Below are 57,671 nucleotides of genomic sequence, written 5' to 3' on the forward strand. Positions count from 1 at the left end.
GCGGCGGCGGCCTGCTCATCGGCGCCGATGGCGCTGCGCAATAGTGAGACATCCGGCCCGCAGGTATCCAGTGCGGCGGCCTGCCAGTCCTTTTCAGCCAGCATGCCGGCGTCCGGCTCAGGCTTAAACGCCAACAGAATGTTCATTCGCTCCTCCTTGTCTTTTATCGCCGCTCCCGGCGGCCACCAGCGGCAGCGCTTTGGTTTCCGGGGCCCACAGCCAGGTCACTACAAAGCCGATCAGCAGTACGCCGGCCAATAGCAAAAGGGTAACCGTCATTCCCCACTGCGCCAGGGTCCAGGGCAGCAGGCCAGTGCTGATGGCGGCCCCAAGCCGGCTCATGGCGGTTGCGAAGCCAACGCCCAGCGAGCGGATATCCGTAGGAAAGCTTTCCGCCGGTAAAATCCCCACCAGGTTGCTGACCGCCGAAATCGTGGTGCTGAATAAGATAAAAAGCAGCAGCGTCCAGTGGCTGCCCGCCGGCAGGCAGGCCATAACGATTAGCGTCGCCGCCAGCAGCAGAAAGCTGCCGAGCAGGAAATGACGGTGGGCCAGCAGATGGGTTAATACCAGGCCCAGCAGCGCGCCAACGATCAGCAGCGCATTCAGCATCAGGCTGGCGGTCAGCGCATCTTCAAGACCGATGGTTTCCGCGATGGTGGGCAGCCAGGTATAGATAACGAACCACGGGATCACCAGGCAGACGAAAAAGATGCTGTTAAATGCCGTTCGCCGCCAGTAGCGCGGTGAAAATAGCGTTCCGATCCGTTTATTGGTTGCCGCCACTACCTCATCGCCAAGCAGCACGTGCGGGCCAAAACAGCGGCGCACCACGGCGTGGGCCTCGGCGAAACGGCCCTGGCGCAACAGCCAGCGCGGAGACTCCGGCGTCCCCCAGCGCAGCAGCGTGATTAGCAGGGCCGGCAGCGCGGACGAGGCCAACAGCCAGCGCCAGGCTTCCGGGTTTTCGCTAATAAAATGGTGCCCGGCGAGGCTTGCCAGAACGTAACCAATGGTCCACACCACGCTAAACGCGCCGAGCAGGATACCCCGATGCCGGCGCGGCGCGAATTCGGCCAGCAGCGTATGGCCCACGGAGTAATCCCCGCCCAGGCCAATGCCTATGAGGATCCGCAGGCCAATGAGCTGTTCAGGTGTGGTGGCAAAAAACTGTAGAAAAGAGGCGACGGTAATCAGGACAAAGCTGAGATTGAATATCTTCTGCCGGCCAATGTGATCCGAGACCCACCCGAGGATCAGGCTGCCGATAAACAGGCCAAGCAGCGCCGCCCCGCCGATCATCCCGGCCATAAAAGGCGTCAGGCTCATGGCGGGGGTCAGCTGGATAATGGCGTAACCGATGACGCCGAGGACATAGCCGTCAACCAGATGCGCGCCGAAGGTTAATGCGGCAATGCGGCAGTGAAAGCCGTTTAGCGGCAGGTCGTCCATTCGCACCGGTGAAGCGTTCATTTCTCCCCCTTCATGATCCGGTAAAAACGGCTTCCCGGTGGAGAAGCCGTATATAGCCGTCAGATTTCAAGCCGCCTGCTGCGTTTGCTTTCCCCTGTCACATCGCAATCGTTGCTCCAGGGGATTGGCATTTTAGGGCCCGCAGGTGAGCCGAATTATTTTGGCTATCGCTCTTATTTTTCAATCGGGTAAATCGTTCCGGTATTCATGATACCGTTTGGATCAAACTGCTTCTTCAGCCCTTCCAGCAGCGGCCACGCGCTGCCGTGCTCCAGCTTGCTCCAGTGAACGCGGTGTTTACCAATCCCGTGGTGATGCACCATCGAGCCGCCGAGGCGAATGGTCTCTTCGCAAATGATCTTGTTGAGCGGGTTGTGGTACTTATCAATCTCCTCCTCCGGCTTACAGTCCACCACGTTGTAGTCGTAGACGAAGTACATGTTGGTGCCGTTCATATAGCTATGAGAAGAGTGGCCGCCCAGCATGGTGATATCGTCGGCGTGCGGGAACTCGGTGCGGATGCGGTTGAGAACGCTTTCGTAGATCTCATTGATGCAGCTCCAGCAGCCCGATACCTCGGTAGTAAAGCCCATGTTGCCGGTTTTGAGGATCTGCACGCGTTCGGCGGCCACTTTTTCCGGGCCCCAGTTGAGGTGGTTAAACCAGGTTTCAATCAGCTTGCTGTCTACGCGCTGGCACTGCGGATAGCGCGCAACGACCTGCGCAATGCCTTCGCCGGTGGCTTTCGCTATCAGCGGGTTGCCTTCAGCCATAAAGATCAGCACGCATTTGCCATCGGCAAAATGAGTAAAGTGCTGGGTGCCATCCTCGGCATCGTACAGGCGGGCAATTGACGGACGATAGCCCTCCACCATGACCTCGCGCAGGATGCTGAAGCCCACCTTCATATCATCCAGAACGTAGCCGTAGAACAGGTTATTTTCCGGCGTGAACCTGAAGATTTTCACCGTCACTTCGGTGATATAGCACAGCGCCCCTTCGTTGCCGATGATGATATGGCGAATATCCGGCCCGGCGGCACGCCGCGGAACGTTTTTGATGCGGGTGACGGTGCCATCGGGCAGCACGGCCTCCAGCCCGACCACCATATCTTCGATTGCCCCGTAGAGCGTGGAAAACTGGCCGATGCTACGGGTTGCCACCAGTCCCCCCATCTGCGCCAGCGGCTTAGACTGCGGCGAGTGCCCGGTAGTGTAGCCTTTTGCCCGCAGCGCGTTTTCGAGGATTTCCAGCGGCACGCCGCACTGCGCGGTTGCCTGCATATTTTCGATATCAATATTCAGGATTTGGTTCATCCCGGCGCCGTCCAGCACCACGGAATTTTCCACGACGGTTTCGAGGCCACCTTCGGTCGCCGAAGCGCCGGTACGCGGGACCCCGTTGATTTTATGCTGGTTCATAAAGGACAGCACGCTTGAAACCTGTTCGGTGGAGCCTAGCTTGACGACCGCAGCGGGCAGCGGCAGCGTAAAGACGCCGTGGATATCAGCATATTTACGAAAGCGGTCAATACTGTTGCGCTTTAACACGGTTTCATCGGTAATCACGCGATCGGAACCGACAATTTCTTTTAACTGATCAACAATCGCTTCACGGGATAAAGACATAGTAATACCTTCCTGATAATTAATTCGGAATAGACGCGGCATCACTCAAGCTACTTCTTTATTAACGGCCGGCATAAACCCCAATCACCTCGGGTGCGATATTCACGGGTAATTATTTTATTTCAGCCTCGATGCATATTGAGTGATATTACGTAACACAATAAATAAAAATACAGAAACCACCGATTGAAAATTAACGCACCAGATAACCGCCATCGACCACCAGCAGATGACCGTTAACATAATTGGATGCCTGACTGGCTAAAAATACGGCTGCCCCCATGAGATCCTGAGTATCACCCCAGCGCTTTGCCGGAATATGGTCCAGAACGCGCTGATTGGTTTCCGGATTACTGCGGGTAGCCAGTGTGATATCTGTTGCATAATAGCCAGGGGCGATGCCGTTGACCTGGATATTATACTGACCCAGCTCGTCGCAATAGGCCTTAGTGAAACCGGCAAGCGCATGCTTAGTTGCTGAATAAGCCGGTGACCACTGGCCGCCGAGGTAAGAAAATAACGAGCAGATATTAATAATTTTGCCGCTATTTTGCGGGATCATAATTTTTGCCGCTTCATGGCTGAGTTCGAACGGCGCCGTCAGGTTAACATCGATCATCGGATCCCAGTCCGCCCGCCCGAAGTCCAGCACCTTATTGAGCTTACAAATCCCGGCATTGTTAACCAGGATATCGACCGTGCCAAAGCGTTCACAGCAGGCGGCGATGATCCGCTGCGGCGCGCCTTTGGCGGTAATATCCACCTGCATAAACTCAACTTCAACGCCCTGTTTTTCAATAATTTCTTTTGTCTCTCCGTTGTCCTTGACGACGCTTGGGATAAACAGATTCGCGCCGGCTTTCGCTAGCGCCATGGCAAAGGCCTGACCCAGTCCGCTATTGCCGCCGGTGACAATTGCCGTTTTACCTTTCAGAGAGAAGAAATCCATTGAGAATGCGTTAAGAGATTCGATTGACATAGTTGGCTCCAAATTCCTTTAGGCAAAAAAAAAGAAAGGTAACTTCCCCCACGAGAGGGAAGTTACCTTTCTCATTGTCTCTGGTAACTGAGCTAATTTTTTAGCACAGCGCTCAGGCAGCTAATGTGATCGCAATCACAGATAAATATTTCACTCATAAATTAAGCGTAAAACTACGAAGCGTGATTATTCTCACACTAAAACCCACGCTGACATGTTATTCATAATCGCAATTACTAGAGACCAGAGAAAAGTAATCCACCTGCAAAGGCGGCTTACTTTTCTCTTTTTTTCGTCTATTCAAAATGAGATCACGATATGCAACAGAATTCATATCGCCGTTGGATAACGCTTGCCATTATTAGTTTTAGCGGCGGAGTCAGCTTTGACCTTGCCTATTTACGCTATATCTATCAAATCCCAATGGCAAAATTTATGGGATTTAGCAATACCGAAATAGGCTTAATTATGAGCACCTTTGGTATTACTGCTATTATTCTCTATGCACCCAGCGGGGTTATTGCCGATAAATTCTCGCACCGCAAAATGATTACTTCGGCGATGATCGTGACCGGTCTGCTCGGTTTAATAATGGCAACCTATCCACCGCTGTGGGCCATGCTTTGTATTCAGGTTGCCTTTGCCATCACCACCATTCTGATGCTGTGGTCCGTTTCAATTAAAGCCGCCTCGCTGCTCGGCGATCATAGCGAACAGGGGAAAATTATGGGCTGGATGGAGGGGCTGCGCGGCGTTGGCGTTATGTCGCTGGCGGTGTTTACCATGTGGGCTTTTTCCCGCTTTGCGCCCGACGATAGCAACAGCCTGAAGGTCGTTATCCTGATTTACAGCGTGGTTTACATCCTGCTGGGGATATTGTGCTGGTTCTTTGTCAGCGACGCCCCCCAGCGCAGCGGCGCGGCGCAGGAAGAGAAAAAAGCGTTTCAGCTAAGCGATATCCTCGCCGTCCTGCGCATCAGCACCACCTGGTACTGCAGCATGGTCATCTTTGGCGTCTTTACCATCTACGCCATCCTCAGCTACTCCACTAACTACCTGACGGAAATGTACGGTATGTCGCTGGTGGCCGCGAGCTATATGGGGATCGTCATCAACAAAATCTTCCGCGCGATTTGCGGCCCGCTGGGCGGCATTATTACCACCTACAGCAGAGTCAAATCCCCGACCCGCGTCATTCAACTGCTGTCGGTCGTGGGGGTTCTGGCGCTGGTCGCTCTGCTGGCCACCAATTCAAACCCGCAGTCCGTGGCGATGGGGATCGGCCTGATTCTGCTGCTGGGCTTCACCTGCTACGCTTCGCGCGGGCTCTATTGGGCCTGCCCCGGCGAAGCGAGGACGCCGGGCTATATTATGGGAACAACCGTCGGTATCTGCTCGGTCATTGGCTTCCTGCCCGACGTTTTTGTCTATCCGATCGTCGGCCACTGGCAGGACACCCTCCCCGCCGCAGACGCCTATCGCAACATGTGGCTGATGGGCCTGGCCGCGCTGTGCATGGTGATCCTCTTTACCTTTTTGCTGTTTCGAAAAATACGCCGCACCGACGCCACGACGGCACGCGAGGCATCGCTTGCCGCAGAGACTGTCGGCGAGTGAGGGTGAAAATTAAAGGAGAATAATAATGTCGAAGAAATACATCATTGGAATCGATGGCGGGAGCCAGAGCACCAAGGTCGTGATGTACGACCTGCAGGGAAACGTGGTGTGCGAGGGAAAGGGCCTGCTGCAACCCATGCACACCCCGGACGCCGATACGGCGGAGCATCCTGATGATGATTTGTGGACCTCGCTTTGCCTCGCCGGGAAGGATCTAATGAGCCGGTTTACCGGCCAGAAAGAGGATATCGTCGGCATCGGCCTCGGCTCAATCCGCTGCTGCCGCGCACTCCTTAAAGCCGACGGTACGCCCGCGGAACCGCTGATTAGCTGGCAGGACGCCCGCGTCACCCGGCCTTATGAGCACACCAATCCCGACGTGGCCTGGGTCACCTCATTTTCCGGCTATCTGTCGCACCGCTTAACCGGTGAGTTTAAGGACAATATCGCCAACTACTTTGGCCAGTGGCCGGTGGATTATCAAACCTGGGCGTGGAGCGACAATGAGGCGGTTGTTAAGCAGTTTAATATTCCACGCCGGATGCTATTCGATGTGCAGATGCCCGGCACGATTCTGGGTCATCTCACCGGCCAGGCGTCCCACGCAACCGGCTTCCCGGTAGGATTGCCCGTTATCTGCACCACCAGCGATAAGCCGGTTGAGGCGCTCGGCGCAGGGCTGCTGGATGACGAAACGGCGGTTATCTCATTGGGCACCTATATCGCCCTGATGATGAATGGCAAAGCGCTGCCGAAAGATCCCGTCGCCTACTGGCCGATTATGTCCTCCATTCCCGAGACGCTGCTGTACGAGGGATACGGTATTCGCAAGGGGATGTGGACGGTGAGCTGGCTGCGGGACATGCTGGGCGAATCCTTGATTAAGGACGCCGGGGCCCAGGGCCTGTCGCCGGAAGATCTGTTAAATAAAAAGGCCGCAGCGGTGCCACCGGGCTGCAACGGTTTAATGACCGTGCTGGACTGGTTAACGAATCCCTGGGAGCCCTATAAACGTGGGATCATGATCGGTTTTGATTCCAGCATGGATTACGCGTGGATTTATCGCTCCATTCTGGAGAGCGTTGCGCTGACGCTGAAAAATAACTATGACAATATGTGCAATGAAATGAATCACTTTGCTAAACATATCATCATTACCGGCGGCGGTTCGAACAGCAACCTCTTTATGCAGATCTTCGCCGACGTATTTAACCTGCCGGCCAGGCGTAACGTGATTAACGGCTGCGCCAGCCTTGGGGCGGCAATCAACGCCGCGGTTGGATTGAGTTTATATCCCTCATACCAGGCAGCGGTTGAAAATATGGTGCGGGTAAAAGATACCTTTATGCCGATAGAGAAGAATGCCAGCAGGTATGAGGCGTTAAATAAGGGAATTTTCAGGGAATTAACCACCTATACGGATACGATTTTGAAAAAGTCGTATGCGGTCACCCACGGTAGTCTGGAAAATGTTGACGCGATTCAAAGCTGGTCGAACGCGTAGTGGACGCGCCGGGTAGTACGTAGCTACCCGGCGATTAATCAGGCAATATTCAGGTACTTATGCGTTTGCATCGACAGCCGCCAGTTGCGGGCGATGCAGGTCTCGATACAGAGACGCGTCGCATCCTCTTTCTGGCTGATAGGCTGCAGAGCGATAATCCGCGGCTTGTCGTCGGTCAGCGTTTCCAGCAGTTCATCCAGCGCTTCGATATCGCGCACGCGACCCACCGGATGCTTGATTTCATCCGCGCGCAGCAGCGCCTGCGACAGCACGTCGTAACCGCCGCGCATGTTGACCTTAGGGGAAACCGTCACCCAGGCTCGCGGGCTGCAGCGCACTTCATGGGTGCCGCTGGTTTCAATCTGGCAGCTGAAGCCGTTATGCTCAAGCAGGGTCGTCAACGGGGTGAGATCGTGGATGCAGGGCTCACCGCCGGTGATCACCACGTGACGAGCGGTCCACCCCTGGCGGCCAATAATCGCCAGCAGATCTTCGCCGCTGGCCGGGCCCCATTTATCGCTCTCTTTGGTTTTCGCCAGAATGCTAAACAGCGACACTTCCCGATCGGCAAGTTTGTCCCAGGTATGTTTGGTATCGCACCAGGCGCAACCAACCGGGCATCCCTGCAGGCGAATAAAAATGGCGGGCACGCCGGTAAAGTAACCCTCGCCTTGCAAGGTCTGGAACATCTCGTTAATCGGGTACTGCATAATCATCTCTGTTTAGGTTCTAAACGATCATTATCGCAGATTTGCACGCCCAGGTCTTGTCCTCAGCTGCGATGGCGTGCGCTTCACTCCACCCAGCCCTAAGGCCAACCATCAGAAGATAAAACTGCGGTTATTGTTCCTCTTCACGCCGCCAGATTTATAAACTTTCCGCCGCCGGGTAATAATTCATTTTATTTTTTAGATTCACGCCTTTGATGTAACCAAATGTTTTAAGTATTACATTTTATAAAAATTTAAAAAACCGATCGTTAAATAAAATAACCATTAAAATCATACATGTACAAACTGATACATGAAAGATCGAATCTTTATAAATAGCCTGATGTCGAATCCAATCGGCGCCCGTTCATAACCTTAATACCGTCTTAAGGAATGGCCTAAATGGCCCATTTGCCATTTACCCGCCGTTTAGTTTAGCCCGCCTAGAATCCACTCGACTAACCATGATGAGACTGTATCCATGAATACATTATTAATAACAGGCGTTACCGGATTTCTGGGTGGAGCAGTTCTAGAGAATATCCTGAATCAAAAAAATGGGGTTAATCTGCTGCTTTTAGTTCGTGCCGATAATGGTGAAGCAGCGCTTGCCCGGGTTAAAGACAATCTGCGTAAATTCAATATCGCCGAGGAGACGCTGGCGACGCTGAGTACCCGGCACATACTGCTGGGTGATTTGGCGAATCCAGAAGGATTCCTTGCCGATCCGCGCCTCGACGGCGTCACCCACGTGCTCAACTGCGCCGCCGTCGCCTCGTTCGGCAACAATCCGCTGATCTGGAAAGTCAACGTTGAGGGGACGCTCCGCTTTGCCCAGCGCATGGCCGAGGTCTCCGGGCTGCAGCGCTTCCTGCACGTTGGCACGGCAATGTCGTGCTCGCCGGAGCCTGATTCTCTGGTTGCGGAAAGCGCCGAATTCCGCGAACGCGCCGAGCACCTTGTGGAGTACACGCACTCTAAATCGACCATCGAGCGGCTGATGCAGCAGGAGTGCCCGACGCTCCCGCTGACTATCGCCCGCCCTTCTATCGTCGTCGGCCATACCCATCACGGCTGCCAGCCCTCCAGCAGCATCTTCTGGGTATTCAGCATGGGCCTGATGCTGCAAAAGTTCATGTGTTCGATGGAGGACAGGATTGATGTTATTCCCGTTGATTACTGTGCCGACGCGCTGCTGATGCTGCTCGACAGCCCGCTGGCTCGTGGAGAAGTGGTGCATATTTCGGCGGGGGAGGAAAATAGCGTCAAGTTTGCCGAGATTGACAGCGCGATGGCCTCAGCGCTGGAGCGTCTGCCGGTCGGCGACAGCTATGCCCAGGTGAGCTACGAGACGCTGGTTAAGATGCGCCGTGAGCTAAAAGATATCTTTGGTCCGTGCAACGAGCGCCTGATGCTCAAAGCCATGCGCCTGTACGGCGCGTTCGCCACGCTTAACGTCCGCTTCAGTAACGATAAGCTGCTGAGTATGGGGATGCCCAAACCGCCGCGCTTTACCGATTACATTGACCGCTGCGTGCAAACGACCCGCGGGCTTTCTATTCCGCAACAGATGGCCGTCGACTTTAAATAATCGCCGGTCTGCGGACAAAAAAAATGCCAGTCCGCAGACTGGCATTTTTATATCAGATAAAGACGGGCTTATGCCTGACCTTTGATCTCTTTACGACCGTTGTACGGTGCTTTTTCGCCCAGAGCTTCTTCGATACGAATCAGCTGGTTGTATTTAGCAACGCGGTCAGAACGGCTCATAGAACCGGTTTTGATCTGGCCTGCAGCGGTACCAACAGCCAGGTCAGCGATGGTAGCGTCTTCAGTTTCGCCTGAACGGTGAGAGATAACGGCAGTGTAGCCAGCGTCTTTCGCCATTTTGATCGCAGCCAGAGTTTCGGTCAGAGAACCGATCTGGTTGAATTTGATCAGGATGGAGTTAACGATGCCTTTGTCGATACCTTCTTTCAGGATCTTGGTGTTGGTTACGAACAGATCGTCACCAACCAGCTGGATTTTGTCGCCCAGAACTTTAGTCTGGTATGCAAAGCCGTCCCAGTCAGATTCGTCCAGACCGTCTTCGATAGAGACGATCGGGTACTGTTTGGTCAGGTCTTCCAGGAAGTGAGTGAACTCTTCAGAGGTGAACGCTTTGTTGCCTTCGCCGGCCAGAACGTATTTACCGTCTTTGTAGAATTCAGAAGCCGCACAGTCCATCGCCAGAGTGATGTCGGTGCCCAGCTCGTAGCCAGCAGCTTTAACCGCTTCAGCGATAACTGCCAGAGCTTCAGCGTTGGAGCCCAGGTTCGGCGCGTAGCCGCCTTCGTCACCTACTGCAGTGTTCATGCCTTTAGCTTTCAGAACTTTAGCCAGGTTATGGAACACTTCAGAACCCATACGTACGGCTTCTTTCAGGGATTTAGCGCCAACCGGCTGAATCATAAATTCCTGGATGTCGACGTTGTTGTCCGCGTGCTCGCCACCGTTGATGATGTTCATCATCGGAACCGGCATGGAGTATTTGCCCGGGGTACCGTTCAGCTCAGCGATGTGTTCGAACAGCGGCTGACCTTTAGCAGCTGCTGCTGCCTTGGCGTTCGCCAGGGACACGGCCAGGATTGCGTTCGCACCGAAGTTAGATTTGTTTTCAGTACCGTCCAGATCGATCATGATCTTGTCGATGCCAGCCTGGTCTTTGGCGTCTTTGCCAAGGATTGCCTGAGCGATCGGGCCGTTAACCGCGCCAACAGCTTTCAGTACGCCTTTGCCCATGAAACGGGATTTGTCGCCATCGCGCAGTTCCAGCGCTTCGCGGGAACCAGTAGAAGCACCTGACGGAGCTGCTGCCATACCAACGAAACCACCTTCCAGGTGTACTTCGGCTTCAACAGTCGGGTTACCACGGGAGTCGATGATTTCACGACCGATGACTTTAACGATTTTGGACATTAGATTTTCCTCAGTACAAGTTAAACTAAAACTCCAGACAAACAATGCACCCGGATGGGTGCATTGCCGTTCTAACTCTTTTACTTCGCCTGACGCTTCTGGTACTCGCTTGCCGCTTTCACAAAACCAGCGAACAGCGGATGACCATCACGCGGTGTAGAAGTAAACTCCGGGTGGAACTGGCAGGCAACAAACCACGGATGGTTCGGCACCTCGATGATCTCGACCAACTGATCGTCCCCGGAACGGCCCGCAACGCGCAGGCCCGCATTTTCAATAGGTTTCAACAACATGTTGTTGACTTCATAACGGTGGCGATGGCGCTCGGTGATTGTCGGCTCGCCGTACAGCTGGCGTACCAGGCTATCTTCGTCCAGCTGACACTGCTGCGCGCCCAGGCGCATGGTGCCACCGAGATCGCTTCTCTCGGTACGGACTTCGACGTTGCCTTCTTCATCACGCCATTCGGTAATGAGCGCCACAACCGGGAACTTACAGTCTGGCACAAATTCCGTGGAGTTGGCGTTCTCCATCCCCGCTACGTTGCGCGCGAACTCAATCAGCGCAACCTGCATACCCAGGCAGATACCCAGATATGGAATATTGTTTTCACGCGCAAAGCGCGCGGTGGCAATCTTACCTTCAACGCCGCGGTAGCCGAAGCCGCCCGGGATCAGGATAGCATCTAAATTCTTCAGAATTTCAACGCCGCGCGTTTCCACATCCTGCGAATCAATCAGCTTGATGTTAACGGTCACGCGATTTTTCAGACCGCCGTGTTTCAGCGCTTCAATCACCGATTTGTAGGCATCCGGCAGCTCAATGTACTTACCGACCATACCGATGGTGACTTCGCCTGCCGGGTTAGCTTCTTCGTAGATAACCTGTTCCCATTCGGCCAGGTTTGCTTCCGGACAGTTCAAGCTGAATCGTTTACAAATATAATCGTCCAGACCCTGAGATTTCAACAGGCCCGGAATTTTATAAATGGAATCGACATCTTTCAGAGAAATAACGGCCTTTTCCGGGACGTTACAGAACAATGCAATTTTAGCACGTTCGTTCGCCGGGACCGCCCGATCGGAGCGACAGATCAGAATATCTGGCTGAATACCGATAGAAAGCAGCTCTTTTACGGAGTGCTGAGTCGGTTTGGTTTTGACTTCACCGGCTGCTGCCATGTATGGCACCAGGGTCAAATGCATGAACAGGGTATGCTCGCGGCCAATTTCTACCGCCATCTGACGGATAGCTTCGAGGAACGGCAGGGATTCGATATCACCGACGGTACCGCCGATTTCAACCAGCACCACGTCGTGACCTTCGCCACCGGCAAGCACGCGCTCTTTGATTGCATTCGTAATGTGCGGAATAACCTGTACGGTTGCGCCCAGGTAATCACCACGGCGCTCTTTGCGCAGGACGTCGGAGTAAATACGACCCGTAGTGAAGTTATTGCGGCGGCTCATTTTGGTGCGGATGAAACGCTCGTAATGGCCCAGGTCCAGGTCGGTTTCAGCGCCGTCTTCAGTAACGAACACTTCCCCGTGTTGGATAGGACTCATGGTACCCGGATCGACGTTGATGTACGGATCCAGTTTCATCATGGTCACGTTAAGCCCACGGGCCTCGAGAATAGCTGCGAGGGATGCTGCGGCAATGCCTTTACCCAGAGAGGATACGACCCCGCCGGTCACAAAAATATAGTTCGTTGTCATGCTGAACCTGAGAAGTTAGGGTGAAACGATGGAATAACCAGGACGGGAAAGTAGTATACCCGAACACGACGAGCGCCACAAACTTTCATTACTCCGTCTCCTTTCCAGGTCATGACAAACATAGGGAGTGAGAAAATAGCCCCTTTTGGGTAAATGTTTTTGACGCAAATCAAGCGCTTGTCATTTAAAAAATCACACAAATAGCGCTTGATCACGAAAACTCGTTAGAGATCAGTTTCCTGCCGCTTTACCTCTTGCCACACTTCTTCCATGGTATCGAGGTCCACGCCGGTCATCTCCAGCCCGCGAGCGCTCACAATGCGCTCAACTTCGCGGAAGCGACGCTCAAATTTCAGGTTGGCTTTTTGCAGCGCGGTTTCGGCTTTGACGCCTAAATGACGGGATAAATTGACCGTTGCAAACAGCAGGTCGCCGACTTCCTCCTCCAGTTTAGCTTCATCTACCACCGCCTGCTGCACTTCGTGCATCACCTCATCGATCTCCTCGTGCACCTTGTCCAGCACCGGGCCGAGCGAGGTCCAGTCAAAGCCCACTCCCGAGCAGCGCTTCTGTATTTTATGCGCGCGCATCAGCGCCGGCAGGCTGTGCGGAATATCATCCAGCGCGGAGTGCTGGGATTTTTCCGCCCGCTCGGCGCTTTTTATCTCTTCCCAGCGCGCCAGCACTTCGCTGCTGGTACCGGCGCTGGCATCGCCGAAGATATGCGGATGGCGGCGCTCCAGCTTGTCGCTGATAGCCGCGCAAACGTCGTCAAAGGCAAAGCGCCCCTCTTCCTGCGCCATCTGGGCGTAGAACACCACCTGGAACAGCAGGTCTCCCAGCTCGCCGCGCAGATCGTCAAAATCTTCGCGGGCGATAGCGTCCAGCACTTCGTAGGTTTCTTCGAGGGTATAGGGGGCAATGGTGGCAAAGGTCTGCTCTTTGTCCCACGGGCAGCCGGTTTCCGGGTCGCGCAGGCGTTGCATAATGCCGAGCAGGCGGTCGATTTGAGTCATGGTGATTCCTTGCAAAATTACGCGTATTTCCCCTCACCCACCCCGTTTAGTCAGAAAACCGCAGCCCGATGCCGGCAGCGCCGGGGCCGAGCCAGAGGCAACCTCTCCCTGCCGGGAGAGGTTGGTGGTGAAGGGGAGAGAAATTAGCCGCCGTGCAGGCGGCGGGCATCAATAACGTCCGGCACCTGGTTCAGCTTGCCGAGCACGCGGCCCAGCACCTGCAGGTTATAGATTTCGATATTCATATCGATGGTGGCCAGCTGCTGTTTGGTATCGCTACGGCTGGCAACGCCCAGCACGTTGACCTTCTCGTTGGCGAGGATGGTGGTGATATCGCGCAGCAGCCCGCTGCGATCGTTGGCGACCACGCGCACCACCAGCGAGTAGCCCGCCGAATAGCTCTCTCCCCAGACCGCATCCACGATCCGCTCCGGCGCGTGCGACTGCAGCTCCGCCAGCTGATCGCAGTCTGCCCGGTGCACCGAGATCCCGCGTCCCTGGGTGATAAAGCCGACGATCTCATCGCCGGGGATCGGCTGACAGCAGCGTGCGATGTGGTGCATCAGATTACCAACGCCTTCCACAACCACCCGACCGTTGTCTTTGCTGCGATTCTGCGGCGCCCAGCTCTTCTGCTGCAGCTGCTTCAGCGCCGCCGCATCCTGCTCGGCCGCGCTCGGCTTATTGAACTGCGCCTGCAGGAAGTTGACCATCTGGTTAAGGCGAATATCTCCGCCGCCAATGGCCGCCAGCAGCTCATCCAGCTCGTTGAAGTTGTAGCGCGGCAGCAGATGCTTTTCTGCGTCCTTCAGGCTGATGCCGAGATGCTCAAGCTCATCGTCAAGGATCTGCCGCCCGGCGATAATATTTTTGTCGCGATCCTGCTTGCGGAACCAGGCGTGAATTTTCGAGCGCCCGCGGCTGGTGGTGACGTAGCCAAGGTTCGGGTTCAGCCAGTCGCGGCTTGGGTTGGGCTGCTTCTGGGTGATGATTTCAATCTGATCGCCCATTTGCAGCTGATAGGTAAACGGCACAATGCGTCCGCTGATTTTCGCCCCGATGCAGCGATGCCCGACGTCGCTGTGGATGTGGTAGGCGAAATCGAGCGGCGTCGAGCCGGCGGGTAAATCGACAACGTCGCCTTTCGGCGTAAAGACGTATACCCGGTCGTCAAAGACCTGGCTACGCACTTCATCCAGCATTTCGCCAGAATCCGCCATCTCTTCCTGCCAGGCGATCAGCTTACGCAGCCAGGCGATACGATCTTCGTAACCGCGGCCGCCGCCCACCACTGCGCCAGCACCCTCTTTGTACTTCCAGTGCGCGGCGACGCCCAGCTCGGCATCCTCATGCATCTGGCGAGTACGAATTTGAATTTCCACCGTTTTGCCGCCGGGACCGAGCACCACGGTATGAATAGACTGGTAGCCGTTCGGTTTTGGGTTAGCGACGTAATCATCGAACTCATCCGGCAGATGACGATAGTGAGTATGTACTATCCCCAACGCGGCGTAGCAGTCCTGCAGGCGCTCAGCGACGATACGCACCGCCCGCACGTCAAACAGCTCATCAAAGGTGAGATGCTTTTTCTGCATTTTGCGCCAGATGCTGTAGATGTGCTTCGGCCGACCGTACACTTCGGCCTTAACGCCTTCCGTTTTCATTTCTGAGCGCAGGTGGCCGACGAACTCGTCAATGTAGTGTTCGCGGTCGATTCGCCGCTCGTGCAGCAGCTTGGCGATGCGCTTATATTCGTCCGGATGCAGATAGCGGAAGCAGTAATCCTCCAGCTCCCACTTCAGCTGGCCGATCCCTAAACGGTTGGCCAGCGGGGCGTAGATATTGGTGCACTCTTTTGCCGCCAGTACACGCTCATCTTCAGGCTCGTCTTTGACTTCCCGCAGGTGGGCGATACGTTCGGCGAGCTTGATGACCACGCAGCGGAAATCGTCGACCATCGCCAGCAGCATGCGGCGAATGTTATCCACCTGTTCTGAGGAGACGGAGTCGGTATGGGTGGCCTTGAGCTGGCGGATGGCCGCCATGTCGCGTACGCCGTGGATCAGGGTCACCACCGATTTACCGACGCTCTCCTGCATCACCTCTTCGCTGACGACCTCACCGTCCGCCAGCGGGAACAGCATCGCGGCCCGCAGCGTATCGATGTCCATGCTCAATGTGGAGAGAATTTCTACCATCTCCACGCCGCGCCATAGCAGGATATCCGCACGCGGATGCCCCTGCGTTTGCTCGCGACAATAGTCCCAGGTTTCGGCTAAGCGTTCACACGACTGCTGGCTGGAAATTCCCAGACTCGCGATCCATTTATTCGGGTCAAATTCACCAGCTTTATTTAGATGTGCACTTCTTACCGCAACCATTGTCCTCTCCTTAAGGGACCTGGCCTGCCGAAGTCGGCAAGCCTCAACTTTTACACGTCATCCTGCAAACCGTGTCGCGTCGGCGCCTGTCCGCTCACCTCAGTTTCTGGGCTAAGCGGGCCGCTGAGGATTTACTCTACTGCCGCCTCGATGCGATTCGTATGATTTTGTGCAAGCTTGTGCTCAAACAGCACCATTGATTCCAGATGCCCGGTATGCGGGAACATATCCAGCATCGCCAGGCGTTGGATTTCATACCCCGCCGCTAAAAGCAGTTCGCTATCGCGCGCCAGCGTCGCCGGGTTACAGGAGACATAGACTACGCGCTGCGGGGCTAATTTTATAATGTGTAACATCACGCCAGGCGCACCGGCTCTTGCCGGATCGAGCAGTATTTTATCAAAGCCATGCTGCGCCCAGGCCTGGCGCGTCACGTCCTCTTCCAGATTTTCATGGAAGAATGTGACGTTATGCAGATGGTTAAGCGCGGCGTTCTCACGCCCCTTTTCCACCAGAGCAGGAACGCCCTCAACGCCCACAACCTGCGCTGCGCGCTGCGCCAGCGGTAGGGTAAAATTGCCCATTCCGCAGAACAGATCCAGCACCCGGTCCTGCGGCTGAATATCCAGCCACTCGAGGGCCGTGCGCACCATCAGCTGATTAACGCCGTCGTTAACCTGAATAAAGTCGCGCGGACTGAACACTAAGCGTAGTCCGTCTGACGTATACCATGGCGCTTCGCCGCTAATATGTTCAAGTATCTCGCTTTGCGGCGCGAGGTACAGGGAAAGACCGTGAGATTGCGAAAATCGTTCCAGTTTTTCTTTATCGCCGGCGGGCAGCGCTGCGGTATGACGCAATACCATCAGCGGCCCGTTATCGGCCTGCACCAGCTCAACGTGGCCCAGCTGACGCACGGATTTCAGACTGCTCAGACATTCGCGCACCGCCGGCAGCAATGCCTCAAGAGTGGGCACCAAAACGGGGCACTGCACCACTTCGACAATGTCGTTGGAGCTGGCCTGGCGAAAGCCCATGCGTAATTGTTGGGTCTTTGGCTGATAATTCAAGCTCAGGCGCGCGCGTCGACGATAGCCCCACGGCGAAGCGGCTATAATCTCATCGACATCGCGTTTCATCAGGCGGCCGAGCGCGGCGCGTTTGCTTTGCTGCTGCAGCTCAACGCTGGCATGCTGCTGCTGGCAGCCGCCGCAGACGCCAAAATGCGGGCAGCGCGGCGTCTGGCGCTGCGGGCTGTCGTTGAGGCGGCGTTTTACCGTGGCGTGCGCGTACTGTTTTTTCTCGTCAACCAGCACGACCTCAGCCTGCTCCTGCGGCAGCAGGCCGCGAACAAACAGCGCTTTTCCCTGGTGACGCGCAACGCCCTGACCAAAGGGATCGAGGTCATTGACTGTAACGGTTATGATCTGGCGCGTCGTCACACGCCGTTTTGCAGAGTAGAATTGCGCCATCGTAGAGATTTGTCTCAATAAATATACTGACTCTTATTCTCCCATAACGGAACCGCATGACCAACTACAGCCTACGTGCTCGCATGATGATTCTTATTCTGGCACCCACCGTACTTATTGGTTTGCTGCTCAGTATTTTCTTCGTCGCCCATCGCTATCACGACCTGCAGCGGCAGCTGGAAGACGCCGGAGCCAGTATTATCGAGCCTCTGGCGGTCTCCAGCGAATACGGCATGAATTTGCAAAACCGCGAATCTATCGGGCAGCTGATAAGCGTGCTGCACCGCCGCCACTCGGATATTGTGCGCGCAATTTCGATCTATGATTCGCAAAATAAGCTCTTTGTGACCTCCAATTTTCAGCTTAACCCCAGCGAGCTGCGGCTGGAAAAAGGGGCAAAGTTCCCCCACCAGCTCAGCGTGACCCGCAAAGGCGACGTGATGATTTTGCGTACCCCTATCATCTCGGAGAGCTATTCGCCCGATGAGTCGCCGGTGACCGATGCCAAAATGCCCGGCAACATGCTGGGCTACGTGGCCCTCGAGCTGGATCTGAAATCGGTACGCCTGCAGCAGTACAAAGAGATTTTTATCTCCAGCGTCATGATGCTGTTTTGTATCGGGATTGCGCTGATTTTCGGCTGGCGGCTGATGCGGGACGTCACCGGGCCGATCCGCAATATGGTGAATACCGTTGACCGCATTCGCCGCGGGCAGCTGGATAGCCGCGTCGAAGGGTTTATGCTCGGCGAGCTGGATATGCTGAAGAACGGCATCAACTCCATGGCGATGTCGCTGGCGGCCTACCATGAAGAGATGCAGCACAATATCGATCAGGCGACGTCCGATCTGCGCGAAACCCTCGAGCAAATGGAGATCCAAAACGTGGAGCTGGATCTGGCGAAAAAACGCGCTCAGGAAGCCGCGCGTATCAAATCAGAGTTCCTCGCCAATATGTCCCACGAGCTGCGTACGCCGCTGAACGGCGTGATTGGCTTTACCCGCCTGACGCTGAAAACCGATTTAAACACCACCCAGCGCGATCATCTGACTACCATCGAGCGCTCCGCCAACAACCTGCTGGCAATCATCAACGACGTGCTCGACTTCTCCAAACTGGAGGCCGGGAAGCTTATTCTCGAGAGCATCCCGTTCCTGCTGCGCAATTCGCTGGATGAGGTAGTGACCCTGCTGGCGCACTCGGCGCACGATAAAGGGCTGGAGCTGACGCTCAACATCAAAAATGACGTGCCGGATAATATTATCGGCGACCCGCTGCGCCTGCAGCAGATCATCACTAACCTGGTGGGCAACGCCATCAAGTTCACCGAGCACGGGAATATCGACGTGCTGGTGGAGCAGCGCGCCATCAGCAACTCCCGGGTGCAGATCGAGATTCAAATCCACGATACCGGGATCGGCATTCCGGAGCGCGACCAGTCGCGGCTGTTCCAGGCCTTCCGCCAGGCCGATGCCAGCATCTCCCGCCGTCACGGCGGCACCGGGCTGGGGCTGGTGATTACCCAGCGGCTGGTGAAGGAGATGGGGGGTGATATCTCCTTCCACAGCCAGCCTAATCGCGGCTCGACCTTCTGGTTCCATATCAGCCTCGACCTTAACCCGAACGCCATTCCCGACAGCCCGCTGACCGACTGCCTGCGGGGGAAAACGCTGGCCTATATCGAAGCCAACGCCGCGGCGGCCCAGTGCACGATGGAGCTGCTGGCTAACACGCCGCTGGAGGTGGTCTACAGCCCGACGTTTTCCGCTCTGCCGGAGGCGCATTACGACATTCTGCTGGCCGGTATTCCGGTTTCCATGCGCGACCTTAACCAGCAAAAGGATAAGCTCACCAAAGCCTGTTCGATGGCCGATAATTTACTTCTCGCGCTCCCCTGCCACGCGCAGATCAACGCCGAAGCGCTGAAGCGCGAGGGCGTGGCCGCCTGCCTGCTTAAACCGCTGACCTCAACCCGGCTCCTCCCTGCGCTAACGGCCTCCTGTCGGACGCAGCCCGCGGTGATGTTGACGCATACGGACAGCAGCAAGCTGCCGATGACGGTGATGGCGGTTGACGATAATCCGGCCAACCTGAAGCTTATCGGCGTGCTGCTGGAGGACCTGGTCCAGAACGTTACGCTCTGCGAGAGCGGCCAGCGCTCCGTAGAGCTGGCCAAGCAGATGCAGCTGGATCTGGTGCTGATGGATATTCAGATGCCGGACATGGACGGCATTCGCGCCTGCGAGCTCATCCGCCACCTCCCTCACCACCAGCAAACGCCGGTCATCGCGGTCACGGCCCACGCGCTGGAGGGACAAAAAGAGAAGCTGCTGAGCGCCGGCATGAACGATTACCTGGCAAAACCGATTGAAGAGGACAAGCTGCACAGCCTGCTGCTGCGCTATCAGCCGGGGATGCACGCCGCCGCCCCGCTGGCGGCCGAAGTGGTTGAACCCCCGGTCGATCATAACGTGACCCTCAGTTGGCAGCTTGCGCTGCGGCAGGCGGCGATGAAGCCAGACCTGGCGCGGGAGATGCTGCAGATGCTGATCGCCTTTATGCCAGAGGTGCGTAACAAGGTTGAAGAGCAGCTGGTGGGCGAAGCGCCGGAAGGGTTGCTGGATTTGATTCATAAGCTTCACGGAAGCTGCAGCTACAGCGGCGTGCCGCGGCTGAAGAAGCTGTGTCAGACCATCGAGAGCCAGCTGCGCGCGGGAACCGCCGCCGAAGATCTGGAGCCCGAGCTTCTGGAACTGCTGGATGAGATGGATAACGTCACGCGGGAAGCCTGCAAGCTAATGGGCATCTAGCCCCGGCAGCTCTGCGGGCCCAGGCAGCAGCCCGGCCCCGCGGAGCGCGGCTACAGTTTTTGCCCCATTTTCAGTATCGCCGCCACGTTGCGCGCCGTCATGCGCACGTTATCGGCGGCATTTTCCAGCGCCTCTTCGAGGGTGCAGACCGAATAGAGCACGCTGAAAACCGCATCCAGTCCGTGCTGATGCACAACGCCCACGTCCGCAGTCAGGCTGCCGGCAATGCCAATCACCGGGATGTTGTAGCTTTTCGCCACCTTAGCCACCCCAACCGGCACCTTGCCGTGAATAGTCTGGCTGTCAATGCGCCCCTCTCCGGTGATAACCAGGTCGGCGTCCGCCACCCGCTCCGAGAGGTGCAGGGCGTCGGTCACAATCTCAATCCCCGGGCGCAGCTTCGCCCCGCAAAACGCGTAGAGCGCGGCGCCCATTCCGCCCGCCGCGCCGCCGCCCTCAAGGTGCAGGACATCAATGCCGAGATCGCGATGAATAATTTGCGCGAAATGCGTCAGCGCGCGATCGAGGCGGGCGATCATCTCCGCCGTCGCCCCTTTCTGCGGGCCAAATACCGCCGTCGCACCTTCCGGGCCGGTGAGCGGGTTGGTCACGTCGCAGGCAACCTCGATGCGGCAATCCGTTAAGCGTTGATCCAGCTCGCTGAGGTCAATCTTCGCCAGCGCCTCCAGCGCCGCGCCGCCGGCCGCTAGCTGCCGATTATCTTCCGTCAGCAGCTTGCCGCCCAGCGCCTGCACCATCCCGGCGCCGCCGTCGTTAGTGGCGCTGCCGCCGATGCCGATAATAATCTGCTTCACGCCGCTGTCCAGCGCGTGGCGGATCAGCTCCCCGGTCCCCCAGCTGGTGGTGAGCAGCGGATTACGGCGCGCCGGCGGTACGCTCTCCAGGCCGCTGGCCGCCGCCATTTCGATATAGGCGCAGCGTTCGTCGCCGGAAAGGCCGTAAAACGCGTTCACCGGCTCGCCGAGCGGGCCGGTAACGGCAGCCCGCACCAGATGCCCCTGAGTGGCGGCGACCATCGCTTCGACGGTCCCCTCCCCGCCGTCGGCGACCGGTAGCTTGAGGTATTCTGCATCGGGATAAATCTCCCTGAACCCCTGCTCTATCGCGGTCGCTACGCCCAGCGCACTCAGGCTCTCCTTGTATGAATCTGGTGCAATGACTATTTTCATAAGCTGTCCTTAACATGAACACAAGCCAGATAGCAAAAAGCGACCGGCCCCCGCAGGAGCCGGTTTGTCCTCAGCGCACCATGCACGGGCGCTTGTTATTAAACGTCCACTCCGGGATCAGGTACTGCATCGCCATCGCATCGTCGCGAGCGCCCAGGCCGTGCTTTTTATACAGCTCATTAGCCAGCATAACGCGGTCCATGTCGAGCTCTACGCCAAGGCCTGGCGTCGAAGGTACCTGCACCATACCACCTTTGATCTCAAAAGGTTGTCGGGTCAAACGCTGGTTCCCTTCCTGCCAGATCCAGTGGGTATCAATGGCGGTGATCTTACCCGGTGCCGCCGCCGCAACGTGGGTGAACATCGCCAGCGAGATATCAAAATGGTTATTGGAGTGCGAACCCCAGGTCAGGCCAAACTCATGGCACATCTGGGCAACCCGCACCGATCCCTGCATGGTCCAGAAGTGCGGATCGGCCAGCGGGATATCAACCGACTGCAGCGACAGGGTGTGCCCCATCTGCCGCCAGTCGGTGGCAATCATATTGGTCGCCGTCGGCAGACCGGTCGCGCGGCGGAATTCAGCCATCACCTCACGGCCGGAGTAGCCCTGCTCGGCCCCGCACGGATCTTCCGCGTAGGCCAGCACGCCTTTCAGCTGTTTACCAATGGCGATGGCTTCGTCGAGCAGCCAGGCGCCGTTCGGGTCAAGCGTTACCCGCGCCTGCGGGAAGCGCTTCGCCAGCGCGACGATAGACTCGGCCTCCTCCTCGCCGGCCAGCACGCCGCCTTTGAGTTTGAAATCGTTGAAGCCGTACTTCTCATAGGCCGCTTCCGCCAGGCGCACGACGGCGTCCGGGGTCATGGCCTCTTCGTGGCGCAGCCGATACCAGTCACACTTCTCATCCGTCTGGCTCTGGTAGGCCAGCGGCGTGGCCTGACGGTTGCCGACGAAGAACAGATAGCCAAGCATTTCCACTTCGCTACGCTGCTGCCCGTCGCCCAGCAGTGAAGCCACGTTCACCCCAAGGTGCTGCCCAAGCAGGTCCAGCAGCGCCGCTTCAATCCCGGTTACCACATGAATAGTGGTACGCAGGTCAAAGGTTTGCAAACCGCGGCCGCCGGCATCGCGGTCGGCAAACTGCTGGCGAACGGCACCCAGCACATTTTTGTATTCGCCGAGAGTTTTGCCGACAACCAGCGCCGCGGCATCCTCCAGGGTCTGGCGGATTTTCTCGCCGCCAGGAATTTCGCCCACCCCGGTGTGACCCGAGTTATCTTTAATAATCACGATATTGCGGGTGAAGTACGGCGCGTGCGCGCCGCTGAGATTCATCAGCATGCTGTCGTGACCGGCCACCGGGATAACCTGCATAGAGGTGACTACCGGCGTTGAGAATTGCGTCGTCATGATTGAATCCTTTTCTAATTAATTGCGGCCGAAAACGGGACGTTTGCGGTCAAATTTCCAACCCGGGATCAGGTATTGCATTGGGGCGGCGTCGTTACGCGCCCCTCCGGGCAGCGTCTTATAGGCCTCGTGCGCCTTTTGCACCTGCTCCCAGTCCAGTTCCACGCCCAGACCCGGCGCGTCAGGTACGGCAATCCTGCCGTTTTCAATCTGCAGCGGATTTTTGGTCAGGCGGCAGTCGCCCTCCTGCCAAATCCAGTGGGTATCGATGGCGGTCGGATTGCCCGGCGCCGCCGCGCCGACGTGGGTAAACATAGCCAGTGAAATATCGAAGTGGTTATTTGAGTGGCAGCCCCACGTCAGCCCCCAGTCATCGCACAGCTGCGCGACCCGCACCGCGCCGGACAAGGTCCAGAAGTGCGGATCGGCGAGCGGGATATCCACCGCGTTGAGCATCACCGCGTGCCCCATTTCACGCCAGTTAGTGGCAATCATATTGGTTGCTACCGGCAGCCCGGTGGCGCGGCGGAATTCCGCCATTACCTCGCGACCGGAAAAGCCCTGTTCGGCGCCGCAGGGATCTTCGGCGTAGGTCAGCACGTCCTGCAGACCTTTGCAGAGTTCAATGGCTTCATCCAGCAGCCAGGCGCCGTTGGGATCGACGGTAATACGCGCATCCGGGAACCGTTTTTTCAGCGCGCGAGCGGTATCAATCTCCTGCTCGCCCGGCAGCACGCCACCCTTAAGCTTGAAGTCTTTAAAGCCGTAGCGCTCCTGGGCGGCCTCAGCGAGGCGGACCACCGCTTCGCTGCTCAGCGCTTCCTGATGCCGCAGGTGGTACCAGTCGTGCTGGCCTGGAGTAGTCTCCAGGTACGGCAGATCCGTTTTCTGGCGATCGCCGATATAGAAGAGATAGCCCAGAACGGTGACCGCGTCGCGCTGTTTGCCCGGCCCCAGCAGCTCGCACACCGGGACATTCAGCGCTTTGCCCAGCAGATCCAGCAGCGCAGCCTCCAGCGCCGCGACTGCGTTAACCCGCAGTTCGAAGGTCCAGGCGCCGTTTCCGAAAGTGTCGAAATCCGCCGCCTGATTGCCTTTATGCACCTGCTGAACCACCTTGTTCAGGCGCGCAATTTCCTGCCCCAGCACCTGCGGAATCGCGTCCACCAGCGTCTGGTAGATAACTTCACCGCCGGGGGCCTCGCCGATGCCGGTGTTGCCTGCGCTGTCGGTGAGTACCACGATATTGCGGGTAAACCAGGCGCCGTGCGCGCCGCCGATATTCAGCAGCATACTGTCATGCCCGGCCACCGGGATCACCTTCATATCGGTGACGACTGGAGTCGATTGTGTATTCATCGTTAGCGCTCCCCTACAGGCTTCAGTTCGATACGTTTAATATCTCCCACCAGCACCAGGTAGCTCAGTACCGCCACCAGCGCATGCACCCCGACATAAATCAGCGCCCCGTTGAACGAGCCCGTCGTCCCGACGATGTAGCCGATGGCAATAGGCGTGACGATACCGGAGATATTGCCGAACATATTGAACAGACCGCCGGAGAGGCCGCTTATCTCTTTCGGCGCGGTATCCGCCATCACCGCCCAGCCCAGCGCGCCGATGCCCTTGCCGAAGAAGGCCATCGCCATAAAGCCGATAATCATCCATTCCGCGTTAACGTAGTTACAGAACACCATTACCATCGACAGCAGCATGCCAAGCACGATGGGGGTCTTGCGGGCAATATTCAGCGAGCCGGTGCGGCGCATCAGCCAGTCGGAGATAATGCCGCCTAAGACGCCGCCGACAAAGCCGCAGATGGCGGGAACGGAGGCGACAAACCCGGCTTTCAGAATCGACATGCCGCGCGCCTGCACCAGATAGACCGGGAACCAGGTGATAAAGAAGTAGGTCAACGCGTTGATGCAGTACTGGCCGATGTAGATCCCGACCATCATTCGCGATCCGATCAGCTGTTTGATCTGTCCCCACTTTTCACTGAACGGCACCTTCTGCGCGTTTTTCTTCTGATCCATATTGATCAGCGCCCCGCCGGCGGCGATATAGTCCAGCTCTTTTTGGTTCACGCCGGGGTGCTGATTCGGCTCGTGGATCACTTTCAACCACACGAAGCTAATCACGATCCCCAGTCCTCCCATAAAGAAGAAGACGTGCGACCAGCCGACTTCGTGGGTCAGCCAGCCCATGATCGGCGCGAAGATAACGGTGGCAAAGTACTGGGCGGAGTTAAAAATAGAGACCGCGGTGCCTCTCTCCTGCGCCGGGAACCAGGCCGCGACGATGCGGCTATTGCCGGGAAAGGATGGCGCTTCCGCTAAGCCGACGAGGAATCGCAGGGTAAACAGCGCGATGATGATGCCAAAACCGCTAAAGATATCGACGAAACCCTGCAAGAGGGTAAACATCGACCAAATGAAGATCGACCAAAAATAGACCCGTTTTGAGCCAAAGCGATCGAGCAGCCAACCGCCGGGGATCTGACCAATAACGTAGGCCCATGAGAACGCAGAGAAAACGTAGCCCATTCCCACCGCGTCGAGGCCAATATCTTTGGCCATTTCCGAGCCGGCAATCGACAGCGTCGCGCGGTCGCCGTAGTTAAAAGAGGTGACGATAAACAGCATCACCACTATCCAGTAGCGGGCGTTGGTGCGTTTTTCCGCGCCGCTCGCCGCCTGACTTAATGTACTCATTGTTGCACTCCTGAATCATAGCAATTAGCTACGTTCATTCTGAACAGCACAACCTGTAGGGTAGTCAGAATGACGTGTTAGTGTTTTCGTTTTATCTGGCATTTTGCTTTTTCAAACTGGCAGGAAAAGTATAAAAAGAGGACATGGCTGGCTCACCGTGCACATACACAGCTTTGCGGGACGTGCTGAAATCGATTTATGGCTTATGCCTAATCAGATGGGGGGTAGTTCACGGAAATGAAAAGCAACCGCCGGTTAGCGCTGCCGGTGACGGTGCAAACGGCAGGAGTGTGAAATGTCTCTCTTGACCCGGTGAAAACAGGCGCAAAAAACCACTTTTAGCCAGTGGTTTTTAGGCAGGTGCCTGAACCCCTGACGGGCGGGCGCGGGTATGATCCTGTTGAGCGTTTATCCGGCGCTGGCCTTCAGAAGGGACGCCCTCTACGTAGGGGGAGAGCGTCACTTTTCATCCGCTTATTCGAGCAGGGTCGCCCACTGTTCAACCCACGGGTTGGACACGCCTTCGGGCTCCGGGTCTTCGCTGGCGTCGATCGTCAGCATGTCGCCGATGCGCTTTGCGCCCTGCTCCTGCAGCAGCGCATCAAAGGTCTTGCCGCCGCCGCAGAAGTTAGCGTAGGTGCTGTCGCCGAGCGCAATGATTCCGTAGCGCAGGTGCGGCTGGTACATATCCTTAATGCCTTCGTACAGCGGAATGATGCTGTCCGGCAGATCGCCCTGTCCGGTCGTTGACGTCACGACCAGAACGTATTTGCCGCTGTAGGGCTCCCAGTCCTGAACCTCCGGGTCTTCGAACACCTTCGCCTTGTGGCCCAGGCCGCTCAAAATGGCTTCAGCTTCTTCAGCGACCAGCAGCGCGTTACCGTACATCGTACCGACAAAAATTCCGACTTCTGCCATCTTTATCTCCCTGGATTGACCTCAATCCGTTCATCCTGACCGCTGTCGTCTGCAAACTCAACCCTTTCATTTAACGGCAGAAGGCCTCGCCAGCCAAACTGCGACAGCGCCCGCATCCACACGTCGTCCAGGCTGGCGCGAATGACCAGCGGCTCGCCGGTAAACGGATGGGTTAACGAGAGCTGGCTGGCGTGCAGCATCAGGCGGTCGCAGGCAAAGTTTTCAACCGCGCTGCGGTTCTGGCGCAAATCACCGTGCTTGCTGTCGCCGATAATCGGGTGGCGCAGGTGGGAGAGATGGCGACGCAGCTGGTGCTTACGCCCCGTTTTCGGCTCCAGCTCAACCAGGCTATAGCGCGTCGTCGGATAGCGTCCGGTGGCGACCGGCATCTCAACCGTCGCCAGGCCACGATAGTGGGTGACCGCCGGCTGCGGGCCTTTATCTTCGCGCGCGAATTTGTCGGCTATTTTATCCAGCTCTTCAACCAGCGGATAATCGAGCAGCGCCTCTTCGGTCAGCCAGCCGCGGGCAATGGCGTGGTAGCGTTTTTGCATCTGGTGCAGCTCAAACTGCTGCGACAGTCGTCTTCCCGCCTCGCTTGATAGCCCCATCAGCAGCACGCCGGAGGTCGGTCTGTCGAGGCGATGGGCGGTAAAGACGTGCTGACCAATCTGATCGCGCACCGTTTGCATGACCACCACTTTCTCATCGCGATCCAACCAGCTGCGGTGGACCAGCCAGCCGGAGGGCTTATTGACCGCCACCAGCCACTCGTCCTGATAGATAATTTCCAGCATCAGGCGTCGTCGCTCGCAAAAAGGGTATCCAGCAGCAGCAGCTCAGCCAGCACGCGATCGCGCAGCGGGTGGGCGGCATCAAGGGCCACCTCATAATAAGGGGCGACGGCAAAACTCTGCGGCAGCGGCTGCTCAGCGTCCAGCAGCTGATGCATACGCGGGATCAGCACCCACTGCAGCCACTCCAGCGGCTCCATAGTATCCATGCAGAACGGGCTGTCGCTGGCAAAAGCGCTGCTTTGCGGCGCGTTTTCCTGCCAGTACTGCGTTTCGCGCAGTAGCGCTTCAATAGCGTGCAGGCGCTCGCGCACGCTGAGGTGAAGAGTCATGGGGAAACCTCGATGAGTTGTAAACCGGCGCAGAATAGCAAATTCAGAAGAGAAATAAAAAAAGGGAGCACTGTATAAACAGTGCTCCCGGTTCGTTTCGCAGCAATCCAGCTACATTGGTGCTCCCTGCTCGTCCGTGAAAACTTTTCCTGAGGTCTCCTGACCATGTTCATCCATAAACCAGTGCGTCCTGCTTTCACACCACCCCGATGTGAAATTACCTGTCCTTAAGTCTATCCCGATCTTCCTGATCCACCGTTCATCATGAGCGGCTCACGTTCTCCATCCTGGAGGTGTCCTTTACGCCATCCTGCGTTATCCTGTGCTTCATCCTGAAGCCTGTCCTTGCTACGCCTTCCCGGCGGGTCCTGCAGAAGTGTCATCATCCTGATGTTCACTTCATTTCGCGACTTCCTGTCGACGTACATAGGATCACTGATTCCGCCTCGTCTTACAACCCTTCATACGACAATCTCTTAAGATTAGTCACCACTAAAAAAGACCATATAAAACCTAACCATATGAATTAAAATAGTTTATTAAATATTAAATAGTTGAAAAATGACTTAAATGATGACGATCTCTTACAGGTATTGTAAGAGATCTCTCACAAACGGACCGGCATAATGGATTACACAACCGGCTCGAGCTGGTTGAGAAAACTCGCCAGGGAGGCAGAAAGGGTCGTACGTTTGCGCGTGCCGAGGGTCTCTTTGAGGACTTCGCCGCTGACGTTACAAACGGAGATAACGTCCAGCTCGCTGTCCAGCGTGGCGATAAACAGGGTCGGCGACAGCTTCAGGCGTTTTTGCACCACCAGGTGGCCGATCAGATTTTCCTGCATGCGCTGGAAGTCATCCGGGCTCCAGGCCTGCAGCAGGGTCATCGTTTCGCCCGCAAAGCGCGCCTGCATATCGCCGGCGAACTGGGTGGTATAATAACTATGAGCCGGCTGTTGTACCACAATATCGAAGGCCCTTTCAACCGCGCTGATATTGGCGGGGAGAGAAAAGGGCTGCGGCTGCCAGAAAACGGCGTCGGCGTCCGTCGCGCTGATGCAGGGCGACGGGATGCCGTAAAGCTCTTCGCTGCGCGGCAGGCTTGCGCGCTGCTGCTGCCAGGCGTCGCAATAACGTTGGGTAAATGCTTGCAGCGCTTCTGCGGTCTGATTGTCCACCGGTTTCTCTCTTCACGTTAGCCAGGATACACTTAGCGAATAGTGTACCCGCTTTACTATGGTGAAACATGTCTTCTTATGAGAATCATCAGGCCCTCGCTGGCCTGACGCTCGGTAAATCAACCGATTACCGTGATACCTACGACGCGTCCCTGCTGCAGGGCGTGCCGCGCAGCCTGAACCGCGATCCGCTGGGCCTGCACGCCGACAGCCTGCCCTTCCACGGCGGCGATATCTGGACGCTGTACGAGCTCTCCTGGCTGAATGCAAAAGGTCTGCCGCAGGTTGCGGTGGGCCACGTCGAGCTGAGCGATACCAGCGTGAACCTCGTAGAGTCGAAGAGCTTTAAGCTCTATCTCAACAGCTTCAACCAGACCCGATTTGCCGACTGGCAGGAGGTGCAGGCGACCCTGACGCGCGACCTTAGCGCCTGCGCCCAGGGCGAGGTCACGGTTGCGCTCTATCGCCTCGACGAACTCGAAGGCCAGCCGGTAGCCCATCTGCACGGCACCTGCATCGACGATCAGGATATCGAAGTTGATAACTATGAATTCAGCACCGACTACCTGCTGGACGCTGCCGGCGACAAAATCGTCGAAGAGACGCTGGTGAGCCATCTGCTGAAATCCAACTGCCTGATCACCCATCAGCCGGACTGGGGTTCGGTGCAAATCCAGTATCGCGGGCCAAAAATCGATCGCGAAAAGCTGCTGCGCTACCTGGTCTCGTTCCGCCACCATAACGAGTTTCACGAGCAGTGCGTCGAGCGGATCTTCAACGACCTCCTGCGCTTCTGCCAGCCGCAGTCGCTCTCCGTCTACGCCCGCTACACCCGCCGTGGCGGCCTCGACATCAACCCGTGGCGCAGCAACGCGGACTTTGTTCCCGCTATCGGCCGTCTCGCGCGTCAGTAGGCAAAATATTTCACACTTTGCGTGCGTTCACGCGTACGCAAGGTTGTGAAAACGCCGCAGGCAGGGCTATTGTAATCACAGGAAGACGATAATCGTCCTGTTAAGGAGTTCACTTGATTACACATGTTAGCCCGCTTGGTTCAATGGATATGCTGTCACAGCTGGAAGTGGATATGCTTAAACGCACCGCCAGCAGTGACCTGTATCAACTCTTTCGCAACTGTTCGCTTGCCGTGCTCAACTCGGGGAGCCTGACCGATAACAGCAAAGAGCTGCTGTCTCGTTTTGAAAACTTCGATATTAACGTGCTGCGTCGCGAACGCGGCGTGAAGCTGGAACTGATCAACCCGCCGGAAGAGGCGTTCGTTGACGGGCGGATTATCCGTTCCCTGCAGGCCAACCTGTTTGCCGTGCTGCGCGACATTCTGTTCGTTTACGGGCAGATTCATAATACCGTTCGTCTGCCGAACCTCGACCTCGAAAGTTCGGTGCATATCACCAACCTGGTGTTCTCGATTCTGCGCAACGCCCGCGCCCTGCACGTCGGCGAAGCGCCCAATATGATTGTCTGCTGGGGCGGTCACTCGATTAATGAGACCGAATATCTCTACGCCCGCCGCGTCGGGACCCAGCTCGGCCTGCGCGAGCTGAATATCTGCACCGGCTGCGGCCCGGGCGCGATGGAAGCGCCGATGAAAGGCGCCGCGGTTGGCCATGCCCAGCAGCGCTACAAAGACAGCCGCTTTATCGGCATGACCGAACCTTCGATTATTGCCGCCGAGCCGCCGAATCCGCTGGTGAACGAACTGATCATCATGCCGGATATCGAAAAACGCCTTGAGGCCTTCGTGCGCATCGCCCACGGTATCATTATCTTCCCGGGCGGGGTGGGTACGGCGGAAGAGCTGCTCTATCTGCTGGGCATTTTGATGCACCCGGCCAACAAGGCGCAGGTGCTGCCGCTGATCCTCACCGGACCAAAAGAGAGCGAGAACTATTTCCGCGTGCTGGATGAGTTCATCGTCCACACCATGGGCGAATCGGCGCGTCGCCACTACAAGATTATCATTGACGACGCCAGCGAAGTGGCGCGTCAGCTGAAGAAAGCGATGCCGCTGGTCAAAGAGAGCCGCCGGGAAACCGACGACGCCTACAGCTTTAACTGGTCGATTCGTATTTCGCCGGACCTACAGATGCCGTTCGATCCGACGCACGAGAACATGGCCAACCTCAAGCTCTATCCGGACCAGCCGGTAGAAGTGCTGGCCGCGGATCTGCGCCGCGCCTTCTCCGGGATCGTCGCCGGGAACGTCAAAGAGGTCGGCATCCAGGCGATTGAAAAATTCGGCCCGTATAAGCTGCACGGCGATGCGGAGATAATGCGCCGGATGGACGATCTGCTGCAGGGCTTTGTCGCCCAGCACCGCATGAAGCTACCGGGCGGCAGCGCCTATATCCCTTGCTATGAAATAGGCTCCTGAGCCCTGTTCTGACCCTCCCGGGCGGCGGCTAACGCCCTGCCCGGGCAATCCAACCCGCTCTCCTGCTCTCCAGCGCACCTCCGCTCCCGCTCTCCCGCTCTCCCGTTCTCCCGTTCTCCCGTTCTCCCGTTCTCCCGTTCTCCCGTTCTCCCGTTCTCCAGCACGATAATCTGCTGACCCCGGCTCTCCCGCGCCTCCTTTCTGAAATCTATTTTCTTTGTGAATGTTTTGTAGCTTTTTACAAAGCCAATCGTTTGCCTTTCCAAAAACAGCAATAAATATCACCACAAAAAAGATATTTGAGAGCTAAAACATCGAGAACATCCCATTTTTACAGCGCAAACCTCGTTATTACGCTGCCACGCTTTTATCTCATATGCTGCGAATGTTAGCCTTCGCACCACAAATCTCTGGCTGAACATCAGAAACAGACTGTTGGACTAAAAATATCCACCCTGAAAGTGGATTATTGCAATTGAGATCGCGATCACTGATAGATTTCCAATATGAATGTATCTTTCCGCCCCACTTGTTACGGAGAAAATCACTAAAAAACCGTAAACAAACGAATTTAATACTACTTAATTGATTTTATTTATTATTTTTTGTCGCTTCCTCCAGGAGATACAGATGGAAACCACGCAAACCAGCACTATCGTTTCGGGCGAAACCCGCAGCGGATGGCGTAAAACAGATACCATGTGGATGCTGGGCCTGTACGGCACGGCTATCGGCGCGGGCGTTCTGTTCCTGCCGATCAACGCCGGCGTCGGCGGTATGATCCCCCTGATCATCATGGCTATTTTGGCTTTCCCGATGACTTTCTTTGCCCACCGCGGGATGACCCGTTTTGTGCTGTCCGGTAAGAATCCGGGAGAAAACATCACCGAAGTCGTAGAAGAACACTTTGGCGTTGGCGCAGGTAAGCTCATTACCCTGCTCTACTTCTTTGCTATCTACCCGATTCTGCTGGTGTATAGCGTTGCGATTACCAATACCGTCGAGAGCTTTATGCTGCACCAGCTGCAGATAACGCCGCCGCCGCGCGCTATTCTGTCGCTGATCCTGATCGTCGGGATGATGACCATCGTTCGCTTCGGCGAGCAGATGATTGTGAAAGCGATGAGCGTACTGGTCTTCCCGTTTGTGGTCGCCCTGATGATTCTGGCACTCTATCTGATCCCTGAGTGGAACGGCGCGGCGCTGGAAACCCTCTCCCTGAGCAGCGCAACCTCTACCGGCAACGGCCTGTGGATGACTCTGTGGCTGGCGATCCCGGTGATGGTGTTCTCGTTTAACCACTCGCCGATCATCTCCTCCTTCGCCGTGGCGAAGCGTGAAGAGTACGGTCAGGACGCTGAGAAGAAATGCTCCAGCATCCTCGCTCGCGCTCACATCATGATGGTGATTACGGTGATGTTCTTCGTCTTCAGCTGCGTACTGAGCCTCTCCCCTGCGGACCTGGCGGCAGCGAAAGATCAGAACATCTCGATTCTCTCGTACCTGGCGAACCACTTTAACGCCCCGCTGATTGCCTGGATGGCGCCGATCATTGCGATGATTGCCATCACTAAATCCTTCCTCGGCCACTATCTCGGCGCCCGTGAAGGCTTTAACGGCATGGTGATTAAATCCCTGCGCGGTAAAGGTAAATCCATCGAAATCAACAAGCTGAACAAGATCACTGCGCTGTTCATGCTGGTCACCACCTGGATTGTGGCGACGCTGAACCCCAGCATTCTCGGCATGATCGAAACCCTCGGCGGCCCGATTATCGCGATGATTCTGTTCCTGATGCCGATGTACGCGATTCAGAAAGTCCCGGCGATGCGCAAATACAGCGGCCACGTCAGCAACGTCTTCGTTGTGCTGATGGGCCTGATTGCTATCTCCGCTATTTTCTACTCCCTGTTCAGCTAATCTCCCCCTCGCGCCGCCCGCCGGCGGCGCGCTTTCCGACAGTTCTGGATGTGCACCATGATCAGCGTATTCGATATCTTTAAAATCGGCATCGGCCCTTCCAGCTCCCACACCGTGGGGCCAATGAAAGCGGGCAAACAATTCACCGACGACCTTATCGCACGCGGGCAGCTTGCCGACGTCACCACCGTCATCGTCGACGTATACGGCTCCCTTTCCCTGACCGGCAAAGGCCACCATACCGACATTGCGATTATTATGGGCCTGGCAGGCAACATGCCCGATAGCGTCGACATTGACGCCATTCCGGCGTTTATTCAGGACGTCAACACCCACGGGCGCCTGATGCTGGCAAACGGCCAGCAGGAAGTCGACTTCCCGGTAGACCGCTGCATGAATTTCCATGCCGACAATCTGTCGCTGCATGAAAACGGCATGCGCATTACTGCCCTCGGCGGCGATAAGGTGCTCTACACCCAGACTTACTACTCCATCGGCGGCGGTTTTATCGTCGACGAGCAGCACTTCGGCCAGAGCAACGACGCGCCGGTGGCCGTGCCTTATCCCTACAAAAACGCGGCTGATTTACAGCGACACTGCAGCGAAAGCGGGCTTTCGCTTTCCGGCCTGATGATGCAAAACGAGCTGGCGCTGCACAGCAAAGAAGAGCTGGAGCAGCACTTTTCCGCCGTCTGGGACGTGATGAGCGGCGGTATCGAGCGCGGCATCAGCACCGAAGGGGTGCTGCCGGGCAAGCTGCGCGTCCCGCGCCGCGCCGCGGCGTTACGCCGGATGCTGGTCAGCCAGGACAATACCAACAGCGATCCGATGGCGGTCGTTGACTGGATTAACATGTTCGCCCTCGCGGTGAACGAAGAGAACGCCGCCGGCGGACGCGTGGTCACCGCGCCAACCAACGGCGCCTGCGGGATCGTGCCTGCGGTACTGGCCTACTACGATAAGTTTATCCGCAAGGTTAACGCCAACTCGCTGGCGCGCTACCTGCTGGTCACCAGCGCGATTGGCTCGCTGTATAAGATGAACGCCTCGATTTCCGGCGCCGAAGTGGGCTGCCAGGGCGAAGTTGGCGTCGCCTGTTCAATGGCAGCGGCCGGCTTAACCGAACTGCTGGGCGGCAGCCCTGGCCAGGTGTGCATCGCCGCCGAAATCGGTATGGAGCACAACCTCGGCCTGACCTGTGACCCGGTTGCCGGCCAGGTTCAGGTGCCGTGCATCGAGCGTAACGCCATCGCCGCGGTGAAGGCCGTCAACGCCGCCCGGATGGCGCTGCGCCGCACCAGCGAACCGCGCGTATGTCTCGATAAGGTTATCGAGACGATGTACGAAACCGGCAAGGATATGAACGCCAAGTACCGCGAAACGTCGCGCGGTGGCCTGGCGATGAAAATCGTGACCTGCGATTAATGCCTCTCCCGGCGGACGATCGTTCGCCGGGACTCTCTCCGCATCCCCGCCTGAAAGCCATTTCGGTTATATAAATTAAAATTTAGTTATTTATTGGTTATAAGGACGATTTGCTACCTTACGGGAAACCGCTACAGGAGAACAAATCATGTCAAAAAGGTTCCATCTGGCCCTGCTGCCGCTGCTGCTCGGTCTGTCCGCTTCCGCGCTGGCTAAGACGCCGGAAACCGTCAACATTGGCTACCAGAAGGCCAATATTTTCGCCCTGTTGAAATATCGCGGCACCCTCGATGAGACCTTCAAAAAAGAGGGGATCGCCGTGCGCTGGGTGGAATTCCCGGCCGGTCCACAGATGCTGGAAGGGCTAAACGTCGGCAGCATCGACCTGGCGGCCACCGGCGACGCCCCGCCGGCCTTCGCTCAGGCGGCGCAGGCGGATCTGGTTTATCTCGCCCACTCCCCGGCGAACCCCAAAACCGAAGCCATCGTGGTGCCGGAAAACTCAACTATTCGCAGCGTCACCGACCTGAAAGGCAAGCGCGTGGGGCTGAATAAAGGCTCGGACGTCAACTATCTGCTGGTCACCGCGCTGGAAAAGGCCGGGCTGAGCTATAAAGATATCACTCCGGTCTATCTGCCTCCGGCCGACGCCCGCGCCGCCTTCCAGCGCGGTGCCATTGATGCCTGGGTTATCTGGGATCCGTACCTTGCCGAAGTTGAAACCAACGCTAAGGCGCGGCAGATCCGCAACGCCGAAGGGCTGGTGCCGCACTACACCTTCTATCTCGCCAGCCGTAAATTTGCTGAATCCTATCCGGATACCGCGAAGCAGGTCGTTGATGAGCTGGGCAAGCTGAGCGACTGGGCCAACGCCCATCAGGACGATGCCGCCGGGATTTTGTCGACCTCCACCGGACTGGATAAGGCTATCTGGTTGAAGGCGCTGGCCCGCCTGCCCTACGGCGCCGAGCGCATGACGCCCGCGGTCTATAACGAACAGCAGGCGCTGGCGGATACCTTCACCCGCGTTGGCCTGCTGCCGGTCAAAGTGGACGTGCGCAGCGCCACCTGGTCGCAGGATAAGTAGTGTTTACCGGCGACGGCTTTCCGTCGCCGCTCTCTTTACTCCTGCGTTTTCTCGCCGTTACCTATCTGCCAGATAAAGGTCGGCGCTTCGCCGTTGACCAGCCAGCTGCCGATGTTGCGCGCTTTATAGATAACCGGATTGTGCGAGGCCACCGTGCGCGCGTTGCGCCAGTGGCGATCGAGCGCTTTGTCGACCCGGGTGTCCGACGCGTCGAGGGCGTTAAACAGCTCGGTCGCCGCCCGCGGTATCCAGTCGCTGGCAATCACCTGCGCCTGCGCCGCCTCCACTTCCGCCAGACGATTACGCTGCGCAATCAGCGCCTCGTCGCCGCTGGCGTGAACGATATAGGCCTGCTGTAAAGACTCCGCCGCCTGCAGCACCGCCGCGCGGGTCGCCCACGCCCAGCTGCTGATTTGCCCGACCACCTGCAGCACCTGAGGATCGTCGCGCGGCACGGCGGCGTTGCCGTGGCTGTACATACGGGAGCGTTTTTTCACCCCTTCGGCGGCATCGCGCTCTACCGCCAGGCCGATACCCGCCAGCGTCGCCAGTAAGATATGCTGATAGAAAGCGGTCTGGTAGCGAAAACGCTCGGCAAAATCGTAGACGTGCTCCTGCTCAACCTGCGCCTGCCGGAAGCGGGTGGTGCCGCTGCCGGTCAGACGCTGGCCAAAGCCGTCCCAGTCGTCCTCGCGCTCCACCCCACTCTGCCTGGTACTGACCAACGCTATCACGTCGCCACCGTTGTCGCTGCGGCGGGCAAAGACGTCAATCCAGTCGGCGTACAGCGTTCCGGTGCTGTAAAACTTCTCGCCGCTTAGCCGCCAGCCGCGCTCGTCCGGCGTCACCTGAGTATTCACCTCCCCCAGCTTCACCGCCCCGATCTCGGTCCAGCCGCTGCCCACCAGCTCCCCGTCGCGAAAACGCTGGAACCAGCGATCGCGCTGCGCGGAGTCCGGCTGATTCAGACGGTCCTCAACAAAGGCAAAATGGGCGCGCAGCGCCTGCGGCAGGTTTGAATCAGCCTCGGCCAGCTCAATCAGCAGGGCAATCAGCTGCGGCAGCGACGCCCCCCAGCCGCCCTTTTCCCGCGGGATGCGCAGCGTGCCGAATCCCGCCTCCTTCAGCCAGCGAATCGGCTCCTCGGGCAGAATGCGCTGCTGCTCGCGGCTGGCCGCCCCTTGCGCAATGCGCGAGAAAATCGGCCGAAAGGCCGCCGCCAGCTGTTCATAATCGGTACCGGTAGAAAGTAGTGTCATCATCTGTTCCTTAATGGTGGCTGTCGTCAATGTCGTGACGCGTCGGCTCGTGGCGAACCGCAAGCAGGAAGAAGATCGGAATAAGGGCGGCCAGCGATACCACCCAGAACATCTGCGTGCCGAGAGAGGCCTGCAGCAGCGGCAGCACGAACAGCGCCAGCGCGCTGCCGATCCCGGAGAGCGCCCGGCTGAAGCCGACGCCGGTGGCGCGAATCGCGGTTGGATAGGAGAGCGCCGGATAGATCATCAGCTGCGCGCCGGGGCCAAAGCCCTCGGCAAACAGCCACAGCCCAAGCATCGCCATCGCCAGCACCACGCCGACGGTGGCCTGCGGCTGGCCCACCAGCGCAAGCACAATCAGGGCGATAAACTGCAGCGCGAAGCCGGCAATCGCCACGTGGCGCGACGGATATTTCCACGCCAGATGCATCCCCAGCAGCCCGCCGGTAAAGGCAAACAGCGCGTTCAGCCCCAGCGAAGCGGAGATGGTTTCAAACACGCCGGCGCCGAGAAACTGCGCGAGGATCGACGGCAGGAAAAAGGCGATGGCGGTGTACTCAAAGGAGATACAGATATTCATCACCCCGGCAACGACGGTGCGCTCGCGGTACGGCTTTTCAAACAGCACGCGGAAGCTCACCTTCGGCGGCGGCGCGGGGCGTTCGGCCGGCGCCTCATGGGCGGCAATGCCGTAAGAGTCGCGCAGAATACGTACCGCCGAGGTCAGGTCTCCCTGGTTTGCCGCCCACAGCGGCGATTCATTCATAAATTTTCTGCGCACGGCGATAATCAGCAGCGCCGGAACCGCGCCAAACAGCAGCGAGGCGCGCCACAGCCAGTCGAGATGCTCCTTTGGCAGCACAAAATAGAGCCCGAAGATAATCAGAAAACAGACCGTCGAGGCGGCGTACCACATCGGGCACCAGGCGGCGAGGCGCGAGGCCTTGTTGCCTTTGCCGGTAAAACGGGAGAATTCAGCGAGGTAGGACATAGCGACCGGCAGATCGATACCGACGCCGATGCCCATCAGGAAACGGGCGCCGATCAGCACCCAGACGTTGGGTGCCAGCCCCGCGGCGATAGCCGAGACGACAAAAAACAGCATATCGGCCATAAACACCGAATAGCGGCCATATTTATCCGTCAGCCAGCCGCCGATCAGGTTACCAAAAATGGTACCGACCATAATGGATGAGGTGACCAGGCCGGTCAGCAGCGGCGACAGCTGAAATTCGCGCACCACGTCATCAATGCCGTAGGAGAGCGTGGTTAAATCATAGGCGTCAAGGAAGACGCCGCCGAGAGCGAGGAAGACAATCATCCGCGCATATTTAGCCCGATCCTTGCCCGAATTAATTAGCCGCGCCACGTCCCCGACGCTACTCACCGGCGCGGAGGCCACGCCGGGATTATCAACAGACAGCGTACTCATGTTTTCACCTTATTATGTTGTGCAGGTGATCGCAGTTATAGGCCGACCCTTGATAAAGGGGAACCAACAAAAACGCATATAAAAATCAATATATTCAATAAGTTAATTAAATAAAACGACAGCATCAGGACGGGCCTTCGCCCGTCCTGCGAGATACTCATCAGCGCAGATTATTCAGCGGAAACCGGCACCAGCACGTCTTTCACCAGCGGATCGTCGGTGTTTTTCAGCCAGGTCTGGATGCGCGGGCCGGAAAAGGCCTGCTTTAATTTGACGATATTCTCCTGCGACAAATAAGGCGTGCCGATGACCAGCTGCGACGCGAAGGTGCGCGGTGCCGGCGGGAATAGAATGCCTCGGTCCCGCGACACCTTTCCGGCATCAAACTGCGAGACGTAGCCGATTGCCGCATCGACCGAATTGAGCGCCCGCGGCATGGTGAGCAGATCCAGCTCTTTGAAATTAAACTGATGCGGGTTGCCGACGATATTTTTCAGCTTCGCCGTGCGCGGCTCCACCGCCGGGTCGAGCGTAATCAGGCCGATGCGCTGCAGCAGCCACAGCGCCTGCCCCTGGTTGGCGCCATCGTCCGGCACCACGATCGTCGCTCCGTTCGGCAGATCCTTGACCGACTTATAGCGATCGGAGTAAATCCCAAAGGCCCACTGGAACACCGGCACCGTGGTGGAAAGCGCGAAGCCGTTGGCGTCCACCACCTGCTTGAGCCACCACTGGTGCTGATAGATGGTTCCGGCGTACTCCCCTTGCGCTACCGCGCGATCCGCCTGCACCGGATCCTGTACACCCACCGCCTCCAGCTTCAGGCCATAGTCCGGCGCGATATGCTCGCCGATGTACTCAATGATCCGCTGCTCGCCGGCCATCGCCGGTTCATAGTGAATTTTCAATGTGGTGCCGAACACCACCTGCTGCGACTGAGCCTGCCCCCGCCACCACCAGAAGGCGGCGGCCAGCGCCACAATCACTACCAGCGCCGCCAGCCACGGCCAGCGGCGGGCCTTACGTAACTCAAACTGTTCTGTTGTCATGAAGAGATCCCCTGCGTGTGGCGAAGTTTGTTGACCAGACGGTCACCGAAAAATTGAATCAGCTGGATAGTGGCGATCAGCGCGATAATGGTGGCGATCATGATGTGATTGTCGAAGCGCTGGTAGCCGTACACCACCGCCAGATAGCCGATCCCTCCCGCGCCGATGGTGCCGGCAATGGCGGAATATTCGATCATCGACACCAGGTTGAGCGTTACCGCCGCCACCAGCGCGGGCAGGGCTTCGCTCAGCTGGGCGCTGCGGATAATCTGCCAGCGCGAGCCGCCGCAGACGATCCCGACGGCGGTGACCTCCGCCGGCAGCTCGCGCAGGGCGTTCTCCACCAGCCGGCCAAAAAACGGCACTCCGGCGGCGATCATCGGCACCACCGCGGCAGGAATGCCGATCGTGGTCCCGGTGAGCCAGAAGGTGAAGGGAATGATCGCCGCCATCAGCACCAGAAACGGCAGGGAGCGCCCCATGTTCACCACCCAGTTCAGCACCCGGTAGAGCGCGGCGTGCGGGAACAGCCCCCGTGACGAAGCGTTGAACAGCACCACCCCGACCGCTCCGCCGAGGGTCACCACAAACAGCATCACAATGGCCACCATCAGCCAGGTTTCACCGTAGGCGGGCAGCAGCAGCGTATGGATCTCGCTCCAGGGCGTATCCTGGCTGATTACCGAAGGTTTCATACCGCCTCCTTGAGCTCAGGCGCGCCGTCGAGGACCTCGGCCGCGATGCCGAGCTGCGCCAGCAGCGCCAGCATCCTACCTGCCGACAGACGCTCGCCCTGAAAGCGCACCCCCGCCTGCAGCCGCCCTGCCAGCCGGCCGTTTATCACCTCAACGTGGCCGCCGAGCAGGTCAATTTGCAGCGCAAACTGCTGGCTCAGGCGGCTGATCCAGTCGGTGGCCACCGGCACATCCCAGCGATAGCTCAGGCGCAGCAGCAGATCGCTATGGGCCGCCACCGGAGAGAGCGGCAGCAGCTGCTGGCCGAGCAGAGAGTCCGGGCGCGCCAGCAGCTCTTTCACCTCGCCGAACTGGAGGATCGTGCCGTCGCGAATTTCCGCAACCGCATCCGCCGCCGCGCGTACCGCGTCCATCTCGTGGGTAATCAGCACGATCGCCAGCCGGTACTCATCGCGCAGGCGCTTAAGCAAATTGAGCACCGCAGCGGTGGCCTGCGGGTCCAGGCCTGAGGTGGCCTCGTCCGCCAGCAGCACCGAAGGACGCAGCGCCAGGGCGCGGGCGATGCCGATACGCTGGCGCTGGCCGCCGGAGAGCTGGGCCGGCCAGGCGTCGGCCTTATCGCTCAGGCCGACGCTCTCCAGCAGTTCGCCCACCCGGGCTTTGACATCCCGCTCCACTACCCCGAGGTACTCCAGCGGCAGAGCGATATTTTGCCAGGCCGTTTTACGGTTCAGCAGCGCCGAGGACTGGAAAACGGTGCCGATCGCCCGCCGCTCGCGGCGCAGCGCCTCGCCGCGGAGTAGCGACAGGTCGTTGCCGTTAACCCGGATGCTGCCGCTGTCGGGACGCTCCAGCAGGCTGATGCAGCGCGCAAGGGTCGATTTACCCGCGCCGCTTGGCCCCACCACCGCGGTGATCGAGCCGGTTGGCACCCGCAGCGACAGCCCTTTCAGCACCTCGCTGACCCGCCCGCCCGCCGTGCAGTAGCTTTTATGCAGGTCGTCTATCTCAATCATGTCACCTTCTCCCCCGCCCCGGCGTCGATGCGCACGCCGCGCCGGTAGCCGGCTCCCGGATGCGGGGCCACCAGCCGCGGCCCGGCGCCGAACAGTTTTTCGCGCAGGGTGCCTTCGCGGTACTCCTGCTTGAAGACGCCGCGCTTTTGCAGCTCGGGGATCAGCAGCTCCACCACGTCGCGGAAGGTTTCGTGGGTCACCGCGTAGGCGAGGTTAAAGCCATCGACATCGGTCTCCTCGACCCACGACTGCAGCTCGTCGGCCACGGTTTCCGCGCTGCCGACGATCAGGGGGCCAAAGCCGCCAATGCCCACCCAGTCGGCCAGCGCCTGCACCGTCCACTGACGGTCAGGATCGGCGGTGGAAAAGGCCTCAACCGCCGACTGAATGGCGTTGGTATGCAGATATTTCAGCACCTGATCCGGCTGATACTGGCCGAAGTCGATCCCGGTCCAGCCGGAGATCAGCGCCAGCGCCCCCTCGTAGCTGACGTAGGATTTATACTCCTGCCATTTGGCCTGCGCCTCGCGGTCGGTTTCGCCGACGATCACCGTTTGCAGATTGAAAATCAGGATGCTGCGCGGATCGCGTCCGGCCTCCTCGGCGCGGCGGCGAATGTCGGCCACCGTCTTTTTAAGCAGCGTTTTTGACGGCGCGGCGACAAACACGCACTCGGCGTGCCCGGCGGCAAACTGCTTCCCGCGGCTCGATGCCCCGGCCTGATAGAGCACCGGCGTGCGCTGCGGCGACGGCTCGCAGAGGTGGATCCCCGGCACCGAGAAGAAGTTGCCCTGGTGGTTGATCGGGTGGATTTTCTGCGGATCGCTGAAGATCCCCCGCTCGCGATCGCGCAGCACTGCCCCGTCTTCCCAGCTGCCTTCCAGCAGCTTATAGACCACGTCGAGATACTCGTCGGCGTAGTCGTAGCGCGCATCGTGATCGGTCTGCGCCTGATGACCGATGTTGCGCGCCCCGCTTTCGAGGTACGAGGTCACGATATTCCAGCCCACCCGGCCTTTGGTCAGATGGTCAAGGGTCGACAGCCGGCGGGCAAACGGATAGGGATGCTCAAACGACAGCGAGGCGGTCAGGCCAAAGCCGAGATGCTCCGTCACCAGCGCCATCGGGGTAATCAGCGCCAGCGGATCGTTCACCGGCACCTGCGTCGCCTGGCGAATGGCGGCATCGCCGCTGCCGTTCAGCACGTCGTAGATGCCCAGCACGTCGGCAATAAACAGGCCGTCAAACTTACCGCGCTCGAGAAGGCGCGCGAGGTCAACCCAGTAGTCCAGATCCTTGTACTGCCATGAGCGGTCGCGCGGGTGGGTCCACAGCCCCGGCGACTGGTGGCCGACGCAGTTCATATCAAAAGCATTAAGACGAATTTCGCGTTGTGATGACATAGCACTTCTCCAGGGCGCGTCCCGACAGGGGGCGCACGCTTAATCATGAATAACGAAAGAACCATCAAGCCCCAGCGTCGCCAGCGCTTCAGCCGCCACCGCGGCGGCATGGTCGGCGACCTGCGGCAGACCCATCAGCTCGCCAAAACGTCCTCGCGCCGCCGGGCCAGAAATCAGCACCTTTGGCGTCATCGTGCCCTCGCGGCCGATCGCCCTTGAGCGCGAATCGACATCGAGCCCGAGCCCCAGCGCGTCGGCGCGGATCAGCCCGTCCCGCGCCAGGTCGCGCAGCAGCGGCTGGCTGTCGGTCAGGCCGCCGTGCGCGGGGCCGGTGGTGAGGATCAGGCGATCGACGGTCAGCAATTGAGGGTCGCCGCGGCGCGGGCTCAGGGTCAGAGTCAGCCGACCGGCATCGCCCTCCAGCGCCGTCAGCCTTGCCGCCAGCACCTTCAGGCTACCGTCGCGCTGGCGCTGGCTTAGCACATCCGCGACCTGCGGGGCGATGCGGTAGCGATGCACATCCCAGTAGCTGCGCAGATGGCGCAGGAAGCGCTGGCGGTCTGCCAGGCTCAGCCCCTGCCAGATGCTCTGCCCCTGGTTACGCACCGCGTCCAGCACCACCTGCCACGGCTGGCCCTGCTCGGCGGCGTGACGAATATCTTCCCGCACCCGCCGCAGCCGCAGGCGCAGCGAGCCCTCGCGATAGTCGCCGGGCCACAGCTCGGCGGCGCCGCTGATGTTCCCGCGGGGCAGCAGGCCGTGGCGCGAAAATGCCGTCACCGGGCCGCGATGGCCGAGCCGCGCCAGGGTGGCGATGGTGTCGGCCATGGTCAGCCCGGTGCCCATCACCGCCACCCGCGCATCCGGCACAACGTCGGCAAGCGCATCTGCACGCCACGGGTTGGCAATCAGCGCCGGATGGTCGCGAAACGGGACCGCCAGGCGCGGCAGCGCCGGCGGCGGATGGCTCACCGCAAGGATCAGCAGATCGCTTTGCAGCAGCCGGCCGCCGGCGGTGGTGACGCCGCGCTGGCCATAGCTCAGCGCCTCTTCCCGCAGGTGCACCAGCCGTCCGTCGCTCGCCCGCAGCGCCTCGGCAAAACGCTGGCTGACGTAGCGGCCAAACTGGCCGCGCTGCGGATAGAGCGCCCCGTCCTCACGCCGCGCCTGCGGGTCGTCGGCGAACGCCGGCTGGTCGCGATACCAGCGGTCGAAAGCGCCCTCCTCCTCGCCGGCCAGCTGCATCCGCGCGGCGGGGACGTTGATGCGATGGGAGGGCTCGGCGGTGGAGTAGGCCACCCCCGCACCGGGCACCGCGCGCGGCTCCAGCAGCGTCACCCGCAGCCCGTTTGGCGCCAGGCGCAGCAGCTCAATCGCCACCGCAGCGCCGCTGAACCCGCCGCCGATAATGACCACCTGCGGTTCAGCGCTCATCGGCAATCCCCCTCTGGAGGCAGAAAAGCATGTCCACCTCCCGCTCAGCTGGCGCTGACCTGTTTAACCGGCCGCTTATCGCCGCCGATGGTTTCGCCAAACGGGCCGGTATTCACGCTGCGCGCTTTCGGCTGGGCGCTGCCGGCAAGCGGCAGCAGCGGCATGACCAGGTCGGCAAAGCGGTGGGCCTCTTCGAGATGCGGGTAGCCGGAGAAGATAAAGTTGGTGATGCCGAGGGCCTGATATTCGCGAATGCGATCCGCGACCTGCTGCGGGCTGCCGACCAGCGCCGTGCCCGCTCCGCCGCGCACCAGACCAACGCCCGCCCACAGGTTCGGGGCGATGCGCAGGTTGTCGCGGGAGCCGTTATGCAGGGCGCTCATCCGCGCCTGGCCTGCGGAATCCATGCGGGCAAATATTTTTTGCGCCTGGGCGATGGTGTCGTCATCCAGATGGGCAATCAGGCGATCGGCGGCGGCCCAGGCCTCCTCTTCCGTTTCGCGCACGATCACGTGCAGGCGAATGCCGTACTGCAGGGTGCGGCCGCGGGCGGCGGCGCGCTCGCGCACGATGGCCAGCTTCTCCGCCACCAGCGCCGGCGGCTCGCCCCAGGTCAGATAGCTATCGATTTGCTCAGCGGCAACGTCAATGGCTTCCTCCGAAGAGCCGCCGAAGTAGAGCGGCGGGCCGTTCTCCTGCACCGGCGGGAAGAGCACTTCTGCCCCTTCAACCTGGATATGCTCGCCGTGATAATCCACCTTCTCGCCTTTCAGCAGGCGCGAGTAAACGTCCAGAAACTCGCGGGTCACCTGATAGCGCTGGCTATGGTCGAGGAAAATTCCGTCGCCCTTGTTCTCCACCGGATCGCCGCCGGTGACCACGTTGATCAGCAGCCGGCCCTCCGACAGGCGGTCAAGGGTTGCCGCCATACGCGCCGCCAGCGTCGGCGGCTGCAGCCCCGGACGTACCGCCACCAGATAGCGCAGGCGGCGGGTTAACGGCGCCAGCGCGGCGGCGACCAGCCAGGAGTCTTCGCAGCTTTTGCCGGTGGGGATCAGCACGCCGTAGTAGCCGAGGCTGTCGGCGGCCAGCGCAACCTGCTGTAAATACGCTAAATCAACGGGACGTCCGCCTTCGGTGGTGCCCAGATAGCGGCCGTCGCCGTGGGTGGGTAAAAACCAAAACACGTTGATCTTATCGCTAGCTTTCTGCGTCATTATCCATTTCCTATATAACCATATTCGATATTCATCGAAGAGTTGTTTAAATTTGGTTATATAGGTGTTAGCGATAATCGTGCCAACGCGGCAATGAAATTTAAGGCAATAAAATCAAAGTATTAATAAAATCACTCGCCCGCCAGGCTGTTGCAAATGCGTCAGCGGATGGGGTGAGGCTGCCGCGTTTGCAACAAAACCACAGGGTTTGCCCGTGTTTATCACCGCCGACAGAGGATAAGTTCAAGGCGTTATTTAGCGGAGGACTCCCATGCTTAATCCTGAACCCCCGGCCGATACCCCGGTGCTGATCGACCCGGCGTCAAAGGCCTTTCAGAACCTGTTGGATAAACTGGCGCCCACCGAGGCCACCGTGCTGATCGTCGGTGAAACCGGCACCGGTAAAGAGGTGGTCGCCCGCTACCTGCATCACCACAGCAGCCGCCGCCAGCAGCCTTTTCTTGCCGTGAACTGCGGCGCGCTCACCGAGAGCCTGGCGGAAGCGGAGCTCTTCGGTCACGAGAAAGGGGCGTTTACCGGCGCGGTGCAGAGCCATCCCGGCTGGTTTGAGGCCGCCGAGGGCGGCACGCTGCTGCTCGATGAGATTGGCGAGTTAAGCCTGCCGCTGCAGGTGAAGCTGCTGCGCGTGCTGCAGGAGCGTGAGATTACCCGCGTCGGCTCGCGCAAGGCGGTCAAAGTCAACGTGCGGGTGATTGCCGCCACCCACGTGGATTTGGCGCAGGCGATCCGCGAACGCCGCTTTCGTGAAGACCTCTATTACCGCCTGAATATCGCCATCGTCCCGCTGCCGCCGCTGCGCCAGCGCCGCCAGGATATTCCCCTGCTGGCCAACCATTTCCTGTCGCTCTACGCCCGCCGGCTGGGACGCCCGACCCGCTATCTGGCACCGGAGGCGCTGGACCGGCTGATGGACTACCCGTGGCCCGGCAATATCCGCGAGCTTGAAAACACGCTGCATAACGCGGTCCTGCTCAGCAGAGAGGAGGAGATTACGCCGGCCCAGCTGCGCCTGACCACGCTGCACGCCGCGCCGCTGACGGCGACGGATATTGAGCTGGACGACTTTATCCACCAGCAGCTCGCCCAGCCCGGCGACGCGCTGTGGGAGCGCATGACCGGCGCGCTGATCCGCGGCGCCATGGCCCACTGCGACGACAATCAGAGCCAGGCCGCCGCCCTGCTGGGGATAAGCCGCCACACCCTGCGCACCCAGCTGGCCAATATTGGCGTAATTAAAAGCCGCCGCCGGGTGGAGTCGGCGCCGCGCCGGCTGGCCGATGCCGCGTCCGTCGACCGCGAGCTGCGCATCGGCTATCAGCGCTTCGGCAATCTCGGCATTTTAAAGGCCCGTCAGAGCCTCGAAAGCGCCTTCGCCAGCCTCGGCGTCAGCGTGCTGTGGAGCGAATTCCCGGCCGGGCCGCAGCTGCTGCACGCCCTCGCCTGCAATGAGATCGATTTCGGCACTACCGGCGAAGCGCCGCCGGTCTTTGCCCAGGCCAGCAGCGCCGAGCTGGTGTACGTCGCGTGGGAGCCGCCGGCGCCGCAAAGCGTGGCGATGGTGGTGCCGCAGCATAGCGAGATCCGCACGCTCGGCGATCTGCGCGGCAGGCGTATTGCGCTGAATAAGGGCTCAAACGTGCACTGGCTGCTGCTGCAGATTCTGGAAGAGGCCGGGCTGGGCCTCAACGACGTGAAGGTGGTCTACATCCCGCCGAAGTATCCGCTCACCGCCAGCGATTATCTGGCGGTCGACGCGTGGATGATGTGGGACCCGCTGCTCAGCGACGCCGAGCATACCGGGGAGCTGCGGGTGGTCGCCAGCGGCGAGGGCCGGGTGCACAACCATCAGTTCTATCTCTCGCGCCGCGATTACGTCAACCACAACGGCGACATCATGCAGCGTCTGCTGCACGAGCTGACGCAAACCGGGCAGTTTATCGATAGCCGGCGCGAAGAGGCCGCCGGGCTGCTTGCCGCCGAATTAGGCATTAACGTCGATTCGCTGGCCCTCGCCCTCGCGCGGCGCAGCCATCGCCCGCGGATGATGGATCTGAAGGTCATCCGCGCCCAGCAGACCATCGCCGACCGCTTTTATGCCCTCGGGCTGATCGGCAAACCGGTTTCCGTGCGCGAAGCGGTGTGGTACGGCGAAGCGGCCCACAGCGACCTGAGCCTGCTGCTGCACGCCGATTAGGCCGCTTTGCGAGGCGCATTCCCGATTATCCCCGCGCCGATAGCCTACTGTACACGGCAATGATACCCTTACATTTATGAGAACACGGCTCGGGCACGGCGCCCGACCAGGCCGGTGGACCGCTCATCTGCCGGCATAAATGATAAGGAGAGACCTGTGGCCGTTCATCTGTTAATCGTCGACGCGCTCAATCTGATTCGCCGCATTCACGCGGTGCAGGGTTCGCCCTGCGTTGACACCTGCCTGCACGCGCTGGAGCAGCTGATCGTCCATAGTCAGCCAACGCACGCGGTGGCGGTATTTGATGATGAAGATCGCGCCCACAGCTGGCGGCACCAGCGCCTGGCGGAATATAAGGCCGGCCGCGCGCCGATGCCGGAGACGCTGGAGGCCGAAATGCCCGCGATCCGCGCGGCGTTTGAGCAGCGCGGAATACGCTGCTGGGCCCTGGCGGGCAGCGAAGCCGACGATCTCGCCGCCACCCTGGCGATGAAGGTCGCCCAGGCCGGGCACCAGGCCACCATCGTCTCCACCGATAAAGGCTACTGCCAGCTGCTTTCGCCCACGGTTCGCATCCGCGACTACTTCCAGAAGCGCTGGCTGGACGCCCCTTTTATTGCCAACGAGTTTGGCGTGACTCCGCAGCAGTTGCCTGATTACTGGGGGCTGGCGGGCATCAGCAGCTCAAAAGTGCCGGGCGTGGCGGGTATCGGCCCCAAAAGCGCCGCCCAGCTCTTAACCGAGTTTACCGATCTGGAGGGGATTTACGCCCGTCTCGACGAGGTCGCGGAGAAATGGCGCAAGAAGCTGGAAGAGCATAAAGAGATGGCGTTCACCTGCCGCGAAATCGCCCGTCTGCAGACCGATTTACAGCTCGATGGCAATCTGCAGCAGCTGCGGCTGACGGCATAGTCGGTATAGCTGGCGGCCGCCGTTTAGCCGAAAAGGGCGATAGCCAGCATCGCCCTTAACCCTCCGGCAGCGTTTACCAGGCGCTATGGTAGAGCTCGATAATCTCCGCCAGGCTGGCTTCCCGCGGGTTGCCTCCGGTGCAAACGTCATCCAGCGCGGCCTGCGCCAGCGCCGGAATATCCTCTTTACGCACCCCGACATCGCGCAGATGCGGCGGGATCCCCACGTCGCGATTGAGCTTACACACCGCCTCTACCGCCGCCTGGCGGACCTCCTCTTCGCTTCTGCCTTCAACTTTCTCGCCCATCGCCCGGGCGATATCGGCAAACTTGCCTCCACAGTACGCGGCGTTGTAGCGCATCACGTGAGGCAGCAGAATGGCGTTGGCCACGCCGTGCGGGGTGTTGTAAAACGCGCCTAAAGGATGCGCCATGCCGTGCACCAGCCCGAGGCCGACGTTGGAAAACCCCATTCCGGCAATATACTGCCCCAGCGCCATTGCCTCGCCGGACCGGCTGTCGCCCGCCACCGAGCCGCGCAGCGCGCCGGCGATAATCTCTATCGCCTTCAGATGCAGCGCGTCGGTTAACGCCCAGGCCGCCCGCGTCGTGTAGCCCTCAATGGCATGGGTCAGCGCGTCAACGCCGGTGGCGGCCTTCAACGCCGGCGGCATCCCGTCCATCATGTCGGCATCGATAAACGCGACCTGGGGAATATCATGCGGATCGACGCAGACAAATTTACGCCGCTTTTCCTCGTCGGTGATCACGTAGTTGATCGTTACCTCCGCCGCGGTTCCGGCGGTGGTCGGGATAGCCATAATCGGCACGCTCGGCGCGCGGGTTGGCGATAGCCCTTCCAGGCTACGCACGTCGGCAAATTCGGGGTTAGCGCTGATGATCCCCACCGCCTTACAGGTATCCTGCGGCGAGCCGCCGCCGATGGCGATCAGATAATCCGCCCCGCTCTGCCTGAAGATGCGCAGCCCCTCCTGCACCACCGCAATCGTTGGGTTGGGGATCACCCCGGAAAAGATCTCCCACGCCAGGCCGGCGGCATCCATGCTGTCCGTCACCCGGCTAACCGCGCCGCACTGCACCAGCGTCTTATCGGTGACAATCAGCGCCTTACCATAGCCCCGACGCTTCACTTCATCGGCCAATGCCGCTACCGCCCCTCGGCCAAACCACGCCGTTTCGTTCAAAATCATTCTGTTCGCCATCGCCCGTCTCCTGTTTGCCGTGCGGGATCACTCTTCGATACGTAGCCCATAGGTTTTGAATTTTTCCAGGACGATGGCTATCGCTTCGTCGTCCAGTACCGGCACCGGATCGATAATCGCCAGCGTGCTGAGGTACAGCTGCGCCAGCACCTCCACCTCGTGCGCCAGCCACAGCGCTTTTTCCAGATTCTCTTCACAGGCAATCAGCCCGTGATGCTGCAGCAGGGTCGCCTTGCGGTTTTTTAGCGCCACGGCCACGTATTCAGAGAGCTCGCGCGTGCCGAAGGTGGCGTAGGGTGCACAGGGAATGGAGTTGCCGCCGGCGGCGGCAATCATGTAGTGGATCGCCGGAATGGGCCGGTTAAGGATCGATACTGCGGTGCAGTGAACCGCGTGGTTATGCACCACCGCCTGCGCGTCGGGGCGGGTCTGGTAGGCCGCCATATGAAAGCGCCACTCGCTTGACGGCAGCTTGCCCTGCTCATGCTGGCCGCTGGCGTCAATCCAGACGATGTGGGATTCGGTGAGCTTTTCGTAGGGGATACCCGTCGGCGTAATCAGCATGCCGCCTTCATAGCGCACGCTCACGTTGCCTGCGGTCCCCTGATTCAGCCCCAGCCGGGTCATTTCCAGGCAGGTATCAATAATCTGCCGCGCCAGCGTATTTCGTTCCATTATTTACCTCTCTCAGTGTTTCAAAACGGACCAACAGAATCCTCGCAAACCTCATCCCGGCTCTGTCGAATTAATCAGGTATTTACTCACCATCATCATATTGAATAACCAGAATGGAATTGACATCAGCGTATTCTGTGACCGCCATCAATTAATCACCGCGAATAAACACAGCGCCGGTTATTTTCCTCAAAGAAAACTGCCCGTTATTATTCTTGTTGTTTAAAACGGGCATTTCAGTTGCTCATTAACAATTGCCCGTTTGCGCAGCAATAAATTAAATCGGGCAGCACCGCTGTGGCTTTTAAATTAAATAATCTCAAACGGTCATTATTTTAGATAAATTAAAGTGATGCTAATCACATAAAGCCATTGTCTCTGGGTCAAATGTGACCGCCATCATATTAAAAGACGTTGTTTATTTGAAAATGAGTTCATGAGTTCATTCACGAGAGCATTTTATTCACCGCCGCTTAACCGGAACTCACCTTACTTTACCGGCTGGAGAGAGTAACCAGCCGCATGCTAAAGATGCTGGACACGCTTCTGAACTGATGAGGATGCTATGGGAAATACAACAATACAAACGCAGAGTTTTCGTGCGATAGATGTCGGACAGAGTAAGCGCTATATAATTCCATTCGCCCTGCTGTGCTCGCTATTTTTCCTGTGGGCCGTTGCCAATAACTTAAATGATATTTTACTGCCGCAGTTCCAGCAGGCTTTTACCTTAACCAACTTTCAGGCCGGGCTGATTCAATCAGCCTTTTATTTCGGCTACTTCGTCATTCCGGTCCCCGCCGGGATACTGATGAAAAAGCTCAGCTATAAGGCCGGAATAATTACCGGGCTATTTCTCTACGCTTTCGGCGCGGCCCTATTCTGGCCGGCAGCGGAAATAATGAATTACACTTTATTTCTGATTGGTCTTTTTATTATTGCCGCAGGACTGGGATGTCTTGAAACCGCCGCTAACCCTTTCGTTACGGTCCTTGGCCCGGAAAGCGGCGGGCATTTCCGCCTCAACCTGGCGCAAACCTTTAACTCCTTTGGCGCCATTATTGCCGTCGTCTTTGGGCAAAGTCTTATTTTGTCTAACGTGCCGCATCAATCTCAGGAAGTGCTCGATAAAATGGCGCCCGAGCAGCTCAGCGCCTATAAGCACAGCCTGGTGCTATCGGTTCAGACGCCGTACATGATTATCGTGGCGATCGTGCTGCTGGTTGCCGTGCTGATCGCGCTGACAAAATTTCCTTCTCTACAAAGCGACGACCATGTTGATAGCGAACAGAGCTCTTTGAGCGCCTCCTTCGCCAGGCTGGTGCGCATTCGCCACTGGCGCTGGGCGGTTCTGGCGCAGTTCTGCTACGTTGGCGCGCAAACCGCCTGCTGGAGCTATTTGATTCGCTATGCTATCGAAGAGATCCCCGGCATGACGCCCGGCTTCGCCGCGAACTACCTGACCGGCACCATGGTCTGCTTCTTCATCGGCCGCTTTAGCGGTACCTGGCTTATCAGCCGTTTTGCCCCGCATAAAGTGCTCGCCGCCTATGCCCTGCTGTCGATGGTGCTGTGCCTGATCTCCGCGCTCAGCGGCGGCCATATCGGCCTGCTGGCGCTGACGCTGTGCAGCGCGTTTATGTCGATTCAGTACCCGACCATTTTCTCCTTGGGGATCAAAAACCTGGGGCAGGACACCAAATACGGTTCGTCATTTATCGTCATGACCATTATCGGCGGCGGCATCGTCACGCCGGTGATGGGCTTTGTCAGCGATGCCGCGGGCAATATCCCGACCGCCGAACTGGTCCCGACGCTGTGCTTCGCCATCATCTTTATTTTTGCCCGTTTCCGTTCACAAACGGCAACCCACTGAACATTTTCCGCATAACGTGAGGAGTCTGGAATGAAAAAAATCAGCTTACCGAAAATAGGCATTCGCCCGGTCATTGACGGACGTCGCATGGGCGTACGCGAGTCGCTGGAAGAGCAGACCATGAGCATGGCGCAGGCCACCGCCGCGCTGATCGGCGAAAAGCTTCGCCACGCCTGCGGCGCGCAGATCGAGTGCGTCATTGCGGATACCTGCATCGCCGGTATGGCGGAGTCTGCGGCCTGCGAAGAGAAGTTTAGCCGCCACAACGTCGGCGTGACCATTACCGTCACCCCCTGCTGGTGCTACGGCAGCGAAACCATCGATATGGACCCAATGCGCCCGAAAGCCATCTGGGGCTTTAACGGCACCGAGCGCCCGGGAGCGGTCTATCTCGCCGCCGCGCTGGCCGCCCACAGTCAGAAGGGCATTCCGGCCTTCTCGATCTATGGTCACGATGTTCAGGACGCGGACGATAGCGCGATCCCAGCGGACGTCGAAGAAAAGCTGCTGCGCTTCGCCCGCGCCGGGCTGGCGGTTGCCGCCATGAAGGGCAAAAGCTATCTCTCCGTCGGCGGCGTATCCATGGGGATTGCCGGCTCCATCGTCGATCATAACTTCTTCGAATCCTGGCTCGGCATGAAGGTGCAGGCGGTCGATATGACCGAGCTGCGTCGGCGCATCGACCAGAAAATTTATGATGAGGTGGAGCTGGAGATGGCGCTGGCGTGGGCGGATAAAAACTTCCGCTACGGCGAGGACCAGAACGCACAGCAGTACAAACGCAATGCCGAGCAGAGCCGGGCAGTTCTGAAAGAGAGCCTGCTGATGGCGATATGCATTCGCGACATGATGCAGGGCAACGCGAAGCTGGCGGACAAAGGGCTGGTGGAAGAGTCGCTGGGCTATAACGCCATTGCCGCCGGTTTCCAGGGCCAGCGCCACTGGACCGATCAATACCCGAACGGCGATACCGCCGAGGCGCTGTTGAACAGCTCGTTTGACTGGAACGGGGTGCGCGAGCCGCTGGTTGTCGCGACCGAAAATGACAGCCTCAACGGGGTGGCAATGCTGCTGGGTCACCAGCTCACCGGCACCGCCCAGATCTTTGCCGACGTCCGGACCTACTGGTCACCGGATGCAGTTGAACGGGTGACGGGTCAGCCGCTTACCGGGCTGGCGCAGCACGGCATTATCCACCTGATCAACTCCGGCTCTGCGGCGCTGGACGGCTCCTGTAAACAGCGCGATGCCGCCGGCAACCCGACCATGAAACCGCACTGGGAAATCTCGCAGCAGGAGGCCGACGCCTGCCTCGCGGCCACCGAGTGGTGCCCGGCGATCCACGAGTATTTCCGCGGTGGCGGCTACTCCTCACGCTTCCTCACCGAAGGCGGCGTGCCGTTTACCATGACCCGGGTCAACATCATTAAGGGCCTGGGGCCGGTCCTGCAAATCGCCGAAGGCTGGAGCGTCGAGCTGCCGAAAGAGATGCACGACCAGCTGGATGCGCGCACCAACTCCACCTGGCCAACCACCTGGTTTGCGCCGCGTTTGACCGGCAAGGGCCCGTTCAGTGACGTCTATTCGGTGATGGCGAACTGGGGGGCAAACCACGGCGTGCTGACCATTGGCCACGTCGGCGCGGACTTTATCACCCTCGCCGCCATGCTGCGTATTCCGGTCTGCATGCATAACGTGGAGGAGGCGAAAATCTATCGCCCTTCAACCTGGTCAGCGCACGGGATGGATACCGAAGGTCAGGACTACCGCGCCTGCCAGAACTATGGCCCGCTGTACAAACGTTAATACGTTCCGCCCTTTCATCGCGAAAGGGCTTTTTTTGTTTCAGGAGCAATGATGAAACAAGAGGTTATTCTGGTCCTCGATTGCGGGGCAACCAACGTCCGGGCCATCGCAGTCGATCGGCAGGGGAAGATTGTCGCCCGCGCATCGACCCCCAACGCCAGCGACGTCGCGGCGGAAAACGGCGCCTGGCACCAGTGGTCCCTGGAGGCGATCCTCCAGCGCTTCGCCAGCTGCTGCCAGACGCTCGCGGCTGAGCTCGCCGCCTGCCGCATTCGCGGTATTACGGTCACCACCTTTGGCGTCGACGGGGCGCTGGTCGATGAGCGCGGCGCCCTGCTCTACCCGACGATCAGCTGGAAATGCCCGCGCACCGCGGCGGTGATGCGCGACATCGGCAGAATAATGCCGGCCCAGCGGCTGCAGGAGATCTCCGGCGTCGGGGCCTTCAGCTTCAATACCTTATATAAGCTGGTATGGCTGAAAGAGAACCACCCGCAGCTGCTGGAAAAGGCGCACGCCTGGCTGTTTATCTCATCGCTTATCAACCACCGCTTAACCGGCGAGTTCACCACCGATATCACCATGGCGGGTACCGGCCAGATGCTGGATATTCACCGGCGCGAGTTTAGCCCCGAGATCCTGCAGGCGGCGGGGATCCCGCGCCGCCTGTTCCCGCGGCTGGTAGAGGCGGGAGACAAAATCGGCACCCTTCAGCCCGACGCCGCCGCGCTGCTGCAGCTCCCCGTCGGGATACCGGTATTCTCCGCCGGGCACGATACGCAGTTTGCGCTGTTTGGCGCCGGCGCCCAGCAGGACGAACCGGTGCTCTCCTCCGGCACCTGGGAAATCCTGATGGTGCGCAGCGCCGGGGTTAACACCCCGCTGCTAAGCCAGTACCCCGGCTCAACCTGCGAACTGGACAGCCAGCCCGGCCTGACCAACCCCGGGATGCAGTGGCTGGCGTCCGGCGTGCTGGAGTGGGTGCGTCAGCTGCTGTGGACGCCGGAGACGCCGTGGCACACGCTGATTGAGGAAGCGCGCCTTATTCCCGCCGGCGCCGAAGGCGTGAAGATGCGCTGCGATCTGCTGGCCTGTCGGGACGCGGGCTGGCAGGGCGTAACGCTGAATACCACCCGCGGCCATTTTTATCGTGCCGCGTTGGAGGGCCTAACCGCCCAGCTGCAGAGCCACCTGCGCAGCCTGGAGAAAATCGGCGGCTTTAAGGCCAGCGAGCTCCTGCTGGTGGGCGGCGGCAGCCGTAACGCGCTGTGGAATCAAATTAAAGCCAACGCGCTGGATATGCCGGTTAAGGTGCTCGATGACGCGGAAACCACCGTTGCCGGCGCGGCGATGTACGGCTGGTTTGGCACCGGCGAGTTTGCCAGCCCGGAACTGGCCAGAGCCGAGGTGCACTACCGGTACCGCTACTTTTACCCACAAACCGAACCTGAACTGATAGATGAGGTATGACATGCTAAAAACTATCTCGCCACTCATCTCCCCCGAGCTGCTTAAGATCCTGGCCGAGATGGGCCACGGGGATGAAATTATTTTTTCCGACGCCCACTTCCCGGCCCACAGTATGGGGCCGCAGGTCATTCGCGCCGACGGGCTGCTGGTCAGCGATCTCCTGCAGGCGATCGCGCCGCTGTTTGAGCTCGACGGCTACGCGCCGCCGCTGGTGATGATGGCGGCGGTGGCGGGCGACGCGCTCGACCCCGACGTTGAGCGCCGCTATCGCGATGCGCTCTCCCGGCAGTCGCCGTGCCCGGAAGTCATCCGCATCGATCGCTTTACGTTCTACGAACGGGCGCAAAAAGCCTTTGCGATCGTTATCACAGGGGAGCGCGCGAAGTACGGGAATATTCTTTTAAAAAAAGGAGTAACGCCGTAATCTCATGCCGGAGCGCCCGCCTGATGCGGGCGTTTATTGACTGACAGGGTGAGAGAAAATGAAAGCGGCACGCCAGCAGGCGATAATAGACCTGCTGATCAACCACAGCAGCCTGACGACCGAAGCCCTATCGCTGCAGCTCGCGGTCAGTAAAGAGACGATTCGTCGCGACCTCAGCGAGCTGCAGTCGCAGGGCAAAGTGCTGCGTAACCACGGGCGCGTCAAAATCATTCATCGCCAGAGCCAGGACAGCGGCGATCCGTTCCACATCCGCCTCAAAAGCCACTATGCCCACAAAGCCGATATCGCCCGCGAGGCCCTTGCCTGGATAGAAGAAGGGATGGTTATCGCCCTCGACGCCAGCTCCACCTGCTGGTATCTGGCCCGTCAGCTCCCGGACGTCAACCTGCACGTGTTTACCAACAGCCAGCCCATCTGCCAGGAGCTGAGCAAGCGCGAGCATATCCAGCTCACCTGCTCCGGCGGCACCCTGCAGCGCAAATACGGCTGCTACGTCAGCGCTTCGCTTATCCCACAGCTCCGATCGCTGGAGATCGATCTGTTCGTTTTTTCCTGCGAGGGCATCGACAGCAACGGCGCGCTTTGGGATTCAAATACGGTTAACGCCGAGTTCAAGTCCCTGCTGCTCAAGCGGGCGGCGCAGTCTTTGCTGCTGATCGATAAGAGTAAGTTTAATCGCTCGGGCGAGGCCAGCATTGGCCATCTCGATGACGTGACGCACATCATTTCTGATGAGCCCATCGCGGCAAAATAGCCGGCAGGAGAAGGGAGAGGAGAGCCCGGATAGCGGTGCCGCTACCCGGGAGACGACGCGAAGCTAGCGCTCGTCGCGACGACCGCCAACCGCAGCCCACAGGCGGCGAATATGAACGGTGACTTCTTCACGATCGTGATACAGCTGGCGCGCCTGAATCTGCGCGTTAATGCCGTGCTCATCCAGCTGTTCCTGGATGTAGGCCAGATTGCGCGACAGCTCTTCATAGCGCTTTTTCATCGGCAGCTTCAGGTTGAAGATAGTCTCGCGGCACCAGCCGTTGACCAGCCACTGCGCCATCAGCGCCGCAACCTTAGCCGGCTTTTCCACCATGTCGCACACCATCCATGAGATGTTGCTGCGGGTCGGGCGGTAGCGGAAGCCATCTTCACGCAGCCAGGTCACCTGTCCGGTATCCATCAGGCTCTGCGCCATCGGGCCGTTATCGACCGACGAAACCCACATGTTGCGCTTCACCAGCTGATAGGTCCAGCCGCCGGGACAGGCGCCAAGATCCACCGCATACATGCCGTTGCCCAGGCGCTCGTCCCACTCATCGGCCGGGATAAAGACGTGGAACGCCTCTTCCAGCTTCAGCGTAGAGCGGCTCGGCGCATCGGCAGGGAATTTAAGCCGCGGGATCCCCATATAGAACGGGGAGTTGTTGTTGGAGTAGGAGTAGCCGGTATAGCAGCAGCCCGGAGCGATAAAGAATACGTGCACCACCGGACGCTTCGTGGTTTCGTAGCTGGTCAGCACGCCCGCTTCACGCAGGGCCGCGCGCAGCGGAACCGTAAGCTTACGGCAGAACTTCATCAGCTCTTTGCTTTCATTGGTATCGGCCACTTCAACCCGCAGGTCGCCACCCTTCTCCACCACGCCCTGCAGCATGCCGACAATCGGCGTGATGCGATCTTCCGGCGGCAGGTCTCGAAGCAGTTCGCCGACCACAAACATCTGGCGGGCAAAGACCAGCGAGCTGAACGGCAGTTCGCGCGCCAGCTTGTCGCCATCTTCCATCTGATAGCATTCAAAAATCACGTACCCGGCGTTATCTTTCACGCGGGCAAAACCAAACACCTCAAGGCGGGATGCCTTATCGGTAATTTCTGCTGCGCACTCCTTCTCAAACCCGGGGCGACAATAGAGGACAACCTTATTC

Annotated in this window: 46 protein-coding genes (3 of these 46 cut by a window edge); 16 read left to right on the forward strand and 30 right to left on the reverse strand. The window is 58.8% G+C overall.

The annotated features are described in order from the left end of the window. From RTE01_RS11810 to RTE01_RS11825, 4 genes are all read right to left on the reverse strand, one after another. Positions 1 to 146, reverse strand: partial view of an adenine nucleotide alpha hydrolase family protein gene (locus RTE01_RS11810; protein ID WP_141335042.1) — the start only. It extends 637 nt beyond the left edge of the window; 146 of the gene's 783 nt are visible here — the first part of the coding sequence; it begins with the start codon at positions 144 to 146; its stop codon lies off the left edge, out of view. Then, positions 124 to 1,473, reverse strand: coding sequence for an MFS transporter (locus RTE01_RS11815; protein WP_255313527.1), 1,350 nt, complete (start codon positions 1,471 to 1,473; stop codon positions 124 to 126). The genes RTE01_RS11810 and RTE01_RS11815 overlap by 23 nt, the downstream gene beginning before the upstream one ends. 173 nt (positions 1,474 to 1,646) lie before the next feature. Continuing rightward, entirely contained in the window at positions 1,647 to 3,101 is a 1,455-nt protein-coding gene (locus tag RTE01_RS11820; protein ID WP_115192016.1) for an FAD-binding oxidoreductase, read from the reverse strand. 193 nt (positions 3,102 to 3,294) lie between these two features. Next, positions 3,295 to 4,080: an SDR family oxidoreductase gene (locus RTE01_RS11825; RefSeq protein WP_134527482.1), complete on the reverse strand. Its 786-nt coding sequence runs from the start codon at positions 4,078 to 4,080 to the stop codon at positions 3,295 to 3,297. 318 nt (positions 4,081 to 4,398) lie between these two features. Here RTE01_RS11825 and RTE01_RS11830 point away from each other — a divergent pair, with 318 nt between their 5' ends. Beyond that, entirely contained in the window at positions 4,399 to 5,697 is a 1,299-nt protein-coding gene (locus tag RTE01_RS11830; RefSeq protein WP_141335044.1) for an MFS transporter, read from the forward strand. A 25-nt stretch (positions 5,698 to 5,722) separates the two neighbouring features. Further along, a complete protein-coding gene (locus RTE01_RS11835; protein WP_141335046.1) occupies positions 5,723 to 7,201 on the forward strand; it encodes an FGGY-family carbohydrate kinase in 1,479 nt (492 codons plus the stop codon). Positions 7,202 to 7,239: 38 nt separating this feature from the next. On the opposite strand, the gene queE is transcribed toward RTE01_RS11835, so the two are convergent. After that, positions 7,240 to 7,911, reverse strand: coding sequence for a 7-carboxy-7-deazaguanine synthase QueE (gene queE / locus RTE01_RS11840; RefSeq protein ID WP_041147731.1), 672 nt, complete (start codon positions 7,909 to 7,911; stop codon positions 7,240 to 7,242). Positions 7,912 to 8,392: 481 nt separating this feature from the next. Here queE and RTE01_RS11845 point away from each other — a divergent pair, with 481 nt between their 5' ends. Beyond that, entirely contained in the window at positions 8,393 to 9,502 is a 1,110-nt protein-coding gene (locus RTE01_RS11845; protein WP_041146972.1) for an SDR family oxidoreductase, read from the forward strand. 68 nt (positions 9,503 to 9,570) lie between these two features. On the opposite strand, the gene eno is transcribed toward RTE01_RS11845, so the two are convergent. The 5 genes from eno to rlmD form a co-directional block, all read right to left on the reverse strand. Further along, complete coding sequence (eno, locus tag RTE01_RS11850) at positions 9,571 to 10,869, reverse strand: phosphopyruvate hydratase (protein WP_041146973.1); 1,299 nt, start codon at positions 10,867 to 10,869, stop codon at positions 9,571 to 9,573. A gap of 80 nt (positions 10,870 to 10,949) precedes the next feature. Further along, a complete protein-coding gene (pyrG, locus tag RTE01_RS11855) occupies positions 10,950 to 12,587 on the reverse strand; it encodes a glutamine hydrolyzing CTP synthase (protein ID WP_041146974.1) in 1,638 nt (545 codons plus the stop codon). A gap of 224 nt (positions 12,588 to 12,811) precedes the next feature. Beyond that, positions 12,812 to 13,603, reverse strand: coding sequence for a nucleoside triphosphate pyrophosphohydrolase (gene mazG / locus RTE01_RS11860; protein ID WP_041146975.1), 792 nt, complete (start codon positions 13,601 to 13,603; stop codon positions 12,812 to 12,814). A 143-nt stretch (positions 13,604 to 13,746) separates the two neighbouring features. After that, positions 13,747 to 15,984 carry a GTP diphosphokinase gene (relA, locus tag RTE01_RS11865; protein WP_041146976.1) on the reverse strand — a complete coding sequence of 746 codons (2,238 nt, stop codon included), beginning with the start codon at positions 15,982 to 15,984 and terminating at the stop codon, positions 13,747 to 13,749. A 131-nt stretch (positions 15,985 to 16,115) separates the two neighbouring features. Further along, positions 16,116 to 17,456, reverse strand: a complete 1,341-nt coding sequence (gene rlmD / locus RTE01_RS11870) for a 23S rRNA (uracil(1939)-C(5))-methyltransferase RlmD (protein ID WP_041146977.1) — start codon at positions 17,454 to 17,456, stop codon at positions 16,116 to 16,118. Between the two features lie 56 nt (positions 17,457 to 17,512). Here rlmD and barA point away from each other — a divergent pair, with 56 nt between their 5' ends. Then, positions 17,513 to 20,266, forward strand: a complete 2,754-nt coding sequence (gene barA, locus RTE01_RS11875) for a two-component sensor histidine kinase BarA (RefSeq protein ID WP_041146978.1) — start codon at positions 17,513 to 17,515, stop codon at positions 20,264 to 20,266. A gap of 50 nt (positions 20,267 to 20,316) precedes the next feature. On the opposite strand, the gene RTE01_RS11880 is transcribed toward barA, so the two are convergent. The 8 genes from RTE01_RS11880 to syd all read right to left on the reverse strand — a co-directional run bounded on the left by RTE01_RS11880 (position 20,317) and on the right by syd (position 28,802). Next, complete coding sequence (locus RTE01_RS11880) at positions 20,317 to 21,456, reverse strand: glycerate kinase (RefSeq protein WP_141335048.1); 1,140 nt, start codon at positions 21,454 to 21,456, stop codon at positions 20,317 to 20,319. Between the two features lie 70 nt (positions 21,457 to 21,526). Further along, positions 21,527 to 22,867 carry a glucarate dehydratase gene (gudD, locus tag RTE01_RS11885; protein ID WP_041146980.1) on the reverse strand — a complete coding sequence of 447 codons (1,341 nt, stop codon included), beginning with the start codon at positions 22,865 to 22,867 and terminating at the stop codon, positions 21,527 to 21,529. Positions 22,868 to 22,885: 18 nt separating this feature from the next. Continuing rightward, on the reverse strand, positions 22,886 to 24,226 hold the full coding sequence (locus tag RTE01_RS11890; protein ID WP_123552068.1) for an enolase C-terminal domain-like protein: 1,341 nt from the start codon (positions 24,224 to 24,226) through the stop codon (positions 22,886 to 22,888). Between the two features lie 2 nt (positions 24,227 to 24,228). Next, the gene (gene gudP, locus RTE01_RS11895; protein ID WP_041146982.1) at positions 24,229 to 25,581 is read right to left on the reverse strand and encodes a galactarate/glucarate/glycerate transporter GudP; all 1,353 of its coding nucleotides are present in this window, start codon (positions 25,579 to 25,581) and stop codon (positions 24,229 to 24,231) included. Between the two features lie 474 nt (positions 25,582 to 26,055). Next, positions 26,056 to 26,499 (reverse strand): flavodoxin, encoded by a 444-nt coding sequence (locus tag RTE01_RS11900; protein ID WP_141335050.1) that lies wholly within the window; start codon positions 26,497 to 26,499, stop codon positions 26,056 to 26,058. Positions 26,500 to 26,501: 2 nt separating this feature from the next. Then, positions 26,502 to 27,296, reverse strand: a complete 795-nt coding sequence (truC, locus tag RTE01_RS11905; protein ID WP_041146984.1) for a tRNA pseudouridine(65) synthase TruC — start codon at positions 27,294 to 27,296, stop codon at positions 26,502 to 26,504. Continuing rightward, entirely contained in the window at positions 27,296 to 27,625 is a 330-nt protein-coding gene (locus RTE01_RS11910; RefSeq protein WP_041146985.1) for a YqcC family protein, read from the reverse strand. Before RTE01_RS11910 ends, truC begins: the two co-directional genes overlap by 1 nt. A 631-nt stretch (positions 27,626 to 28,256) precedes the next feature. Then, a complete protein-coding gene (syd, locus tag RTE01_RS11915) occupies positions 28,257 to 28,802 on the reverse strand; it encodes a SecY-interacting protein (protein ID WP_115192009.1) in 546 nt (181 codons plus the stop codon). Between the two features lie 68 nt (positions 28,803 to 28,870). Between syd and queF the strand changes: the two genes are divergently transcribed. From queF to RTE01_RS11945, 5 genes are all read left to right on the forward strand, one after another. Further along, on the forward strand, positions 28,871 to 29,716 hold the full coding sequence (gene queF / locus RTE01_RS11920; RefSeq protein ID WP_123552067.1) for an NADPH-dependent 7-cyano-7-deazaguanine reductase QueF: 846 nt from the start codon (positions 28,871 to 28,873) through the stop codon (positions 29,714 to 29,716). A gap of 113 nt (positions 29,717 to 29,829) precedes the next feature. Continuing rightward, on the forward strand, positions 29,830 to 31,197 hold the full coding sequence (gene ppnN / locus RTE01_RS11925) for a nucleotide 5'-monophosphate nucleosidase PpnN (RefSeq protein WP_041146988.1): 1,368 nt from the start codon (positions 29,830 to 29,832) through the stop codon (positions 31,195 to 31,197). A gap of 630 nt (positions 31,198 to 31,827) precedes the next feature. Continuing rightward, on the forward strand, positions 31,828 to 33,117 hold the full coding sequence (locus tag RTE01_RS11935) for an HAAAP family serine/threonine permease (RefSeq protein WP_041146990.1): 1,290 nt from the start codon (positions 31,828 to 31,830) through the stop codon (positions 33,115 to 33,117). 57 nt (positions 33,118 to 33,174) lie between these two features. Continuing rightward, on the forward strand, positions 33,175 to 34,542 hold the full coding sequence (locus RTE01_RS11940; RefSeq protein ID WP_041146991.1) for an L-serine ammonia-lyase: 1,368 nt from the start codon (positions 33,175 to 33,177) through the stop codon (positions 34,540 to 34,542). A 148-nt stretch (positions 34,543 to 34,690) separates the two neighbouring features. Beyond that, complete coding sequence (locus RTE01_RS11945) at positions 34,691 to 35,629, forward strand: sulfonate ABC transporter substrate-binding protein (RefSeq protein ID WP_134527488.1); 939 nt, start codon at positions 34,691 to 34,693, stop codon at positions 35,627 to 35,629. A gap of 35 nt (positions 35,630 to 35,664) precedes the next feature. On the opposite strand, the gene RTE01_RS11950 is transcribed toward RTE01_RS11945, so the two are convergent. From RTE01_RS11950 to ssuD, 8 genes are all read right to left on the reverse strand, one after another. Beyond that, a complete protein-coding gene (locus tag RTE01_RS11950) occupies positions 35,665 to 36,888 on the reverse strand; it encodes an acyl-CoA dehydrogenase family protein (protein ID WP_134528632.1) in 1,224 nt (407 codons plus the stop codon). Positions 36,889 to 36,898: 10 nt separating this feature from the next. Continuing rightward, positions 36,899 to 38,320: an MFS transporter gene (locus RTE01_RS11955; protein WP_041146994.1), complete on the reverse strand. Its 1,422-nt coding sequence runs from the start codon at positions 38,318 to 38,320 to the stop codon at positions 36,899 to 36,901. A 170-nt stretch (positions 38,321 to 38,490) separates the two neighbouring features. Further along, on the reverse strand, positions 38,491 to 39,369 hold the full coding sequence (locus tag RTE01_RS11960) for a MetQ/NlpA family ABC transporter substrate-binding protein (protein WP_134527491.1): 879 nt from the start codon (positions 39,367 to 39,369) through the stop codon (positions 38,491 to 38,493). Beyond that, positions 39,366 to 40,064: a methionine ABC transporter permease gene (locus RTE01_RS11965; RefSeq protein ID WP_041146996.1), complete on the reverse strand. Its 699-nt coding sequence runs from the start codon at positions 40,062 to 40,064 to the stop codon at positions 39,366 to 39,368. Before RTE01_RS11965 ends, RTE01_RS11960 begins: the two co-directional genes overlap by 4 nt. Then, positions 40,061 to 41,080 carry a methionine ABC transporter ATP-binding protein gene (locus RTE01_RS11970; protein WP_134527494.1) on the reverse strand — a complete coding sequence of 340 codons (1,020 nt, stop codon included), beginning with the start codon at positions 41,078 to 41,080 and terminating at the stop codon, positions 40,061 to 40,063. Before RTE01_RS11970 ends, RTE01_RS11965 begins: the two co-directional genes overlap by 4 nt. After that, on the reverse strand, positions 41,077 to 42,483 hold the full coding sequence (locus RTE01_RS11975; protein WP_041146998.1) for an LLM class flavin-dependent oxidoreductase: 1,407 nt from the start codon (positions 42,481 to 42,483) through the stop codon (positions 41,077 to 41,079). Before RTE01_RS11975 ends, RTE01_RS11970 begins: the two co-directional genes overlap by 4 nt. A gap of 39 nt (positions 42,484 to 42,522) precedes the next feature. Continuing rightward, positions 42,523 to 43,917, reverse strand: coding sequence for an FAD/NAD(P)-binding protein (locus RTE01_RS11980; RefSeq protein WP_134527497.1), 1,395 nt, complete (start codon positions 43,915 to 43,917; stop codon positions 42,523 to 42,525). Positions 43,918 to 43,961: 44 nt separating this feature from the next. After that, positions 43,962 to 45,134 carry an FMNH2-dependent alkanesulfonate monooxygenase gene (ssuD, locus tag RTE01_RS11985; protein WP_115192000.1) on the reverse strand — a complete coding sequence of 391 codons (1,173 nt, stop codon included), beginning with the start codon at positions 45,132 to 45,134 and terminating at the stop codon, positions 43,962 to 43,964. Between the two features lie 271 nt (positions 45,135 to 45,405). On the opposite strand from ssuD, the gene RTE01_RS11990 reads away from it, so the two are divergent. Then, complete coding sequence (locus tag RTE01_RS11990; RefSeq protein WP_134527509.1) at positions 45,406 to 47,349, forward strand: sigma-54-dependent Fis family transcriptional regulator; 1,944 nt, start codon at positions 45,406 to 45,408, stop codon at positions 47,347 to 47,349. Positions 47,350 to 47,505: 156 nt separating this feature from the next. Then, positions 47,506 to 48,261, forward strand: a complete 756-nt coding sequence (gene xni / locus RTE01_RS11995; protein WP_045857486.1) for a flap endonuclease Xni — start codon at positions 47,506 to 47,508, stop codon at positions 48,259 to 48,261. 73 nt (positions 48,262 to 48,334) lie between these two features. Here xni and fucO read toward each other — a convergent pair whose 3' ends face one another. Together fucO and fucA are read right to left on the reverse strand one after the other, a co-directional pair. Then, positions 48,335 to 49,483, reverse strand: a complete 1,149-nt coding sequence (gene fucO, locus RTE01_RS12000) for a lactaldehyde reductase (protein WP_134527521.1) — start codon at positions 49,481 to 49,483, stop codon at positions 48,335 to 48,337. 27 nt (positions 49,484 to 49,510) lie between these two features. Continuing rightward, complete coding sequence (gene fucA / locus RTE01_RS12005) at positions 49,511 to 50,158, reverse strand: L-fuculose-phosphate aldolase (protein ID WP_041147004.1); 648 nt, start codon at positions 50,156 to 50,158, stop codon at positions 49,511 to 49,513. Between the two features lie 565 nt (positions 50,159 to 50,723). Between fucA and fucP the strand changes: the two genes are divergently transcribed. Genes fucP through fucR form a run of 5 tightly spaced genes read left to right on the forward strand, consistent with a single transcriptional unit; the run spans position 50,724 to position 56,509 of the window. Beyond that, positions 50,724 to 52,034, forward strand: coding sequence for an L-fucose:H+ symporter permease (fucP, locus tag RTE01_RS12015; RefSeq protein ID WP_041147005.1), 1,311 nt, complete (start codon positions 50,724 to 50,726; stop codon positions 52,032 to 52,034). A 30-nt stretch (positions 52,035 to 52,064) separates the two neighbouring features. Then, a complete protein-coding gene (gene fucI / locus RTE01_RS12020) occupies positions 52,065 to 53,840 on the forward strand; it encodes an L-fucose isomerase (RefSeq protein WP_041147006.1) in 1,776 nt (591 codons plus the stop codon). A 51-nt stretch (positions 53,841 to 53,891) separates the two neighbouring features. Continuing rightward, positions 53,892 to 55,310, forward strand: coding sequence for an L-fuculokinase (gene fucK, locus RTE01_RS12025; RefSeq protein ID WP_134528634.1), 1,419 nt, complete (start codon positions 53,892 to 53,894; stop codon positions 55,308 to 55,310). 1 nt (position 55,311) lies between these two features. Next, positions 55,312 to 55,734: an L-fucose mutarotase gene (gene fucU / locus RTE01_RS12030; protein ID WP_134527546.1), complete on the forward strand. Its 423-nt coding sequence runs from the start codon at positions 55,312 to 55,314 to the stop codon at positions 55,732 to 55,734. 58 nt (positions 55,735 to 55,792) lie between these two features. Beyond that, positions 55,793 to 56,509 carry an L-fucose operon activator gene (gene fucR / locus RTE01_RS12035; protein WP_041147009.1) on the forward strand — a complete coding sequence of 239 codons (717 nt, stop codon included), beginning with the start codon at positions 55,793 to 55,795 and terminating at the stop codon, positions 56,507 to 56,509. A gap of 63 nt (positions 56,510 to 56,572) precedes the next feature. Here the strand turns inward: fucR and rlmM are convergent, their stop codons facing one another. After that, a protein-coding gene (rlmM, locus tag RTE01_RS12040; protein ID WP_076945971.1) for a 23S rRNA (cytidine(2498)-2'-O)-methyltransferase RlmM crosses the window boundary here: on the reverse strand, positions 56,573 to 57,671 show its 3' portion. Its footprint extends 2 nt past the window's final position; 1,099 of the gene's 1,101 nt are visible here — the last part of the coding sequence; the start codon is cut by the window's right edge — 1 of its three bases falls inside, at position 57,671; it ends in the stop codon at positions 56,573 to 56,575. Next, a protein-coding gene (locus RTE01_RS12045) for a DUF423 domain-containing protein (RefSeq protein ID WP_041147011.1) crosses the window boundary here: on the reverse strand, positions 57,666 to 57,671 show its end. Its footprint extends 390 nt past the window's final position; only the last 6 of its 396 coding nucleotides appear in the window; the start codon falls outside the window, past its right edge; its stop codon occupies positions 57,666 to 57,668. The genes rlmM and RTE01_RS12045 overlap by 8 nt, the downstream gene beginning before the upstream one ends.

This window comes from Klebsiella terrigena (genome assembly GCF_006539725.1).
GTDB classification, from domain to species: Bacteria; Pseudomonadota; Gammaproteobacteria; order Enterobacterales; family Enterobacteriaceae; genus Klebsiella; species Klebsiella terrigena.

Excerpts from the sequence above, each read along its gene's own strand:
- RTE01_RS11815 (WP_255313527.1), bottom strand. The coding sequence starts at position 1,473 with ATGAACGCTTCACCGGTGCGAATGGACGACCTGCCGCTAAACGGCTTT.
- RTE01_RS11820 (WP_115192016.1), bottom strand. The coding sequence starts at position 3,101 with ATGTCTTTATCCCGTGAAGCGATTGTTGATCAGTTAAAAGAAATTGTC.
- RTE01_RS11825 (WP_134527482.1), bottom strand. The coding sequence starts at position 4,080 with ATGTCAATCGAATCTCTTAACGCATTCTCAATGGATTTCTTCTCTCTG.
- RTE01_RS11830 (WP_141335044.1), top strand. The coding sequence starts at position 4,399 with ATGCAACAGAATTCATATCGCCGTTGGATAACGCTTGCCATTATTAGT.
- RTE01_RS11835 (WP_141335046.1), top strand. The coding sequence starts at position 5,723 with ATGTCGAAGAAATACATCATTGGAATCGATGGCGGGAGCCAGAGCACC.
- queE (WP_041147731.1), bottom strand. The coding sequence starts at position 7,911 with ATGCAGTACCCGATTAACGAGATGTTCCAGACCTTGCAAGGCGAGGGT.
- RTE01_RS11845 (WP_041146972.1), top strand. The coding sequence starts at position 8,393 with ATGAATACATTATTAATAACAGGCGTTACCGGATTTCTGGGTGGAGCA.
- eno (WP_041146973.1), bottom strand. The coding sequence starts at position 10,869 with ATGTCCAAAATCGTTAAAGTCATCGGTCGTGAAATCATCGACTCCCGT.
- pyrG (WP_041146974.1), bottom strand. The coding sequence starts at position 12,587 with ATGACAACGAACTATATTTTTGTGACCGGCGGGGTCGTATCCTCTCTG.
- mazG (WP_041146975.1), bottom strand. The coding sequence starts at position 13,603 with ATGACTCAAATCGACCGCCTGCTCGGCATTATGCAACGCCTGCGCGAC.
- relA (WP_041146976.1), bottom strand. The coding sequence starts at position 15,984 with ATGGTTGCGGTAAGAAGTGCACATCTAAATAAAGCTGGTGAATTTGAC.
- rlmD (WP_041146977.1), bottom strand. The coding sequence starts at position 17,456 with ATGGCGCAATTCTACTCTGCAAAACGGCGTGTGACGACGCGCCAGATC.
- barA (WP_041146978.1), top strand. The coding sequence starts at position 17,513 with ATGACCAACTACAGCCTACGTGCTCGCATGATGATTCTTATTCTGGCA.
- RTE01_RS11880 (WP_141335048.1), bottom strand. The coding sequence starts at position 21,456 with ATGAAAATAGTCATTGCACCAGATTCATACAAGGAGAGCCTGAGTGCG.
- gudD (WP_041146980.1), bottom strand. The coding sequence starts at position 22,867 with ATGACGACGCAATTCTCAACGCCGGTAGTCACCTCTATGCAGGTTATC.
- RTE01_RS11890 (WP_123552068.1), bottom strand. The coding sequence starts at position 24,226 with ATGAATACACAATCGACTCCAGTCGTCACCGATATGAAGGTGATCCCG.
- gudP (WP_041146982.1), bottom strand. The coding sequence starts at position 25,581 with ATGAGTACATTAAGTCAGGCGGCGAGCGGCGCGGAAAAACGCACCAAC.
- RTE01_RS11900 (WP_141335050.1), bottom strand. The coding sequence starts at position 26,499 with ATGGCAGAAGTCGGAATTTTTGTCGGTACGATGTACGGTAACGCGCTG.
- truC (WP_041146984.1), bottom strand. The coding sequence starts at position 27,296 with ATGCTGGAAATTATCTATCAGGACGAGTGGCTGGTGGCGGTCAATAAG.
- RTE01_RS11910 (WP_041146985.1), bottom strand. The coding sequence starts at position 27,625 with ATGACTCTTCACCTCAGCGTGCGCGAGCGCCTGCACGCTATTGAAGCG.
- queF (WP_123552067.1), top strand. The coding sequence starts at position 28,871 with ATGTCTTCTTATGAGAATCATCAGGCCCTCGCTGGCCTGACGCTCGGT.
- RTE01_RS11935 (WP_041146990.1), top strand. The coding sequence starts at position 31,828 with ATGGAAACCACGCAAACCAGCACTATCGTTTCGGGCGAAACCCGCAGC.
- RTE01_RS11940 (WP_041146991.1), top strand. The coding sequence starts at position 33,175 with ATGATCAGCGTATTCGATATCTTTAAAATCGGCATCGGCCCTTCCAGC.
- RTE01_RS11945 (WP_134527488.1), top strand. The coding sequence starts at position 34,691 with ATGTCAAAAAGGTTCCATCTGGCCCTGCTGCCGCTGCTGCTCGGTCTG.
- RTE01_RS11950 (WP_134528632.1), bottom strand. The coding sequence starts at position 36,888 with ATGACACTACTTTCTACCGGTACCGATTATGAACAGCTGGCGGCGGCC.
- RTE01_RS11955 (WP_041146994.1), bottom strand. The coding sequence starts at position 38,320 with ATGAGTACGCTGTCTGTTGATAATCCCGGCGTGGCCTCCGCGCCGGTG.
- RTE01_RS11960 (WP_134527491.1), bottom strand. The coding sequence starts at position 39,369 with ATGACAACAGAACAGTTTGAGTTACGTAAGGCCCGCCGCTGGCCGTGG.
- RTE01_RS11965 (WP_041146996.1), bottom strand. The coding sequence starts at position 40,064 with ATGAAACCTTCGGTAATCAGCCAGGATACGCCCTGGAGCGAGATCCAT.
- RTE01_RS11970 (WP_134527494.1), bottom strand. The coding sequence starts at position 41,080 with ATGATTGAGATAGACGACCTGCATAAAAGCTACTGCACGGCGGGCGGG.
- RTE01_RS11975 (WP_041146998.1), bottom strand. The coding sequence starts at position 42,483 with ATGTCATCACAACGCGAAATTCGTCTTAATGCTTTTGATATGAACTGC.
- RTE01_RS11980 (WP_134527497.1), bottom strand. The coding sequence starts at position 43,917 with ATGAGCGCTGAACCGCAGGTGGTCATTATCGGCGGCGGGTTCAGCGGC.
- ssuD (WP_115192000.1), bottom strand. The coding sequence starts at position 45,134 with ATGACGCAGAAAGCTAGCGATAAGATCAACGTGTTTTGGTTTTTACCC.
- RTE01_RS11990 (WP_134527509.1), top strand. The coding sequence starts at position 45,406 with ATGCTTAATCCTGAACCCCCGGCCGATACCCCGGTGCTGATCGACCCG.
- fucO (WP_134527521.1), bottom strand. The coding sequence starts at position 49,483 with ATGGCGAACAGAATGATTTTGAACGAAACGGCGTGGTTTGGCCGAGGG.
- fucA (WP_041147004.1), bottom strand. The coding sequence starts at position 50,158 with ATGGAACGAAATACGCTGGCGCGGCAGATTATTGATACCTGCCTGGAA.
- fucP (WP_041147005.1), top strand. The coding sequence starts at position 50,724 with ATGGGAAATACAACAATACAAACGCAGAGTTTTCGTGCGATAGATGTC.
- fucI (WP_041147006.1), top strand. The coding sequence starts at position 52,065 with ATGAAAAAAATCAGCTTACCGAAAATAGGCATTCGCCCGGTCATTGAC.
- fucK (WP_134528634.1), top strand. The coding sequence starts at position 53,892 with ATGAAACAAGAGGTTATTCTGGTCCTCGATTGCGGGGCAACCAACGTC.
- fucU (WP_134527546.1), top strand. The coding sequence starts at position 55,312 with ATGCTAAAAACTATCTCGCCACTCATCTCCCCCGAGCTGCTTAAGATC.
- fucR (WP_041147009.1), top strand. The coding sequence starts at position 55,793 with ATGAAAGCGGCACGCCAGCAGGCGATAATAGACCTGCTGATCAACCAC.